Source organism: Delftia tsuruhatensis NBRC 16741 (assembly GCF_001571325.1).
GTDB lineage: Bacteria > Pseudomonadota > Gammaproteobacteria > Burkholderiales > Burkholderiaceae_C > Comamonas > Comamonas tsuruhatensis.
Window position 1 is genome coordinate 225247 of sequence record NZ_BCTO01000013.1, and the last position, 56942, is coordinate 282188.

General features: G+C 66.3%; 50 protein-coding genes (2 of these 50 only partly in view). 34 read left to right on the forward strand and 16 right to left on the reverse strand.

The window, feature by feature from the left end:
- From hisS to DTS01S_RS06405, 21 genes are all read left to right on the forward strand, one after another.
- Positions 1-846, forward strand: partial view of a histidine--tRNA ligase gene (gene hisS, locus DTS01S_RS06305; protein ID WP_212646543.1) — the 3' portion only. Its footprint begins 414 nt before the window's first position; the window shows 846 of its 1260 coding nt (coding positions 415-1260); its start codon lies beyond the left edge, outside the window; it ends in the stop codon at positions 844-846.
- Positions 847-916: 70 nt separating this feature from the next.
- Positions 917-1600 carry a YfgM family protein gene (locus tag DTS01S_RS06310; protein WP_016447557.1) on the forward strand — a complete coding sequence of 228 codons (684 nt, stop codon included), beginning with the start codon at positions 917-919 and terminating at the stop codon, positions 1598-1600.
- A 20-nt stretch (positions 1601-1620) separates the two neighbouring features.
- On the forward strand, positions 1621-2778 hold the full coding sequence (gene bamB, locus DTS01S_RS06315; protein ID WP_016447556.1) for an outer membrane protein assembly factor BamB: 1158 nt from the start codon (positions 1621-1623) through the stop codon (positions 2776-2778).
- A gap of 15 nt (positions 2779-2793) precedes the next feature.
- Positions 2794-4140: a ribosome biogenesis GTPase Der gene (gene der / locus DTS01S_RS06320; protein WP_016447555.1), complete on the forward strand. Its 1347-nt coding sequence runs from the start codon at positions 2794-2796 to the stop codon at positions 4138-4140.
- Positions 4141-4242: 102 nt separating this feature from the next.
- Positions 4243-4494 carry an RNA chaperone Hfq gene (gene hfq, locus DTS01S_RS06325; protein WP_012206813.1) on the forward strand — a complete coding sequence of 84 codons (252 nt, stop codon included), beginning with the start codon at positions 4243-4245 and terminating at the stop codon, positions 4492-4494.
- A 67-nt stretch (positions 4495-4561) separates the two neighbouring features.
- Positions 4562-5776, forward strand: coding sequence for a GTPase HflX (gene hflX, locus DTS01S_RS06330; protein WP_016447554.1), 1215 nt, complete (start codon positions 4562-4564; stop codon positions 5774-5776).
- 71 nt (positions 5777-5847) lie between these two features.
- Complete coding sequence (gene hflK, locus DTS01S_RS06335) at positions 5848-7242, forward strand: FtsH protease activity modulator HflK (RefSeq protein ID WP_061287454.1); 1395 nt, start codon at positions 5848-5850, stop codon at positions 7240-7242.
- 12 nt (positions 7243-7254) lie between these two features.
- On the forward strand, positions 7255-8145 hold the full coding sequence (gene hflC / locus DTS01S_RS06340) for a protease modulator HflC (protein WP_016447552.1): 891 nt from the start codon (positions 7255-7257) through the stop codon (positions 8143-8145).
- Positions 8146-8346: 201 nt separating this feature from the next.
- On the forward strand, positions 8347-9495 hold the full coding sequence (locus DTS01S_RS06345) for an ATP phosphoribosyltransferase regulatory subunit (RefSeq protein ID WP_016447551.1): 1149 nt from the start codon (positions 8347-8349) through the stop codon (positions 9493-9495).
- 39 nt (positions 9496-9534) lie between these two features.
- Complete coding sequence (locus DTS01S_RS06350; RefSeq protein WP_016451293.1) at positions 9535-10911, forward strand: adenylosuccinate synthase; 1377 nt, start codon at positions 9535-9537, stop codon at positions 10909-10911.
- Between the two features lie 43 nt (positions 10912-10954).
- On the forward strand, positions 10955-11479 hold the full coding sequence (locus DTS01S_RS06355) for a phosphoribosyltransferase (protein ID WP_012206807.1): 525 nt from the start codon (positions 10955-10957) through the stop codon (positions 11477-11479).
- A 439-nt stretch (positions 11480-11918) separates the two neighbouring features.
- Entirely contained in the window at positions 11919-12911 is a 993-nt protein-coding gene (locus DTS01S_RS06360) for a YncE family protein (RefSeq protein WP_441588111.1), read from the forward strand.
- Positions 12911-13729 (forward strand): polysaccharide deacetylase family protein, encoded by an 819-nt coding sequence (locus tag DTS01S_RS06365; protein WP_017404151.1) that lies wholly within the window; start codon positions 12911-12913, stop codon positions 13727-13729. The genes DTS01S_RS06360 and DTS01S_RS06365 overlap by 1 nt, the downstream gene beginning before the upstream one ends.
- 39 nt (positions 13730-13768) lie before the next feature.
- Complete coding sequence (locus tag DTS01S_RS06370) at positions 13769-14749, forward strand: sterol desaturase family protein (RefSeq protein ID WP_016447547.1); 981 nt, start codon at positions 13769-13771, stop codon at positions 14747-14749.
- Between the two features lie 15 nt (positions 14750-14764).
- Positions 14765-15664 carry an EI24 domain-containing protein gene (locus tag DTS01S_RS06375; protein ID WP_016447546.1) on the forward strand — a complete coding sequence of 300 codons (900 nt, stop codon included), beginning with the start codon at positions 14765-14767 and terminating at the stop codon, positions 15662-15664.
- Positions 15661-16479 carry a competence/damage-inducible protein A gene (locus DTS01S_RS06380; protein ID WP_016447545.1) on the forward strand — a complete coding sequence of 273 codons (819 nt, stop codon included), beginning with the start codon at positions 15661-15663 and terminating at the stop codon, positions 16477-16479. Before DTS01S_RS06375 ends, DTS01S_RS06380 begins: the two co-directional genes overlap by 4 nt.
- A 225-nt stretch (positions 16480-16704) precedes the next feature.
- Positions 16705-18120, forward strand: a complete 1416-nt coding sequence (gene glnA, locus DTS01S_RS06385) for a type I glutamate--ammonia ligase (protein ID WP_016447544.1) — start codon at positions 16705-16707, stop codon at positions 18118-18120.
- A gap of 180 nt (positions 18121-18300) precedes the next feature.
- Complete coding sequence (locus DTS01S_RS06390; protein WP_017404153.1) at positions 18301-18804, forward strand: hypothetical protein; 504 nt, start codon at positions 18301-18303, stop codon at positions 18802-18804.
- 30 nt (positions 18805-18834) lie between these two features.
- Entirely contained in the window at positions 18835-19911 is a 1077-nt protein-coding gene (gene glnL, locus DTS01S_RS06395) for a nitrogen regulation protein NR(II) (protein ID WP_016447543.1), read from the forward strand.
- A gap of 45 nt (positions 19912-19956) precedes the next feature.
- Positions 19957-21525: a nitrogen regulation protein NR(I) gene (gene ntrC, locus DTS01S_RS06400; RefSeq protein WP_017404154.1), complete on the forward strand. Its 1569-nt coding sequence runs from the start codon at positions 19957-19959 to the stop codon at positions 21523-21525.
- 143 nt (positions 21526-21668) lie between these two features.
- On the forward strand, positions 21669-22481 hold the full coding sequence (locus DTS01S_RS06405) for a hypothetical protein (protein ID WP_254787853.1): 813 nt from the start codon (positions 21669-21671) through the stop codon (positions 22479-22481).
- 15 nt (positions 22482-22496) lie between these two features.
- Here the strand turns inward: DTS01S_RS06405 and xth are convergent, their stop codons facing one another.
- Complete coding sequence (gene xth, locus DTS01S_RS06410; protein ID WP_047472000.1) at positions 22497-23273, reverse strand: exodeoxyribonuclease III; 777 nt, start codon at positions 23271-23273, stop codon at positions 22497-22499.
- Between the two features lie 301 nt (positions 23274-23574).
- On the opposite strand from xth, the gene DTS01S_RS30300 reads away from it, so the two are divergent.
- Together DTS01S_RS30300 and DTS01S_RS06420 are read left to right on the forward strand one after the other, a co-directional pair.
- Complete coding sequence (locus DTS01S_RS30300) at positions 23575-24660, forward strand: fimbrial protein (protein WP_139223773.1); 1086 nt, start codon at positions 23575-23577, stop codon at positions 24658-24660.
- Positions 24661-24760: 100 nt separating this feature from the next.
- Positions 24761-26032 carry an amidohydrolase family protein gene (locus DTS01S_RS06420; protein WP_016451303.1) on the forward strand — a complete coding sequence of 424 codons (1272 nt, stop codon included), beginning with the start codon at positions 24761-24763 and terminating at the stop codon, positions 26030-26032.
- A 24-nt stretch (positions 26033-26056) separates the two neighbouring features.
- On the opposite strand, the gene DTS01S_RS06425 is transcribed toward DTS01S_RS06420, so the two are convergent.
- The gene (locus DTS01S_RS06425; RefSeq protein ID WP_016451304.1) at positions 26057-26776 is read right to left on the reverse strand and encodes a Crp/Fnr family transcriptional regulator; all 720 of its coding nucleotides are present in this window, start codon (positions 26774-26776) and stop codon (positions 26057-26059) included.
- A 51-nt stretch (positions 26777-26827) separates the two neighbouring features.
- A complete protein-coding gene (locus DTS01S_RS06430) occupies positions 26828-27739 on the reverse strand; it encodes a LysR family transcriptional regulator (RefSeq protein ID WP_026062122.1) in 912 nt (303 codons plus the stop codon).
- 151 nt (positions 27740-27890) lie between these two features.
- Here DTS01S_RS06430 and DTS01S_RS06435 point away from each other — a divergent pair, with 151 nt between their 5' ends.
- Together DTS01S_RS06435 and DTS01S_RS06440 are read left to right on the forward strand one after the other, a co-directional pair.
- Positions 27891-28892 carry a Bug family tripartite tricarboxylate transporter substrate binding protein gene (locus tag DTS01S_RS06435; protein ID WP_017404343.1) on the forward strand — a complete coding sequence of 334 codons (1002 nt, stop codon included), beginning with the start codon at positions 27891-27893 and terminating at the stop codon, positions 28890-28892.
- A complete protein-coding gene (locus DTS01S_RS06440) occupies positions 28889-30181 on the forward strand; it encodes a hypothetical protein (protein WP_017404344.1) in 1293 nt (430 codons plus the stop codon). The genes DTS01S_RS06435 and DTS01S_RS06440 overlap by 4 nt, the downstream gene beginning before the upstream one ends.
- A 47-nt stretch (positions 30182-30228) precedes the next feature.
- Here the strand turns inward: DTS01S_RS06440 and DTS01S_RS06445 are convergent, their stop codons facing one another.
- Genes DTS01S_RS06445 through DTS01S_RS06460 form a run of 4 tightly spaced genes read right to left on the reverse strand, consistent with a single transcriptional unit; the run spans position 30229 to position 36327 of the window.
- Positions 30229-34827: an IPTL-CTERM sorting domain-containing protein gene (locus DTS01S_RS06445; RefSeq protein WP_061287456.1), complete on the reverse strand. Its 4599-nt coding sequence runs from the start codon at positions 34825-34827 to the stop codon at positions 30229-30231.
- An 8-nt stretch (positions 34828-34835) separates the two neighbouring features.
- Positions 34836-35357: a phage tail protein gene (locus DTS01S_RS06450; RefSeq protein WP_016451309.1), complete on the reverse strand. Its 522-nt coding sequence runs from the start codon at positions 35355-35357 to the stop codon at positions 34836-34838.
- A gap of 5 nt (positions 35358-35362) precedes the next feature.
- Complete coding sequence (locus tag DTS01S_RS06455; protein ID WP_016451310.1) at positions 35363-35854, reverse strand: phage tail protein; 492 nt, start codon at positions 35852-35854, stop codon at positions 35363-35365.
- Entirely contained in the window at positions 35854-36327 is a 474-nt protein-coding gene (locus DTS01S_RS06460) for a phage tail protein (protein WP_017404347.1), read from the reverse strand. Before DTS01S_RS06460 ends, DTS01S_RS06455 begins: the two co-directional genes overlap by 1 nt.
- A 137-nt stretch (positions 36328-36464) precedes the next feature.
- Between DTS01S_RS06460 and DTS01S_RS06465 the strand changes: the two genes are divergently transcribed.
- Complete coding sequence (locus tag DTS01S_RS06465) at positions 36465-36836, forward strand: DUF6916 family protein (RefSeq protein WP_026062123.1); 372 nt, start codon at positions 36465-36467, stop codon at positions 36834-36836.
- Here the strand turns inward: DTS01S_RS06465 and DTS01S_RS06470 are convergent.
- From DTS01S_RS06470 to DTS01S_RS06495, 6 genes are all read right to left on the reverse strand, one after another.
- A complete protein-coding gene (locus DTS01S_RS06470; protein ID WP_017404349.1) occupies positions 36823-37347 on the reverse strand; it encodes a GNAT family N-acetyltransferase in 525 nt (174 codons plus the stop codon). The genes DTS01S_RS06465 and DTS01S_RS06470 overlap by 14 nt on opposite strands.
- On the reverse strand, positions 37337-37696 hold the full coding sequence (locus tag DTS01S_RS06475; RefSeq protein WP_061287457.1) for a DUF6916 family protein: 360 nt from the start codon (positions 37694-37696) through the stop codon (positions 37337-37339). Before DTS01S_RS06475 ends, DTS01S_RS06470 begins: the two co-directional genes overlap by 11 nt.
- Positions 37697-37790: 94 nt before the next feature.
- On the reverse strand, positions 37791-38720 hold the full coding sequence (locus DTS01S_RS06480; protein WP_061287458.1) for a dihydrodipicolinate synthase family protein: 930 nt from the start codon (positions 38718-38720) through the stop codon (positions 37791-37793).
- An 11-nt stretch (positions 38721-38731) separates the two neighbouring features.
- Entirely contained in the window at positions 38732-39904 is a 1173-nt protein-coding gene (locus tag DTS01S_RS06485; protein WP_017404352.1) for an L-rhamnonate dehydratase, read from the reverse strand.
- A 28-nt stretch (positions 39905-39932) separates the two neighbouring features.
- Positions 39933-40961 carry a 4-hydroxythreonine-4-phosphate dehydrogenase PdxA gene (locus DTS01S_RS06490; RefSeq protein ID WP_017404353.1) on the reverse strand — a complete coding sequence of 343 codons (1029 nt, stop codon included), beginning with the start codon at positions 40959-40961 and terminating at the stop codon, positions 39933-39935.
- Positions 40962-40968: 7 nt separating this feature from the next.
- Complete coding sequence (locus DTS01S_RS06495) at positions 40969-41949, reverse strand: Bug family tripartite tricarboxylate transporter substrate binding protein (protein ID WP_061287459.1); 981 nt, start codon at positions 41947-41949, stop codon at positions 40969-40971.
- Between the two features lie 114 nt (positions 41950-42063).
- Between DTS01S_RS06495 and DTS01S_RS06500 the strand changes: the two genes are divergently transcribed.
- Positions 42064-43020 (forward strand): LysR family transcriptional regulator, encoded by a 957-nt coding sequence (locus DTS01S_RS06500; protein WP_017406738.1) that lies wholly within the window; start codon positions 42064-42066, stop codon positions 43018-43020.
- Here the strand turns inward: DTS01S_RS06500 and DTS01S_RS06505 are convergent.
- Entirely contained in the window at positions 43017-43946 is a 930-nt protein-coding gene (locus tag DTS01S_RS06505) for a LysR family transcriptional regulator (protein ID WP_017406737.1), read from the reverse strand. The two genes, DTS01S_RS06500 and DTS01S_RS06505, sit on opposite strands and share 4 nt — an antisense overlap.
- Positions 43947-44072: 126 nt before the next feature.
- On the opposite strand from DTS01S_RS06505, the gene DTS01S_RS06510 reads away from it, so the two are divergent.
- The 3 genes from DTS01S_RS06510 to DTS01S_RS06520 all read left to right on the forward strand — a co-directional run bounded on the left by DTS01S_RS06510 (position 44073) and on the right by DTS01S_RS06520 (position 50135).
- A complete protein-coding gene (locus DTS01S_RS06510; RefSeq protein WP_017406736.1) occupies positions 44073-44855 on the forward strand; it encodes a putative hydro-lyase in 783 nt (260 codons plus the stop codon).
- A 233-nt stretch (positions 44856-45088) separates the two neighbouring features.
- Complete coding sequence (locus DTS01S_RS06515; RefSeq protein ID WP_017406735.1) at positions 45089-48721, forward strand: hydantoinase B/oxoprolinase family protein; 3633 nt, start codon at positions 45089-45091, stop codon at positions 48719-48721.
- A gap of 124 nt (positions 48722-48845) precedes the next feature.
- On the forward strand, positions 48846-50135 hold the full coding sequence (locus DTS01S_RS06520; RefSeq protein WP_017406734.1) for an MFS transporter: 1290 nt from the start codon (positions 48846-48848) through the stop codon (positions 50133-50135).
- A gap of 28 nt (positions 50136-50163) precedes the next feature.
- Here the strand turns inward: DTS01S_RS06520 and DTS01S_RS06525 are convergent, their stop codons facing one another.
- Entirely contained in the window at positions 50164-50673 is a 510-nt protein-coding gene (locus DTS01S_RS06525) for a DUF1993 domain-containing protein (RefSeq protein ID WP_047473888.1), read from the reverse strand.
- Positions 50674-50789: 116 nt separating this feature from the next.
- On the opposite strand from DTS01S_RS06525, the gene hxpB reads away from it, so the two are divergent.
- The 4 genes from hxpB (at position 50790) to DTS01S_RS06545 (ending at position 56177) form a co-directional block, all read left to right on the forward strand.
- Positions 50790-51485, forward strand: a complete 696-nt coding sequence (gene hxpB / locus DTS01S_RS06530) for a hexitol phosphatase HxpB (RefSeq protein WP_227469503.1) — start codon at positions 50790-50792, stop codon at positions 51483-51485.
- A gap of 162 nt (positions 51486-51647) precedes the next feature.
- Entirely contained in the window at positions 51648-52268 is a 621-nt protein-coding gene (locus tag DTS01S_RS06535; RefSeq protein WP_061287460.1) for an RNA polymerase sigma factor, read from the forward strand.
- Positions 52265-53299 (forward strand): FecR family protein, encoded by a 1035-nt coding sequence (locus tag DTS01S_RS06540; protein WP_061287461.1) that lies wholly within the window; start codon positions 52265-52267, stop codon positions 53297-53299. The genes DTS01S_RS06535 and DTS01S_RS06540 overlap by 4 nt, the downstream gene beginning before the upstream one ends.
- A gap of 271 nt (positions 53300-53570) precedes the next feature.
- Complete coding sequence (locus tag DTS01S_RS06545; RefSeq protein ID WP_061287462.1) at positions 53571-56177, forward strand: TonB-dependent siderophore receptor; 2607 nt, start codon at positions 53571-53573, stop codon at positions 56175-56177.
- Positions 56178-56373: 196 nt separating this feature from the next.
- On the opposite strand, the gene DTS01S_RS06550 is transcribed toward DTS01S_RS06545, so the two are convergent.
- Positions 56374-56942 carry the 3' portion of a metallophosphoesterase gene (locus DTS01S_RS06550; RefSeq protein WP_016447512.1) on the reverse strand. Its footprint extends 514 nt past the window's final position, so only the last 569 of its 1083 coding nucleotides appear in the window; its start codon lies beyond the right edge, outside the window; the stop codon is at positions 56374-56376.

Genomic DNA, 56942 nt, shown 5'->3' on the forward strand with positions numbered 1-56942 from the left:
GCCGTCTCCCTGTGGAAGCAGCTGGGCCTGACGCAGTGGCGCCTGGAAATCAACAGCCTGGGCCAGCCCGAGGAGCGCCAGGCCCACCGCCAGGCCCTGATCGCCTACCTGGAGCAGCACCAGGACGTGATGGACGAAGAGGCCAGGCGCCGCATGTACAGCAACCCGCTGCGCGTGCTGGACACCAAGAATCCCGCCATGCAGGCCATGGTCAACGGGGCGCCGCGCCTGCTGGACTTCCTGGGCGAGGGCTCGCTGGCCCACTTCGACGGACTCAAGGCCATCCTGGACGCCAATGGCGTGCCCTGGACCGTGAATCCGCGCCTGGTGCGCGGCCTGGACTACTACAACCTCACGGTGTTCGAGTTCATCACCGACATGCTGGGCGCGCAGGGCACCATCTGCGCCGGCGGCCGCTACGACTACCTGATCGAGCAGGTGGGCGGCAAGAGCGCGCCGGCCGTGGGCTGGGCGCTGGGGGTGGAGCGCGTGCTGGAGCTCGTCAAGGAGCTGGGCGCCGACATCCCCGCGCCCACGCTGCATGCCTACGCCATCGTTCCCGACGTGTCGGCCATGCCCGTGGCCCTGCGCACCCTGCAGCAACTGCGCGAGGCCGGCGTGCGCGTGCAGATGCATGCGGCCAGCGCCGAAGGCCTGGGCAGCATGAAGTCGCAGTTCAAGAAGGCCGACGCCAGTGGCGCGCATTTCGCATTGATCTTCGGCTCCGACGAGCTGCAGCAGGGCCTGGTCACCGTCAAGTCGCTGCGCGACGGCACGGGCCAGCAGGTGCAGCAAGCCCTGGCCGATGCGGCCCAATGGGCTGCCACCCTACAATCGGCGGTTTGACCGTCATCCGCAGCTTTCCAGGCCACCGCTCCAGCGGCGTCCTCCATACACAAGGCGACACAGGCGATTCATGGCAAACCATTTCGATCTCGAAGAACAAGAGCAGATAGAGCAGCTCAAGCATTTCTGGAATACCTGGGGCACGTTGATCACGGGTGTGCTTGTGGTCATCTTTGTCGGCTTTGCCGGCTGGAATGGCTACCAGTACTGGGAAAAGCGCCAGGCCACCCAGGCTGCCGCTCTGGCGCATGCCGTCGATGTGGCGCTGTCAGGCAAGGATGCGGCGCGCGCCGGCCAGGCCTTTGCCGATCTCAAGGACAAGTACGCCGGCACCACGCAGGCAGCCCAGGCCGGCCTGCTGCTGGCCAAGGCCGCAGTGGACGAAGGCAGGCTCGATGATGCCAAGGCAGCCCTGACCTGGGTGGCCGACAAGGGCGACGAAGGCTACAAGGCCCTGGCCAAGCTGCGCCTGAGCGCCGTGCTGGAGCAGCAAAAGCAGTACGACGAAGCCCTGAAGGCGCTGGATGGCAGCATGCCCGAATCCTTCGCCGGCATCGTGGCCGACCGCCGCGGCGACATTCTTGCGGCCCAGGGCAAGACGGCCGAGGCCATCGACGCCTACCAGCGCGCCCATGCGCTCCTGGACAAGGGCGTGGACTACGGACGCCTGATCGAATTCAAGCTCAACGCCCTGGGCGCCACGCCCACCGTGCTGGCACAGGCCAAGACTTCGACCTCGGAGAAGCAACCTTGAAAACTTCGGCAGATCAACTGATGGCAATCTCGCGCCCGCGTGGCGTTGCGCGCTGGATGGCTCTGGGCCTGCTGGCCGGTGCCCTGGGCGGCTGCTCCACGGTCTCCTCGTGGTTCAGCAGCGACACCAAGCCCAAGCCCAAGGAACTGGGGGCCAACCCCGGCCTGCTGGCAGTGCACCAGGCCTGGACGGCCAAGCTGGGCGCCGAAGTGCCGCTGGCCACCGACATCCATGTGCAGGGTGACACGCTGCTGATCGCGGCCAAGGACGGCAGCGTCACGGCCCTCGATGCGCGCAATGGCAGCCAGCTGTCGCGCTTCACCGTTGGCGAGCCGCTGACTGCCGGCGTGGGTGGCGACGCCCAGCGCCAGGCCGTGCTCACGCGCAGCAACCAGGTCATCGTCTACTCGCAAGGCAAGCAGCTGTGGAAGCAGCCGCTGCCCGCAGCCGCCTACACGCCGCCGCTGGTGGCGGGCGGCCGCGTCTTCGTGCTGGCGGCCGACCGCTCGCTGGCCGCATTCGATGCCGCCAACGGCCGCAAGCTGTGGACCGCGCAGCGCCCGGGCGAGCCCCTGGTGCTGCGCCAGCCCGGCGTTCTGATCGCCGTGGGCAACACCCTGGTGGCCGGCCTGTCGGGCCGCATGGTGGGCATCGATCCCGACACAGGTGCCGTGCGCTGGGAGGCCCCGCTGGCCAGCCCGCGCGGCACCAATGACGTGGAGCGCCTGGTGGACCTCGTCGGCCGCGTCAGCCGTGTCGGCGACAGCGTCTGCGCGCGCGCCTTCCAGGCTGCCGTGGGCTGTGTGGATACGCAAAATGCATCGGTGCGCTGGACCCAGCCGTCCAAGGGTGCCGACGGCATCGACGGCGATGGCGAGACCGTGTTCGGCGCCGAAAGCAATGGCACCGTCCAGGCCTGGCGCCGCGGCGACGGCTCGCGCGTGTGGTCCATCGACCAGTTGCAGCACCGCCGCCTGACGGCGCCGTTGATGCTGGGCCGTTCGGTGGTGTTTGGTGATGACTATGGTGTGGTGCACCTGCTGTCCAAGACGGACGGACAGGCGCTGGCACGATTGAAGACGGACGACTCCGGTGTGGCCTCGCCCCCGGTATCGGCTGCCAATACGCTGGTGGTGGTAAGCCGCAGCGGAACTGTGTACGGCTTCCGGCCGGATTGATAGGTATTTTCGGGAATGAAGCCAGTTATTGCCCTGGTAGGGCGACCCAATGTGGGCAAATCGACGCTGTTCAATCGGCTGACCAAGTCGAGGGATGCAATCGTCGCGGATTTCGCGGGCCTCACGCGTGACCGCCACTATGGACAGGGCCGCCAGGGCAAGCACGAATACATCGTGATCGACACCGGCGGCTTCGAGCCTGATGCATCCAGCGGCATCTTCAAGGAGATGGCGCGCCAGACGCAGCAGGCCGTGGCCGAGGCCGACGTCGTGGTCTTCGTCGTCGATGCGCGCCTGGGCATGTCTGCCCAGGACCATGACATCGCCAAGTACCTGCGCCGTCTGGGCAAGCCCTGCGTGCTCGTGGCCAACAAGGCCGAGGGCATGAAGGAAGGCGTGCAGCTGACCGAGTTCTACGAACTGGGCCTGGGCGAAGTGCTGCCGGTTTCCGCCGCGCACGGACAGGGTGTGCGCGGCCTGGTCGACCTGGCCCTGGGCCAGCTCAACCTGCCCGAACCCGAGGAAGACGACCCCTTCGACGATGTGGCCCAGAAGCCCATCCGCCTCACCGTGGCCGGTCGCCCCAACGTCGGCAAGTCCACGCTGATCAACACCTGGCTGGGCGAGGAGCGACTGGTCGCCTTCGACATGCCGGGCACCACGCGCGATGCCATCTCCGTGCCCTTCGAGCGCGCCGGCCAGAAGTTCGAACTCATCGACACGGCAGGCCTGCGCCGCAAGGGGCGGGTGTTCGAGGCCATCGAGAAGTTCTCCGTCGTCAAGACGCTGCAGGCCATCGAGAGCGCCAACGTCGTGCTGCTGCTCATCGATGCCACGCAGGGCGTGACCGATCAGGATGCGCACATTGCCGGCTACGTGCTGGAAAGCGGCCGCGCCGTGGTGCTGGCCGTGAACAAATGGGATGCGGTGGACGACTACCAGCGCCAGATGCTGGAGCGCTCGATCGAGACGCGCCTGTCCTTCCTGAAGTTCGCTCCCATGCACTTCATCTCGGCCGAGAAGCGCCAGGGCCTGGGTCCGCTGTGGAACTCCATCATCCAGGCGCACAAGGCAGCCACCTGCAAGATGCCCACGCCGGTGCTCACGCGCCTGCTGATGGAAGCCGTGCAGTTCCAGACGCCCAAGAAGACTGGCATCTACCGACCCAAGATGCGTTACGCGCACCAGGGTGGCATGAACCCGCCGGTTATCGTCATACACGGCAATTCGCTCGAGCATGTGACGGAGGCCTACAAGCGCTTCCTCGAGGGGCGGTTCCGAAAGGAATTCAATTTGGTCGGCACGCCGTTGCGGATCGAGTTGAAAACCTCTCATAATCCTTTCGCCGACAAGGACAAATAACAAGCCACGGAATTTGGGGAAAACCCTTGTGCAGACAGGGGGCCCAAAACACTGTGGTAAGGTGTCGGTTTACAACAACACTCTTCGAACACGGAGAATATCGTGAGCAACAAAGGCCAACTCCTCCAAGACCCGTTCCTGAACGCGCTGCGCCGCGAACATGTGCCGGTGTCCATCTACCTCGTCAACGGCATCAAGCTGCAAGGCCAGATCGAATCCTTCGACCAGTACGTGGTTCTGCTTCGCAACACCGTCACCCAGATGGTTTACAAGCACGCCATCTCCACCATTGTTCCCGGCCGCGCCGTGAACTTCTCCACGGCCGAAGCTGCCGGCAGCGACGCCAGCGCTTGAGCTCGCTGCGCCCTGATGCCTCCCCGCACAGCCGGGGAGCTTCCTCACCCTTCGGGAGAGGTTTTTCTTGAGTTCTGAATCTTTTGACCGGTCCACGCCAACGCCAGTGCTGCTGGTGGGCGTGGATTTCGGCTTTCCCCATTTCGATGGCGAGTTGGAAGAGCTGGGCCTGCTGGCCGGCACGGCCGGCCTGCGTCCCGTTGCACGCCTGACCTGCAAGCGCAAGGTGCCCGATGCGGCGCTGTTCGTGGGCAGCGGCAAGGCCGACGAAATCCGCATGCTCGCCCAGATGCACGGGGCCCAGGAAGTGCTGTTCGACCAGGCCCTGAGCCCGGCCCAGCAGCGCAATCTGGAGCGCCATCTGCAGATGCCGGTCAACGACCGCACCCTGTTGATCCTGGAGATCTTCGCCCAGCGCGCCCGCAGCCATGAAGGCAAGCTGCAGGTGGAGCTGGCGCGCCTGCAATACGTGGCCACGCGCCTCGTGCGCCGCTGGACCCACCTGGAGCGCCAGATGGGCGGCATCGGCGGGCGCGGCGGCCCTGGCGAAAAGCAGATCGAGCTGGATCGCCGCATGATCGACGAATCGATCAAGCGTACCAAGGAACGGCTGCTGAAGGTCAAGAAGCAACGCGCCACGCAGCGCCGCCGGCGCGAGCGCCATGGCATCTTCAACATCTCGCTGGTCGGCTACACCAATGCCGGCAAATCCACGCTGTTCAACGCGCTGGTGAAGGCGCGGGCCTATGCGGCCGACCAGTTGTTCGCCACGCTGGACACGACCACGCGCCAGCTGTATTTGAACGAGGCCCGGCAATCGGTGTCCCTGTCGGACACCGTGGGCTTCATCCGCGACCTGCCGCACGGGCTGGTCGATGCATTCCAGGCCACGTTGCAGGAGGCGATCGATGCCGATCTTCTGCTGCATGTGGTTGACGCCTCCAATCCGAACTTCCCGGAACAAATCCAACAAGTCCAGAAAGTTCTGAAGGAAATCGGTGCCCAGGAGGTGCCTCTGGTACTGGTTTTCAACAAGCTCGATGCCGTCGATGAAGAGCGGCTTCCAGCGCAGTTGCAGGACCAGTACGAGCTTGACGGGCTACCTGTTTCACGGGTGTTTGTCAGCGCCCGCTCCGGTGAGGGGCTGCCGCAGCTGCGGCAGCTGCTGGCCGACCACGCACTGCGCGCAGAAGCGGAATACGCTGAAGCGCATGGTGGTGAAGAGCGGGGCGAGGGGGAGGTGGATGGCGCGATGCCCCCTGGGCAGGACGCCGAATACTAGGGGCTAGCGCCCTGATTGGGCAAAATGCCGATTGGGTCCCTGTCTTTACCGAAGAAACCGAGACTTCTCGCATGAATCTTTCACAACGCGCCCATCGCTGGGCGATGCTGCCGCAGCGCCTTCGCGGGATGTTCAACCTGAATGATCCGCGCTGGGGACGTGGCGACGACAAGAACGACGATGCCTCGCGCCCCGATGCCGACCGTCCCGCTGCGCCGCCGCCTGCGGAACCCGCACGCGACAACCGCGACAGCCGTGACAACCGTCCCTCCTCGGGTGGGGGTGGCCAGCCGCCGGATCTGGACGAGCTGTGGCGTGACCTCAACCGCAAGCTTTCGGGCCTGTTCGGCGGCAAGCCGGGCGGTGGCCGCGGGCAGCCGCCCGTGCGCAATGGCGGTGGCAGCCAGCCGCCGGACATGCGCAGTGCCGGCATGGGCGTGGGCCTGATTGCCGGCATTGCCTTCATCATCTGGATGGGCACGGGCATCTTCATCGTCCAGGAAGGCCAGCAGGCCGTCATCACCCAGTTCGGCAAGTACAAGAGCACGGTGGGTGCCGGCATCAACTGGCGCCTGCCGTACCCGATCCAGCGCCATGAACTGGTGTTCGTGACGCAGATCCGCTCGGCCGACGTGGGGCGCGACACCATCATCAAGAGCACGGGCCTGCGCGAGTCGGCCATGCTCACCGAGGACGAGAACATCGTCGAGATCAAGTTCGCCGTCCAGTACCGTCTGAGCGACGCGCGTGCCTGGCTGTTCGAGAGCAAGAACCCGTCCGAGGCCGTGGTCCAGGCCGCCGAGACCGCCGTGCGCGAAGTCGTCGGCAAGATGAAGATGGACACGGCGCTGGCCGAGGAGCGCGACCAGATCGCGCCGCGCGTGCGCGACCTGATGCAGACCATCCTGGACCGCTACAAGGTGGGCGTGGAAGTCGTGGGCATCAACCTGCAGCAAGGCGGCGTGCGTCCGCCCGAGCAGGTGCAGGCCGCCTTCGACGACGTGCTGCGTGCCGGCCAGGAGCGCGAGCGCGCCAAGAACGAGGCCCAGGCCTATGCCAACGACGTGGTGCCCCGCGCAGCCGGCTCGGCGGCACGTCTGCTGGAAGAGGCCAATGGCTACAAGGCCCGCATCGTGGCCCAGGCCCAGGGTGATGCGCAGCGCTTCAGCTCGGTGTTCACCGAGTACCAGAAGGCGCCCCAGGTCACGCGCGACCGCATGTATCTGGAAACCATGCAGCAGATCTACGGCAACGTGACCAAGGTGCTGGTGGAATCGCGCCAGGGCTCCAACCTGCTGTACCTGCCGCTGGACAAGATCATGCAAGGCGTGAGCGGCAATGTGCCGGCAGCCGATGGCTCGGCTGCCCCCGGCACCCAGGCGCCTGCGCCTGCCGCCATTCCCGGCCTTTCGAACGATGCGCGCAGCCGCGACAGCAGTCGCAGCCGTGACCGCGAAGCACGCTGAGGAGCAGCCCAAGTGAACCGAGTTGGATTTTTCATCACCAGCATTCTTCTGGCGCTGGCGCTGCTCAGCTCCATGCTGTTCGTCGTCGATCAACGCCAGTTCGGCGTGGTCTATGCCCTGGGTCAGATCAAGGAAGTGATCACCGAGCCGGGCCTGAACATCAAGATGCCGCCGCCGTTCCAGAACGTGCGCTACATCGACAAGCGCCTGCTCACGCTGGACAGCACCGACACCGAGCCCATGCTCACTGCCGAAAAGCAGCGCGTGGTCATCGACTGGTACGTGCGCTGGCGCATCTCCGATCCGTCGGAGTACATCCGCAACGTGGGCCTGGATGAATCGGCCGGTGCCATGCAGCTCAACCGCGTGGTGCGCAACGCCTTCCAGGAGGAAATCAACCGCCGCACCGTGCGCGAGCTTCTGTCCAGCAAGCGCGACGCGCTGATGAACGACGTCAAGCGCGAAGTGCTGGAGACCGTGCGCGGCGCCAAGCCCTGGGGCGTGGACGTGGTCGATGTGCGCATCACGCGCGTGGACTATGCCGAGACCATCACGGAATCGGTCTATCGCCGCATGGAGGCCGAACGCAAGCGCGTGGCCAACGAGCTGCGCTCCACCGGCGCCGCCGAAGGCGAGAAGATCCGCGCCGAGGCCGATCGCCAGCGCGAGATCACCATCGCCAACGCCTACCGCGATGCCCAGAAGCTCAAGGGCGAGGGCGATGCGGAAGCCGCCCGCACCTATGCCGACGCCTTTGGCAAGGACCCGCAGTTCGCGCAGTTCTACCGCAGCCTGGAGGCCTACAAGTCCAGCTTTGCCAAGAAGAGCGACGTGCTTGTGCTCGATCCTTCGCAGACCGACTTCTTCAAGGCCTACCGCAACGGCGGCAGCTCTGGAAAGTAAGAACGCCTGAGCGGCAACGCCGCCCGGCCCATGCACGGCGCCCCTGTTGGGGCGCCGTTTTTTCTTGCGCTGCCGCTGGCGCCCGCACACCGAATCGATTCGGAATACCGAACGCTCCTCGCGGGCCTTGGGACACCCCCAATTTGGGCTGGCCCGCAACAGCCGGTAGAATCACGTTTTTAACAGCCTCCCCCTTTTTCCATGTCTGCTTGGGTCCTGCCGGATCACATCGCCGATGTCTTGCCTTCCGAGGCCCGGCACATCGAAGAATTGCGTCGAGGCCTGCTCGATACCGCACGTGGCTATGGCTATGAACTGGTCATGCCGCCCATGCTGGAGTACCTCGAATCCCTGCTCACCGGCACAGGGGAGGCGCTGGACCTGCAGACCTGCAAGCTCATCGACCAGCTGACGGGCCGCACCATGGGCCTGCGTGCCGATACCACGCAGCAGGTGGCTCGCATCGACGCCCATCTGCTCAACCGCAAGGGCCTCACGCGCCTGTGCTACTGCGGCCCCGTCGTCCATGCCCGCCCTGATCGTCCCCGCGCCACGCGTGAGCCGCTGCAGTTCGGTGCCGAAATCTACGGCCACCAGGGCATGGAAGCCGACCTGGAGGCACTGCACCTGGCGCTGGACTGCCTGCGCAGCGCAGGCGTCACCGACATCAACGTCGATCTGGCCGATGTGCGCATCGTGCGCAGCCTGCTGGCTGGCGTGATGGTGGACATGCAGGTGCTGCGCGGCGTGCATGCCGCGCTGGCCGCCAAGGATGCGAGCGAACTCGAGCGCCTCACCCGGGACTTCCCCGTCGCCTCGCGCGAAGGCCTGATGGCCTTGCTGCAGCTGTACGGCGGCATCGAGGTGCTGGACCGCGCCGAGAAGCTGCTGGCGCGCACGGCAGGCGTGCAGCCTCTGCTGGACCAGCTGCGCTGGCTGGCCCAGCGCCTGGAAGGCGTGAACGTGAGCTTTGATCTGGCCGATCTGCGCGGCTATGCCTACTACAGCGGCACGCGCTTCGCCATCTATGTTCCGGGTGCCAGCGACGCGCTGGTGCGCGGCGGCCGTTATGACGAGGTGGGCGCGGTCTTCGGCCGCAACCGGCCCGCCGCCGGCTTCAGCCTGGACATCAAGCAGCTCGTGGCCGTTGTGCCCGAGCGCCCGCTCAAGGCTGCCATCCGTGCGCCCTGGGGCGACGATCCCCAGGTGGCAGCCGCCATCGCGGCATTGCGCCGGCAGGGCGAGACCGTGGTCTGCGTGCTGCCAGGCCATGAAAGCGAAGTGGACGAGTTCCACTGCGACCGTGAGCTCGTGCAGGTTGCCGGGCAGTGGGCCGTGCAAGCCATCTGACGCATTTGTCAATTTCTTCGGATTTCATCGGATTTGAATATGAAAGCTACCAAAGGTCGCAACGTGGTCGTGGTCGGCACCCAGTGGGGTGACGAAGGCAAGGGCAAGCTGGTGGACTGGCTGACCGAAAGCGCCCAGGGCGTGGTCCGCTTCCAGGGTGGCCACAATGCGGGCCACACGCTGGTCATCAATGGTGTGAAGACCGCGCTGCACCTGATTCCCAGCGGCATCATGCGCCCCGGCGTGAAGTGCTATATCGGCAACGGCGTGGTGCTGTCGGCCGCCAAGCTGTTCGAGGAAATCGAAGGCCTGGAGAAGGCCGGCGTGCAAGTGCGCGACCGCCTGCGCGTGTCCGAAGCCTGCCCGCTGATCCTGCCTTTCCACTCGGCGCTGGACGTGGCGCGCGAAGCGGCGCGCGAGCAGGGCGGCACCGAGAAGATCGGCACCACCGGCCGTGGCATCGGTCCCGCCTACGAAGACAAGATTGCCCGCCGCGCACTGCGCGTGCAGGATCTCAAGTACCCCGAGCGCTTCGCCACCAAGCTGCGCGAACTGCTGGCCCTGCACAACCACATCCTGGTCAACGTGCTGGGCTCGAAGAACTTCACCTTCGGTGACGCGCTCAAGCCGTACATCAAGGATGGCGAAGTCCAGTTCGACGCCGTGTACGAAGAAGCCATGCGCCATGCCGAGCAGCTTTTGCCCATGATGGCCGACGTCTCGCGCGAGCTGAACGCCGCGCACGCCGAAGGCGCCAACCTGCTGTTCGAAGGCGCGCAGGGCACGCTGCTGGACGTGGACCACGGCACCTATCCCTATGTCACCTCGTCCAACTGCGTCGCCGGCAATGCGGCTGCCGGTTCCGGCGTGGGCCCCGGCATGCTGCACTACATCCTGGGCATCACCAAGGCCTACTGCACCCGCGTGGGCGGCGGTCCTTTCCCCACCGAACTGGATTGGGAAAAGGAAGGCACGCCAGGCTGGCACATGAGCACCGTGGGCGCCGAAAAGGGTGTGACCACCGGCCGCTCGCGCCGCTGCGGCTGGTTCGACGCCGCGCTGCTCAAGCGCAGCGCCCAGGTCAACGGCCTGTCGGGCCTGTGCATCACCAAGCTCGACGTGCTCGACGGCCTGCAGGAACTGCTGCTGTGCGTGGGCTACGAGCTGGATGGCGAAAAGATCGACCTGCTGCCCATGGGCGCCGACGAGATCGCCCGCTGCAAGCCCATCTATGAATCCATCCCCGGCTGGACCGATTCCACCGTGGGCGTGACCGACTACGACAAGCTGCCGGCCAATGCCCGCCGCTATCTGGAGCGCATCGAGGAAGTGACGGGCGTGCCCATCGCCATGGTTTCGACCAGCCCCGACCGGGATCACACCATCCTGATGCAAAACCCCTACGCCGCCCAGTGAACTGCTGGCGTTTGAACCCCAAGATTGAACCAGGAGCCATTCCATGCTGACGGAAGACGGTCAACACCTGTATGTGAGCTACGACGAATACCACGGACTGATCGAAAAGCTCGCGATCAAAGTGCACCAGTCCGGCTGGGAATTCGACACCATTCTCTGCCTGGCCCGTGGCGGCCTGCGCCCCGGTGACATGCTCAGCCGCATCTTCGACAAGCCGCTGGCCATCATGTCCACCAGCTCCTACCGCGCCGAGGCCGGCACGGTGCAGGGCCATCTGGACATCGCGCGCTTCATCACCACGCCCAAGGGCGAGATTGCCGGCCGCGTGCTGCTGGTCGATGACCTGGCCGATTCGGGCCACACGCTGAATGCCGTGATCGCCATGCTCAAGACCAACTATCCGCCGATCACCGAGCTGCGCAGCGCCGTGATCTGGACCAAGGGCCTGTCCGCGTTCACGCCCGACTACTCGGTGGACTACCTGCCGACCAACCCCTGGATCCACCAGCCTTTCGAGCACTACGACACGCTGCGTCCCGAAAAGCTCATGGAGAAGTGGAAGATCTGATCGCCACTGCGCCTTTGGGTGCATGCCAGCGAAGGGAGCCTGTCGGCTCCCTTTTTCGTTGTGGCGGGTATTTCCATGCGCCGTTGTCATGCCTTGATGCAAGTCATGGGTTGGCGCGCTTGTCGCGATATCTCGGGCCAACGTCGCGTAAATGTCGGTTTTTTGCACAGCTTCAAAAGCCGATGCCCTAGAGCGTCCGAGGGCTGAATGGCGCGGCTACACTGCGCAGATTCTCAGAAGGTGGTGCTTTGTGAAACGTCTTTCCGTCGGGCGCTTGGGCGCGGCTGTGGCTTTGGTTGTGGGCGGCGGTGCGCTGGCCTGGCTGGCCGTGGCGTCCCTGCCCGGATCCAAATCGGCCCGTGCGGCCTCAGCCACGCCTGCAGCCGTCCAGGCGCAGGCTGCATCGGCTCAGGCCGCTGCCGTTCCCGCCGCGCCTTCCGTGCCTGCGGCCTCTGCTGCCCCGGTTGCGCCTGTTGCGCCTGTTGCGCCTGTTGCGCGTGTCACGCCGCCGCCGCAGACCCAGGGCCCCACGCCCATCTTCGTGCTCAACTCGCTCGATGCCAACATCAGCATCGTGGACCCGGTCACCTGGCAGGAGACGGCCCGCATTCCCACGGGCAAGGAGCCGCACCACCTCTACCTCACGCCTGACGAGAAATCGCTGGTCGTGGCCAATGCGCTGGGCGATACCCTGACCCTGGTCGATCCGCGCACGGGCGAGGTGCAGCGCGTGATCCGCGACATCATCGACCCCTATCACCTGCGCTTCAGCCCGGACATGAAGTGGTTCGTCACGGCGGCCAACCGCCTCAACCACATCGACATCTACCGCTGGGATGGCCAGAACCCGCAGTTGGTCAAGCGCGTGCCCACGGGCAAGACGCCCAGCCATCTCTGGATCGATGCCAGGAGCACGACCATCTATTCCACCATGCAGGACAGCGATGCCCTGGTGGCCATCGACATCGCCACGCAGACCATCAAGGCCCGCGTGCCCACCGGCCCCATGCCGGCCGATCTCTATGGCAGCCCGGACGGCACCAAGCTGTTCATCGGCCTGACCGGCAGCGATGGAGTGGAAGTGTTCGACATCACCGGCCCCGAGCCGCGCAGCGTGGCCCGCATCAAGACAGCCGCTGGCGCCCACGCCATGCGTGCCGCCGGCGATGGCCGCCACCTGTATGTGAGCAACCGCGTGGCCAACACCATCAGCAAGATCGACATGCAGACCAACCAGGTCGTGGCCAGCTACCCGGCCCCGGGAGGCCCGGACTGCATGGACGTTTCCGCCGACGGCCGCTACCTGCTGGTCAGCTCGCGCTGGGCGCGCAAGCTGTCGGTGATCGACACCGTCGAAAAGAAGGTGGTCCAGCAGGTCAAGGTCGGCAAGTCGCCCCACGGTGTCTGGACACTGGCCCACGCGCAGCGCTGATGGACCGCAGACTCTTTGCGCAATCGCTGGCTGGCGCCGCCGCCTTCAGCCTGCTGCGCCCCTCGATGGCCGCAGGGCAGGGCACGGGCTGCGCCAAGACCGTGTACCTGACGTTCGACACGGGCCACATGGGCATTGCCGACCTGGTGGCCGAGGTGCTCAAGCGCCATGGCGTGCCAGTGACCTTCTTTGCTGCCAACGAGCGCACGCAGCAAGGCGACGGCAGCCTGGGCGAGACCTGGGCGCCCTGGTGGCGCGCACGCGCCGCCGAAGGCCATGAGTTCGCCTCGCACACCTACGACCACATGTACTGGCGCGGTGATCTGCGTGCCTCGAAGAACGGTCCGGTCACGGGCTTTCGCGTGCGCCCCTCGGCCGGGCCACGCGCCAACGAGAACTTCACGGTCGATGCGGCAGGCTATTGCGACGAGATCCGCAGGGCTGCACAGCGGCTGCAGCAGATCACCGGGCGCAAGCCCCTGCCGCTGTTCCGTGCGCCCGGCGGCAAGACCTCGCCCGCGCTGCTGGACGCCGCGCGGCAGGGCGGCTACATGCATGTGGGCTGGTCCAGCGCAGGCTTTCTGGGCGACGAGCTGCCCAGCGACCGCTACCCGAATGCGCAGCTGCTGGCCCAGGCGCTCAAGAACATCCGCAGCGGCGACATCCTGCTGGCCCATCTGGGCATCTGGTCACGCAAGGACCCCTGGGCACCGGCCGTGCTGGAACCTTTGATCACAGGCCTGCTCAAGCAGGGGTTCTGCTTCCGCACGCTGCGGGAGCATCCCGACTATCGGGATTGGATAGCAAAATTCGCATGACGTCCGCGCGCGCAGCGCGGCGGGCGATGGGAGCGTGGTGTGGACTGGTGGATTCAGTGGTTCGGTAATGCGCAGCAGCGCCTGTTCGAGGGCGTTGTCCAGCCTGTGCTCTTTTGGCTGGGACAGGCCAGCCTGCTGGAGGATGCCTACGACGCCACAGGCTGGCTGCTGGTGGGCCTGCTGCAGATCTTCATCATGGTGGCCGTGATCGCGCCGCTGCAGTACTGGCGGCCCGTCGAGCCCGTTACCGACCGGCGCGCCATCCATGTGGACATCATCTATACCGTGGTGCACCGGCTGGGCCTGTTCAGGCTGGCGCTGTTCTTCACGCTGGACCCGCTGTGGGACGAGCTCATGGGCCGCCTGCATGTCTGGGGCCTGCCGAGCTTTCACCTGGACGGTGTCTGGCCCGGCGTGACCGATCTGGCCTGGGTCAGCCTGATCATCTACCTGCTGGCCTTCGACTTCCTCGACTACTGGATACACCGGGGCCAGCACAGCATCGGCTGGTGGTGGAAGCTGCATGCGCTGCACCACTCGCAACGCCAGATGACGGTCTGGAGCGACAACCGCAATCACCTGCTCGACGATGTGATCCGCGACACCATCATCGTGCTCGTGGCCCAGTTCATCGGCGTGGCTCCAGGCCAGTTCGTGGCCATCGTGGCCTTCACCCAGCTCAGCGAGAGCTTCCAGCATGCCAACCTGCGCGTCTGGTTCGGCACCATCGGCGAGCGGCTGTGGATCAGCCCGCGCTTTCACCGCCGCCACCACGCCATCGGCATTGGCCACGAGCCCATGGCGCCCGTGCGCAACAAGAAGGCGCATGGCAACAACTTCGGCGTGCTCCTGCCCTGGTGGGACATGCTGTTCGGCACCGCCAATTTCGAGCTGCGCTTCGATCCCACCGGCGTGCGCGACCAGGTCCAGCCCAATGCCCAGGGCCAGCTGCGCGACTACGGCCAGGGCTTTTGGGCCCAGCAATGGCGTGGGTTCCTAAGGTTGATGGGTCGCGCTTGAGGCTGGGCTCGGGGTATGCTTGCCGGCATGGGCTTGCTACTCGATTCCTTCTGGCGTGCGACGGCGTATTGCCTGCATAAGCGGGTGATTGCATGGTCGCTGTTTCCCCTGCTCTTCATGGCCATCACGGCCTGGCTGCTGGGTTACTTCTTCTGGGCCGATGCCGTGGTCTGGACGGAAGGAGTCCTGCAGGGCGTGGGCTGGCTGCACACCGTCTGGTCCTGGATGGGCGTGCAATCGCTGCCCGAGCTGGTGGCGCCGGTGCTGGTCGTGCTCTCGGTCACGCCGGTGCTGGTCGTGGTCTCGCTGCTGCTGGTGGCGCTGTTCATGACGCCGGCCCTGGTCGAGCTGGTGGCGCAACGGCGCTTTCCGGCACTCGAGCGCAGGCAGGGAGCCACCCTGATCGGCAGCCTGCTGTGGTCGGCCGGCTCCTCGCTGATCGCCCTGATCGCGTTGCTGGTATCGGTTCCATTGTGGTTCGTGCCTCCCCTGGTGGTGGTGATCCCCCCGCTGATCTGGGGCTGGCTGACCTACCGCGTCATGGCCTTTGACGCGCTGTCTGCCCACGCCAGCAAGCCAGAACGCCGCAGCCTGTTCCTGCGCCACCGCCTGGCGCTGATGCTCATGGGCGTGGTCTGTGGCTACCTGGGGGCGGCTCCGGCCATTGTCTGGGCCTCGGGCGTGGTCTTCGTTGCAGCCTTCTGGATACTGATTCCGGTGGCCATCTGGATCTATGCGCTGATCTTCGCCTTCTCCTCGCTGTGGTTTGCCCATTTCTGCCTGGCGGCGCTGCAGCGCATGCGCGAGGAGGAGCCGGCGCTGCCCGAAGCACCCATCATTCCCTACGCTCCCGACGCGCCGCAAGGCTCCGGCACAGCCCCTGTTCCCCCCACCCCGCAAGAAAAGACCACATGACCCTTCAAGTTGGCGCACTCATCATCGGAGACGAAATCCTGTCGGGCAAGCGTGCCGACAAGCACCTTCCCAAGCTGATAGAGCTGCTGGGCGCGCGTGGCCTGTCCCTGGCCCATGCCGAGTACGTGGGTGACGATAGGGCACGCATCACCGACGCCCTGCGCCGCGCCTTCGCATCGCAGGCCGTGGTCTTCAGCTTTGGCGGGATAGGCGCCACCCCCGACGACCACACGCGCCAATGCGCGGCCGAGGCCCTGGGCGTGCCGCTGGCCCTGCACCCGGAAGCCGTGGCCCTGATCCGCGAACGCATGCGCGATGTGGCCACCGAGGAAGGCAAGCCCTACGAGCCCCAGCGGGCCGACAACCTGCACCGGCTGCAGATGGGCAACTTCCCCGAAGGCGCGCGCATCATCCCCAACGTCTACAACAAGATCCCGGGCTTTTCCTGTTCGGGCGCCAGCGGCACGGTGCACTTCGTGCCCGGTTTCCCTGTCATGGCCTGGCCCATGGTCGAGTGGGTGCTGGAGCAGCGCTACGCCAAGCATTTCCACAGCACGGTGCAGCGGGAGCATTCGGTCATCGTCTACGGCGGCATGGAAGCCACGCTGACGCCGCTGATGGTGGCCATAGAGCGCGACCACCCGGGCGTCAAGGTGTTCAGCCTGCCCAGCGTGGATGATTCCAAGCACGGCCGGCACATAGAACTTGGTGTCAAGGGCGAAGCTGGTGCCGTCACCAAGGCCTGGCCCACGCTGCTGGAAGGTCTGCACTCATTTGGTGCAAGTCTTGGCCCTGAATTGGTGCGCAATATCTGATTTACGGCCCTTCATCCAAATCTGCACCGATTTGGTGAGTGGGCACTCGGGCCGGGCCAGGCTTCAATGTCATCCACAACGCCCACGCAAGGCGGCAGAATCACGGGGCTGGCGCGCCAAGCAGGTGCCAGTCTGCGGGCATGCACTCAATGGATGCAGCCTGGCACGCAAACTGCTTAAGAGTATTTATCTTTTTTGATCAGCCAGATTGGCAGGAGAGATCTGATGGCAAAGACCGTTGCAGACGTGTTGAACATGGTGAAGGAGAACGAGGTCAAATTCGTGGACCTTCGTTTTACGGACACCCGTGGCAAGGAGCAGCACGTCACGGTGCCGGTGTCGCACTTCGACGAAGACAAGTTCACCTCGGGCCATGCCTTCGACGGCTCGTCGGTGGCAGGCTGGAAGGGCATTGAAGCATCGGACATGCAACTGATGCCCGATCCCGCCACCGCGAACATCGACCCCTTCTTTGAAGAGACCACGCTGTTCCTGCAGTGCGATGTGATCGAACCCGGCGATGGCAAGGCCTACGACCGCGATCCCCGCTCGGTGGCCAAGCGTGCCGAAGCCTATCTGAAGGCCTCGGGCCTGGGCGATACCGCCTACTTCGGTCCCGAACCCGAATTTTTCATCTTCGACGGCGTGCGCTGGAACACCGAACCCGGCAGCACCTTCTACGAAATCGAAGAGTACGAAGCCCCCTGGAATTCCGGCGCCAAGTTCGAGTCCGGCAACCGTGGCCACCGTCCGCGCAACAAGGGCGGCTACTTCCCCGTGCCGCCCGTGGACAGCACCCAGGACCTGCGCGCCGAGATGGTGCTGCTGCTCGAGCAGCTGGGCATTCCCGTCGAAGTGTTCCACCACGAAGTGGCTGGCGCCGGCCAGAACGAGATCGGCACCAAGTTCTCGACCCTGGTGGAGCGCGCCGACTGGACACAGGTCATGAAGTACGTGATCTGGAACGTGGCCAACACCTACGGCAAGACCGCCACCTTCATGCCCAAGCCCTATCCGGGCGACAACGGCTCCGGCATGCACGTGCACCAGTCCGTCTGGAAGGATGGCAAGAACCTGTTCGCAGGTGACGGCTATGCCGGCCTGTCCGACTTCGCGCTGTACTACATCGGCGGCATCATCAAGCACGCCCGTGCCCTGAACGCCATCACCAACCCCGGCACCAACAGCTACAAGCGCCTGGTGCCCGGCTTCGAGGCTCCGGTCAAGCTGGCCTACTCGGCCAAGAACCGCTCGGCATCGATCCGCATCCCCTACGTGGCCAACCCCAAGGGCCGCCGCGTCGAGGCACGCTTCCCCGATCCGCTGATGAACCCCTACCTGGGCTTCTCGGCCCTGCTGATGGCGGGTCTGGACGGCGTGGAAAACAAGATCCATCCCGGCGAAGCCGCGACCAAGGATCTGTACCACCTGCCCCCGGAAGAGGACAAGCTGGTGCCCACGGTCTGCCACAGCCTGGACCAGGCCCTGGAAGCACTGGACGCAGACCGTTCGTTCCTGACCAAGGGCGGCGTGTTCTCGGACAGCATGCTCGATGCCTACATCGAGCTGAAGATGGGCGAAGTGACCCGTTACCGTCAGGCCGTGCACCCGGTCGAGTACGACATGTACTTCTCGCTGTAAGGCGGGTCGGCAAAAAGGCGGCGCAAGCCGCCTTTTTTGCTTTCGGCCAGGACCTGGGTATGCTGGGCGCGGAACCAAAAGGGGTTGTCCCGCTCAAGAAATGACGTCCAGCCCGGAAGATGGAGCGATACTTGCCCGGACAAGCCGGGCCCTTCCGATCTGGCTACCCGAGGGAATGGAATGAAGAAACTGTTTGTGTCGCTGCTGCTGCCGCTGCTGTCGGCAGGAGCCTGGTCCCAGGACGTGATCTACCGCTGCGGCAACGAGTACACCAACAACGTCAGCCAGGCCAAGGCCAAGGACTGCAAGCCGGTGGACGGCGGGCATGTGACGGTGATCCATGGCGGCAGCAAGCCGGCGGCCTCGGGCGGCGGCCAGGCGCCGCGCACCTCCGCCGCTCCTGCGGCAGGATCGCCCGCTCCGGCCAAGGTCAACAGCAGCGCCCAGAAGGCCCGCGACTCCGATGCGCGGACCATCCTCGAAAGCGAGCTGGCCCGCGCCCAGGAGAAGCTGACACAGCTGCGTCAGGAGTACAACGATGGCAATCCCCAGCGCACCGCATTGGAGTTGCGCAATCCCCAGGGCTATCTGGAACGTGTCGAGCAGCTCAAGAGCAGCATCTCGCGGCAGGAAGGCGATGTCGCCGGCATCCGCCGCGAACTGGATCGACTTCCCAAGAACTGACGGGCCCGAGCGGCCCATGCGAGCCCGGCCATGATCCAGGACGACCGGCCGGCGCCCCCGGCCTCCTATCAGGCGCTTGATCTGCTGTGCACGCTGATGACCGTGCTCGACGAGCAAGGCGCCGTGCTTTTCGCCAACGCGGCCCTTGAGAACGCACTGGGCCTGTCGCGCCGCATGCTCGAAGGCAGCGAGCTGGCTGCCTGCTTCACCGAGCCGGCCTTGCTGGACAAGGCCTTGCGCGGCGCCCAGGACAACGACTTCGCCGCCCTGCGCTTCGAGGCCAGCCTGCACCGCGTGGGGGGCGATGCGCTTCCTGTGCACGTCACGGTTTCCCTGGCCGAGCGGCCCGGCCATGTGCTGGTGGAGTTCTGGCCGCTGGAGCAGCAGGCACGCCAGGACCGCGAGGAGCGTTTGCGCGAGCAGGCCCAGGCGCACAAGGAGCTGATCCGCAACCTGGCCCACGAGATCAAGAACCCGCTGGGCGGCATCCGTGGCGCGGCCCAGCTGCTGCAGATGGATCTGGACGCGCCCGAGCTGCGCGAGTACACCGAAGTCATCATCCACGAGGCCGACCGTCTGCAGGCGCTGGTCGACCGGCTGCTGGCGCCGCACCGCCATCCGCACGAGGTCGGTGACGTCAACATCCACGAAGTCTGCGAGCGCGTGCGTTCGCTGGTGCTGGTCGAGCATCCTGCAGGGCTGACCATTACGCGCGACTACGACATCTCCATTCCCGAGTTCCGGGGCGACAGCGCACAGCTGATCCAGGCCGTGCTCAACATCGTCCAGAACGCGGCGCAGGCCTTGCACGAACGCATCGCTGCCGGCGATGCCGAGATCATTTTGAGAACCCGTGTGGCGCGCCAGGTAACTTTTGGTCGCCAACGCTACCGGTTGGCATTGGAATTGCATGTGATCGACAACGGGCCAGGCGTTCCCGATGCCATCAAGGAGCGGATCTTCTATCCGCTGGTATCGGGAAGGGATGGCGGTTCGGGACTGGGGCTGACGCTGGCGCAGACCTTCGTGCAGCGCCACCAGGGGCTGATCGAATGTGAAAGCCAGCCGGGCCGCACGGATTTCCGCATCCTCATTCCCCTGCCTTGAGGCCCACGGAAGTCAACACTGCAACAAGGGAAGGAAGCACCACCAATGAAACCGATCTGGATCGTGGATGATGACCCTTCCATCCGCTTCGTGCTGGAAAAGGCACTGGGCCGGGAAGGCTGGGCAACGCGCAGCTTCGTTCAGGCGCGCGACGTGCTCACGGCACTGTCCGATGTCGATGCCAGCGACCCGGCGCGCCAGCCACCACAGGTGCTGGTCAGCGATATCCGCATGCCCGGCGGCTCCGGCCTGGAACTGCTCGAGCAGATCCGCGCCCAGCAGCCCGGCCTGCCCGTCATCATCATGACCGCGTACTCCGACCTGGACAGTGCCGTCTCGGCCTTCCAGCGCGGAGCCTTCGAGTACCTGCCCAAACCCTTCGACCTGCCCAAGGCGGTGGAACTCATCCGCCGCGCCGTCGAGGAAAGCCTGCGCGAGGACGTGGCCGAGGCACAGGCCCCGCTGCAGGCCGAGATGCTGGGCCAGGCGCCTGCCATGCAGGACGTCTTTCGCGCCATCGGCCGGCTCAGCCAGAGCCAGGTCACGGTGCTGGTCACGGGCGAGTCGGGCTCGGGCAAGGAACTGGTGGCGCGCGCACTGCACAAGCACTCGCCCGTGGCGGGCGGCCCCTTCGTGGCCATCAACACCGCCGCCATCCCCAAGGACCTGCTGGAGTCCGAGCTGTTCGGCCACGAGCGCGGCGCCTTCACGGGCGCACAGACCCAGCGGCGCGGCCGCTTCGAGCAGGCCGAGGGCGGCACGCTCTTTCTCGATGAAATCGGCGACATGCCTTTCGACCTGCAGACGCGCCTGCTGCGTGTGCTGTCGGACGGGCATTTCTACCGCGTGGGCGGCCACCAGGCCGTCAAGGCACATGTGCGCGTCATCGCCGCCACCCACCAGGACCTGGAGCAGCGCGTGCGCAACGGCGCCTTCCGCGAGGATCTGTTCCACCGCCTCAACGTCATCCGCCTGCGCCTGCCCGCGCTGCGCGAGCGCAACGAAGACGTGCCCATGCTGGCACGCCACTTCCTGCAGCAAAGCGCGCGGCAGCTGGGCGTGGAGCCCAAGCGCATGGGGGTCGATGCCATGCAGCGGCTGCAGTCGTTCGCCTTTCCCGGCAACGTGCGCCAGCTGGAGAACATCTGCCACTGGCTGACCGTCATGGCGCCAGCCCAGGTCATCTCGGTCAAGGACCTGCCTCCCGAGGTGCTGGGCGAGGCCGCGCCACCCGTGGGCGGCGGCAATGCCGGCGTGCCCGCACCGGTGGTGCTGTCGCATGCGCCGGCCGTGGCGGAAGAGGGAGTGGGCCGCATCGCCATGCCAGCCCCGTCGCTGGCCCAGCCGCATGACGGGGGGCTGGCCACGTCCGACCTGGACTGGGTGCATCTGCTGGGGCAGCAGGCGCGCCAGCTGCTGGAGCACACCCAGGCCCACGGTCATGGCGAGGTCTGGGACCAGCTGTCCCGCCGCTTCGAGGCGCAGTTGATCCGCTCGGCCCTGGCCGTCACCCACGGCCGCCGGGTCGAGGCCGCCCAGCGCCTGGGCATTGGCCGCAACACCATCACCCGCAAGTTGCAGGAGCTGGGCATGGACGAGGACGCCTTCGAGTAAGGCAAGCCGGCGGGCGGCCGGGCCCTTGCCTTGGCAAGGGTCCGGCTCCTACAGGCCGGCGCCCGGGGTGCTGACGGGCCGGGCCGCCCGGGCTTGGGACAATGGAGTCCTCTTCGCTGGAACGGCCTACGTCCCGACCTATCGTGCCCACAGTCCTCTCCAACCTCTGGCAAAAGGCCAAACCCGCCCGCCCGGGCGTGATGTACCCATCGACACCGCGCAAGCTCGGCGAGCCGGTCGATGCGTACTGGCATGACCGCTATTTCCTGGAGCCGTACTTCGTGCCGGGGCGCGGCTACGACCAATACCGGCCCGCCTATGCACTGGGCTGGAAGGCTTCCCTGTCGCCGGAACACGCGCAGCAGGATTTCGAGTCCGCAGAAGCCCGGCTGGAAGAACGCTGGGAGCAGGAACGGGGTGGCAGCCTGCTGCACTGGAACCAGGTGCGTGAGGCCGTGGAGGCCTCCTGGCTGCAGGCGCGCCGGCGCACGCCCGCACAGCCTGCGGCTTCCACGCTGGAACTGCAGACCACGGCGCTGCTCAATGCCGTGCTGGCCCTGGGCCGCCAGGCCCATGTCCGGTTGGGCGAATGCATGGATCCCATGCCCCAGGGACTGATAGGCCAGGTACTGGCGCGCCACTTCAATGCCAGCCAGGTCCTGGTCGATGACCTGGAACGCGCCATCGACGCCAACGGCGGCGTGGTGCTGCCCGTGCGCGACAGCCGTGCCGCACTGCGTCGCAACGCCTTCTGGGACGGGCTGCTGGGCAGGGAAGAGGGCGCGGACTACGTGCTGGACCAGGCCGAGTCCTGCCAGCAGCAATGGCTGAGCGCCTATGAGGCCGCCGAGCAGGCACGCCTGCCCAGGGCGCTCAGCGAGATTCTCCACCGCCAGTCCCTGATGCTGCGCGGCCATATCGAGGCCATCCACTGGCTGCGCTGCTACATGCTGTAGCGCAAGTCTGAAAGCCTAGCCCAATGTCACGACGACCGGCGCATGGTCGCTGGGCTGAGGGTTCTTGCGCGGCGCGCGGTCCACGATGCAGGCGGTGACGCTGGGACGCAAGGCCTCGCTGACCAGGATATGGTCGATGCGCAGGCCCCGGTTCTTCTGGAAACCCAGCATCCGGTAGTCCCACCACGAATAGCTTTTCTCGGGCTGGTCGAACATGCGGAAGGCATCGGTCAGGCCCAGCTGCAGCAGCGCCTGGAAATGCGTGCGCTCTTCCACCGTGTGGTGGATCGTGTCCTTCAGGCCGATCGGATCGTAGGAGTCGCGGTCCTCGGGGGCCACGTTGAAGTCGCCCACCAGCACCAGGCGCGGATGGGCTGCCATCTCGCTTTTCACCCAGTCCTGCAGCGCCTGCAGCCAGCGCATCTTGTAGGCGAACTTGTCGGTGCCCGGCGCCTGCCCATTGACGAAGTAGCCGTTGATCAGGCGCACCGGGCCGCCTTCGGCATCGAGGGTGGCGGCAATGATGCGGGCCTGCTCGTCATCCAGGCCCGGGATATTGCGCACCACGTCGTGCACCGGCGTGCGCGTCAGCCAGGCCACGCCGTTGTAGGTCTTCTGTCCATGGCTGACCGCGTGGTAGCCGGCTTCCTGCAGCGCCTGCAGCGGAAACTTGTCGTCGGTGAGCTTGAGCTCCTGCAGCGCCAGCGCATCGACAGGATTGGCCTGCAGCCAGGCCAGCACCTGCGGCAGGCGCACGGACAGGGAGTTGACGTTCCAGGTGGCGATTTGCATAAATAAATCCAATTAAATCAAATGGTTGCGTGATTTTTCGATGGTTGCTCCTGTGGTGGTTGCCAGCCTGTTCACCCGAAAAATCATGCCCTTGCCGCAGCAGTCAGCCCCTATTTTGATGCGCGATTGCGCTTGGGTGTTTTTCAGGCGATTCGGCAGCGCGGCTGTCAGCCCTGGCTTCGGCCAGCGTATCGGCATGCGGGGCCATTGACGTGATGGGGCCTGCCTCGCCACGACCTTCATGGCACCGGGCAGACCTTGAATCAGATTGATCTGATTTCATCTCGGATGAAAGGTGCCTATGATTGAAAATTTACCAAGGAAATGCGGCCTTGGAATTTTTTATTATCCGGAGGTATTCAGAATGCATATATTCATAGGTGCTTTTTGCAGAATAAACAAGGCTGTCATGATACTTATTTTTGCAATGATGGCCACCTCCGCATGGTCCCAATGCGAAATTAAAGATACAAGTGATGGGGCAGGCTATTACAAGTATGTGTTCAGTAATTTCAATCCCCCAGAATTCAATCCCACTGTGGCCAAGAACACGGTGATTTACTCAAAAGCCGCTGTGGCGGTACTGAGTAATGGGGTTGGCAAGAGATTGATGAATTGTAAGCAACGGGTCATGGGCTATAGCGTAGGTAAATCTACACCAGTCAATAATATATACCCGACGACAGTCGAGGGTATTGGAATGAGGGTTTCGACTATACATGGTGCTGCGCCTGTAAGTACTTCGGAGCATTCCGATCACCCCGGATCTTTTGCATATCAATATTCCGATGTCAAAGTTGAGTTGATCAAGACCGCAGATGGCGATATCACTGCAGGTGGCGTGCTGGACAGCGATTTCCTGTACGAACGCGCGACTGATGCATCTGGCCAGCTTCTCGCTCAATACAGCTTTTCCTCGCCTGTCGTCCTCCGGCCCAGGGTGCCCACCTGTACCCCACAGGCGCCGGAGCCCGTGCGCATGGCCCAGACTGTCGCTCAAAAACTCACCTCAATCGGCTCAACCGGTGCTCCCCGCTCCTTCCTCATCTCGTTGTTGTGCAAGGGCGGCATCCCAGGTTCGTTGACCAACGCCTATGTCACGCTGACGGACGTGGAAAATCCTGCAAATATCGGGAATGTTTTGACCCTGTCCAAAACCTCGGTGGCAAAAGGTGTGGGTGTGCAGATCCGCAAGGATGACCAGATACTGGGCTTTGGCCCGGACTCCAATGCCGCCGGCAACAGGAATCAATGGTTTGCAGGGTCTGTTGCCTACGGGCAGGAGCGGTTGGATATCCCGCTGACGGCGCGCTATGTCAAGACCGGAGAGAAAGTGACCATAGGCAGTGCCAATGCGGCGGCGACCTTCACCATCAGCTACCAGTAGTTCCCCCTGATCCCTTGCGCTTTCGGTCTGACCGCTGGCAGGCCATTCAGCGTGGTCAGGCAAGTCTGCGGGTGTGCGGCCATGCCCGCAGAATACGCAGATGCTTGATCTACTCGTCATTCACGCCACGCTGCCCGACGGCCGCCAGGACATGTCCATCGCCGTGCAGGGCGGGCGCATCGTCGAGGTCGCGGCGGGCCTTTCAGCGCCTGCCCACCAGGTGGTCGATGCACAGCACCAGCTGGTGTCGCCTCCCTTCGTCGATCCGCATTTCCACATGGATGCCACGCTGAGCCACGGCCTGCCGCGCGTCAACCGCAGCGGCACGCTGCTGGAGGGCATAGCGCTGTGGGGCGAGCTCAAGCCGCTGCTCACGGCCGAGGCGCTGATCTCGCGCGCGCTGGAGTATTGCGACTGGGCGGCGGCCAAGGGGCTGCAGGCCATCCGCAGCCATGTGGATACCAGCGATGCCCGCCTGCTGGCCGTCGATGCGTTGCTGGAGGTCAAGCGCCAGGTGGCTCCCTATATCGACCTGCAGCTGGTGGCGTTTCCGCAGGACGGCGTGCTGCGCTCGCCCGGCGGCGTCGCCAACCTGCGGCGGGCGCTGGACAAGGGCGTGGACGTGGTGGGTGGCATTCCCCACTTCGAGCGCACCATGGCCGAGGGTGCCGACAGCGTCAGGCTGCTGTGCGAGCTGGCGGCCGAGCGCGGCCTGCTGGTGGACATGCACTGCGACGAGTCCGACGACCCGCTGTCGCGCCACATCGAAACCCTGGCCTTCGAGGCGCAGCGCCTGGGCCTGCAGGGCCGCGTCACGGGCTCGCACTGCACCTCCATGCACAGCATGGACAACTACTACGTGAGCAAGCTGCTGCCGCTGATCGCCGAAAGCGGCGTGGCCGTGATTGCCAATCCGCTGATCAACATCACGCTGCAGGGCCGCCAGGACAGCTATCCCAAGCGCCGCGGCATGACGCGCGTGCCCGAGCTGCTGGCCGCAGGCGTCAACGTGGCCTTCGGCCATGACTGCGTGATGGACCCGTGGTATGGCATGGGCTCGGGCGACATGCTGGAGGTCGCCCACATGGGCCTGCATGTGGCGCAGATGACCGGCCAGGACGGCATGCGCGACTGCTTCGACGCCGTGACCACGCGCGCGGCGCGTGTGATGCACCTGGACGGCTATGGCATCGAGGCCGGCTGCGATGCCAGCTTCGTGCTGCTGCAGGCGCGCGATGCGGCCGAGGCGATACGGCTGCGCGCCACGCGCCTGAAGGTGTTCCGCAAGGGCCGGTTGCTGGCCGAGGCGCCTGCTGCAACGGCTGCGCTGCATCTGCCGGGCCGCCCGGCAAGAATCGACTGGCGGCGCTGAACCGCAGCTGAACCGGCGCCGGCCTCAGGCGCCGGCCAGGCTGGCCTCGCGCACGATGGTCTGCAGGGCCACCAGGTCCCTGACCACCAGGCCCTGGGCTTCCACGCGAATGCAGGCGTCGCGCTCCATGCGCTTGAGCTCCTGGTTCACGCGCTGGCGCGAGGCGCCCAGCAACTGGGCCAGCTCCTCCTGCACCAGTTGCAGGCCTATGCGCAGCTCGCGCGGGTCGTCCAGCACCTGTGTGCCGTAGCTGCGCGACAGGTGCAGCAGCTGCTTGGCCAGGCGTGCGCGCAGGGGCAGGGTGTTGAGGTCCTCCACCAGTCCGTAGGTCTGGCGTATGCGGTGGGCCTGCAGGCGCAGCAGGGCGTCGTAGAACTCCACATGCGTGGCCAGGATGGCGTGGAAGCTCTCCTTGTCCACGCACAGCAGCGTGGTGTCGCCATGGGCATAGGCATCGCGCGTGCGCGGCTCGTCAAGAAAGGTGGACATGGCGCCGAACCAGGCGCCGGGCTCCACATAGGCCAGCGTGGTCTGCCGACCCGACAGGCTGGTCGAGCTCATGCGCACGGCGCCCTGCGCACAGGCATACCACCTGTGCGGCACATCGCCGCGTGCATAGATCAGTGCCCCGTCCTTGAGCCGCCGGACCGTGGTCTGGCGCAGGATGTCATGGCGCAGCGAGGGCGAAAGGCTGCAGAACCACTGGCCGGAATTGATGGCCTCGCGCTCGGCGGGGGTGAGCATGGGCTCGTGGGTACTCGTTTGCAAACCGCTTGTCTCCAATCGGCCGCAATTTTAGGGCGTGCGGGCCTGCGGATAGGCGTGCAATTGCTCGCGCAGCAACTGCACGAAGCAGTCAGCCCTTTCGGTGGGGGCGTATTGGGGCGGCAGGGCCAGCACCACCTCCACCGCACAGGCTGGCAGCAGTGGCAGCACACGCAGGTCGCGCGCGAACACCGAGGCCACGTAGGGGTTGACCACGCCCAGCCCCAGCCCTTGGGCGGCCAGGGTGCAGATGGTGGAGGAGTAGGTGGTCTCCATGGTGGAGCCGGCTTCTATTCCGTGTTCCTGCATGGTGCTGCGCAGTTGCAGGTAGATGTCGTCATCGGCGTTGAGCGTCAGCAGCAGCTGGCCCTGCAGGTCACGCACATGCAGCCGCGTGCGCGTGGCCAGCGCATGGTCCGGGTGCATGACGCAGACGGCGCGGCTGCGGTGCAGCACGGTGGCATCCAGCTCGGGCGTGCTCAGCGCCATGGTGCTGACCACCAGGTCGAAGTGGCCATGCAGCAGGCCCTCGCGCAAGGGCGTGGAGCCCAGGGTCTGCAGGCTGATGTGGGTGCCCGGGTAGCGCTGCGCGAAGCTGCGCACCACGGCCGGGATCACGCTCAGGCCCAGGGCCGGCGTGCAGCCTATGCGCAGCGTGCCGGCGCCGGACTGGCGCAGTGCGGCCAGGTCGCGCTCTATGCGCTCGCGCCCCAGGAAATGCTGCTGCACGGTGGCGAACAGTTCCACGGCCTCGGCCGTGGGGCGCAGCCGGCCCTTGTGCATGTCGAACAGCTTGAGCCCTGCGGCCGCCTGCATCTGGGCCAGCAGCCGGCTGACCGAAGGCTGCGTGGTGTGCAGCAGCCGCGCGGCGGCCGTGGTGGTGCCGGTCTGCATGACGGCGCGGAAGGCCTCGATCTCTCGGGAGCTCAGGGGTCTGGACATGGCGATTCGGTCCTGCTCGGGGTGTCTGGCAATGTATATCTTTTCTGTATAGAGGCCACGGAAAAATGCATTTTTCCAAAGATGCCCGGCTTTCTACACTGGCCTCATTGCATCGTTTGCCCAGGCGCGGCAGCGCCATCGAAAGGATTCCATGATCAAGACAAGCGCAGGCCGCAAAGCCGCCATGCTCGCTGTGGCCATCTCCGCTTCGTTGGCTGGCACGGCACCAGTCGCCGCCATCGCGCAGGATGGCTTTCCCCAGCCGGGGCGCCAGCTGCGCATCATCGTGCCGTTCACTGCAGGCGGCAGCTCCGACGTGCAGGCACGCATGCTGGCCGACCGCCTGAGCCGGCTCTGGGGCCAGCCGGTGGTGGTGGAAAACAAACCCGGCGCGGGCGGTCATCTGGGAGGCCGATATGTGGCCGATCAGCCGGCCGACGGCTACACGCTGATGGTGGGCTCCATCGGCCTGCATGCCGCCTATGGCGTGTACGGCAAGCTGGCCTATGACCCCGCAAAGGATCTGCGCGTGGTGACCGTGCTGGCCGAGATGCCGCATGTGGTGGTGGCCACGCCCAGCCTTGCCGCCAGCAACCTGGCCGAGCTGACGGCGCTGGCCAAAAAGGCGCCTGGCACGGTCAACTTCGGCTCGGCCGGCGTGGGCTCGTCGGTGCACATGATGGGTGAGCTGTACAAGCTGCAGGCGGGCGCGCCCATCGTGCACGTGCCTTATCGCGGCAGCTCGGCCGCGCTCAATGACCTGTTGGGCGGCCAGATCCAGCTCATGTTCGAGAACCCGCCCACGGTGCTGTCGCACATACGCGGCGGCAAGCTCAAGGCGTTGGCCGTCACGGGCAGCCAGCGACTGCCGGCCCTGCCGGATGTGCCCACGGCGGCCGAGTCCGGGCTCAAGGACTATGTGGCCACCTCCTGGACCACGGTGGCAGTCTCCTCCAAGGTGCCCGAGGCCATCGTCAAAAAGCTCAATGACGACATCCGAAAGGTCGTGGCCACGCCCGAGTTCCGCAAGGGCCTGCAAGAGCAGGGCATGAGCGCCGTCGCCAACAGCCTGCCTGAGGCGCAATCCTTCGTTGCCCGCGAAAAGCAGCGCTGGGACCGCGTGATCGCCGAAGGCCACATCTCCGCCCAATGAAACGCTCCATGACTTCGAACACCCCCGCATCCTTCGTCCCCTGCCGCCGCCTGGGCGATGGCCGCCAGCACCACTTCTTCGGCTACTACAACAAGTCCAGCTGGGACCGCAGCAATCGCCTGGTGCTGGCGCAGCAAACGCCGTGGATGGACCAGTACCTCACGCCCCAGGCGCGGGCGTCCATCGGCTACTTCGATACCGAAAACGGCGACCGCTTCCACGCCGTGGGCGAGACAGGCGCCTGGAACTGGCAGATGGGCAGCCAACTGCAGTGGCTTGACGGGCTGGCGGGCCGCCAGCTGATCCACAACGACAGGACGGCAGATTCCGGGGGGCGCTATCCGGGGTTCGGCTCCGTGGTCATCGATGTGGACAGCGGCGAGCGGCGCACCCTGCCCATGCCTGTGTATGTGGTGGCGCCCAGCAGTGCCTGGGCGCTGTGCGTGGACTACCGGCGCCTTTACATCACGCACGAAACCATTGGCTACAGCGAAGAGGGTGGTCCTTTCGCGTTGCCCTTGGCGCCCGAGGACGACGGCATCTGGCGCATGGAGGTCGCGACGGGCGAGGCAAGGCTGCTGGCCAGCTATGCGCGCCTCAAGGCATTTCATCACCGCACATCGATGGACAAGGCCATCCACTGGGTCAGCCATATCGAGGTCAACCCGTCTTCCTCGCGCATTCTTTTCCTGCACCGCTGGACCGAACGCGTCAAGGACGAAACCTGCTTTCTGCACCGCCTCATCACCATGGCGCCTGATGGGTCCGACATGCGCCTGCTCGAATGCTCGGACCATCCGCTGCCCCAGCTGGCCGACGACTTCGACCCGATGGCCGTGGGCACCTTCGACTACGAAAAGTCCGAATACCAGATCTCGCATCCGCTATGGCAGGACGACAGCCACATCATTGTGTGGGGCCCGCATGCCGGGGAGATCCACTATCACCTCTATGACGATGTGGAGGGCGGTGACGTGCAGGTGGTGGGCGCAGGCGTGCTGGTGGAGAACGGCCACATGAGCTTCTCGCCCGTGGACACGCGCTGGCTGCTCAGCGACACCTATCCCGACGACCGAACGCACGAGCGCTTCCTGTTCCTGTACGACATGCACACGGGCGAGCGCCACGACCTGGGCAGCTTCTACGCCTCTCCCGATCTCAGCAAGGAAAACCGCTGCGACCTGCACCCGCGCTGGAGCCGTGACGGGCGCCAGGTCTGCATCGACTCCGTGCACGAGCACCAGCGGCAGATGTATGTGCTGGATGTGTCGGGGATCGTGCAGGCTTGACTCGGGTAGTCGGGGGCGCGTGAGCGGCCCCGGCTACCGTGTAGGACTCAGCGCGGCTTGCGCATTCGCGTGCGGCGTCCGGCCAGGGCTGCGACGCCCAGCATCAGCGCTGCCAGCGTCCACTGGCCCCATTGCGAAAGCGTGGGAATGGCCGCGGGGCTGCCGCCGGCAGCGGCGGCCAGCACGGCCACGCCGCCCGGGTCACTGATGAAGGCGTTCACATCCAGGTCGTCATCGCCGTTCCTGCCGTCCTCAATCGTCAGCGTCACGCTGTTGTCGCTGGCGTTGAACTGCGCGCCGGTGAAGTGATACCAGTGCGGCGTTGCGTTGTCGGACGTGGGGCCGTACTTCCAGTACTGTGCATTGCGGGGCAGATTGTTCGGGAACGTGAGCTTGATGCTCACCGTGGATCCCGGCGCACCGTTGTGGACAGCGAAATCGAACAGGCCCAGCGGGAACTGAAGATTGGCAGGCGGTGCATCGGCAGGTGACCTGATGTGCCCCTGCAGCGGGATGAAGCCCGCAGTCTGCGCCGGGCCTGTTCCCATGGGTGTGAAGACCCATGGGCTTCCCGCAGCAATCTCTGCTGAGACCGTCGTTCCGCCCACGGTACCGGTGATGGTGCTCAGAGAGTGGGGGGGCAGGGTGATCGTGAAGGTCTGGTTCACGGGCGTTGCCGCGGCGTACTCGGCATCGCCGGCCTGGCTGGCCTGCAGCGTGCAATCTCCCGTGCGCATCAGCCGCAGCGAGGTGCCGGTGACCACACAGGTCTGAGGAGTGAGGCTGCTGAAGCTGATCGGCAGGTTGGAGTTGGTTGCGGCGGCGTTTGCCAGCGACAGGGCCTGGGGGCTCAGATAACGCAGGGACGAGAAATCGAAGGTGATGTTCTGGATTGCCTTGCCGACTGCAATCTGTACCGAGCCGGTGGCCTGTGCATGGTTGGCATCGGCCGCCTTGGTCGCCGTCACCGTGCAGCTGCCTACGGCCGTGCCGGTGACGGTGTTGCCGAACAGCGTGCAGTTGCCAGCGCCTGCCGTCAGCGCCAGCGTGAGCACACCGCTGCCGCTGCCGCCAGTGACGATGACCGTGCTGGAGTCGCCTTTGGGAATGCTGGCGGGTGATGCCACCACGGACAGGGCCACCTGGCTTGCCTGTGACACCGTCACCGAAGTGCTGGCCGTGGCCTCTTCATGGTCGGCATCCGCTGCCTTGGTGGCCGTGACCGTACAGGTTCCGACACCCAGGCCGGTGAGCGTGGAGCCCGCGATGCTGCAGGGGCCCGCGACGCTCAAGCCGATGGCGCCGGTGCCCGAGCCGCCCGTGGTGCTCAGTTGCGAAATGCCGCCAAAGCTGATGGCTGCAGGACTGGCCTGCACCGACAGTGCTGTCTGTCCAGCCTTGGCCACGATGACGGTGGTGCTGGCGCTGATGGCCTGGTGGTTGATGTCGCCAGCCTTGGTGGCCGTGATGGTGCAACTGCCGGCGCCAATGGCACTCAACTGGTTGCCCGTCACCGCGCAGAACTGGGCACCACCCGTCACGGCGTAGGTGACGGCGCCGCTGCCCGAACCCCCAGTGGTCGCCAGGGTTGCCGTGGCGCCGAAGGTCAGGGTCGAAGGCGTGGACTGCACGCTCAGGGTGACCTGGGCTGCAGGGGTCACGGTCACCACGGTGGTGGCCAGCGTGTCCTGGTAGTTGGCATCGCCCAGCTTGGTGGCGGTCACTGTGCAGGAGCCCGTGCCTTCCGCAGTGAGCGTGTTGCCGTTGACGGAGCAAAAGGCGGCTCCATCCGTGATGGAAAAGCCCACGGCGCCGGACCCTGCGCCGCCACTGGTTGACAGCGCGGCCGTGCTGAAGGCCGCCAGCGTGCTGGGTGTTGCCATCGCCGTCAGCGCAGGCTGCTGGGCCTTGATCACCGAGATGTCCACGGTGGTCGTGGCGGCCAGGTAGCTGGCGTCTCCCGCCTTGGTCGCCGTCACGGTGCAATCGCCCACAGCCGTGGCTGTGACCGTGTTGCCTGTCAGGGTGCAATAGGCCGCGCCTGCAGTTACGGCGTAGCTGATGGCGCCTTCGCCAGAGCCGCCGTTGGCGCTCAGCGTGGTGGTGCCGGCATAGGGCAGGGTCTGCAGTGCTGCACTTGCCGTCAGTGCAGCCTGCGGGCTCTTGTCATTGGTCAGCGAGAACGAGGTGCTGGCCGCCCCTGCCTGCGCGGTCACGGTATAGCTGCCGGCGAACAGGTTGGCCGTGGCACTCAGCGATGCGATGCCCTGGTCGTTGGTCGTGACCGAGGTTCTTGTGGCAAAGGTGGTGGATGGCCCCGATGCGGCAGGCGCATTGAAGTCCACCATGATGCCGGCAAGCGGCTGGTCGTCGATGTCGGTGACCTTGACCGACAACGGCGTGGCAAAAGGCTGCTGGATGCGGGTGGACTGTTGAGAGCCAGTGAGCACCGCCATGGCCGCAGGTGGGCCGAAAGGATCGATGCGAAATACCAGACCATTCGAAAGGCTCTCGTTTGCGCTGAGAGCGCTGTTCGAAGGGTTGGTCAGGCCGTTGGTGCCCGATGTGGTGGTGGCGCCGCCCACGGAAAGAAGGGTCCTGCCCTGCACATTGGTTGCGGCCAGGCTGCGCATGGCCTCGTTTTCCGAGGTGCCCAGGAACCCTGCATAGTTCCAGTTGTTCGGATCGCTGGTTGCGATGCTGACCAGGAAGCCGTCCTGCTTGCCTCCTGGCGTGGTGGACAGGCCGCTTTGTGCCTTGACGGGAAAGCCTGCGCCATTGCTGGTGCTGCCCGTGGCGAACCACTGCACGCCGTCGCCGGCCAGCCCTTCCACGCTGTCGTAGCCATTGCCACCCAGGTAGGTGGCGTCCAGCACCTGGTCTCCTGATGCATTCAGACGCAGCACAAAGCCGTCCATGCCGGTGCTGCGCGCGGTCTGCGGCCCTAGGCCCTTGCGCAGTCCGCCGTTGTCGGCAGGAAAGTTGTCTGACCCGGTCTCCCCGCCCACGAGCAGTGAGCCGTCATACATCAGGTTCAGTGCCAGTGCACGGTCCGCACCGGCCCCCGAGCCTGTCAGCAGCGTGAAGTAGTCGAAGGCGCTGCCGTCGGCCCGGATCTTGGCGACGAAGCCGTCTGATCCATCGATGGCGCGCGAATTGATTTGTGTCCTGAGGCCCGTGGCGCCCGGCATCCCCGAGACAGAGTCGGTAGCGCCAGCCACATAGGCCGCGCCGGTGCCGTCCACGGCAATGGCATATCCGATGTCGGCGCCGCCGTCGCCGCCGATGTATCCGGCGTACTCCAGCCCGCTGCCTGAAGCGTCGATGCGGGCCACGAAGGCATCCCGCATTTCTGACTGCGCAGGGCCAAAGCCGTGGTTGAGCTGCGGCCCGTTCACGGCAGGAAAGCCTTTGCCTTCCGTGAATCCGGTCACGTAGGCCCTGCCGCTGTTGTCCAGAGCCAGGGCATTGGCCTGATCGTCACCCGTTCCACCAATCAGGCCCGAATACAGAATGCCGGCACCGTCTGGTGTCAGGCGCGTGACGAAGGCATCCCTATCCGTCGTGCTCTTGCTGCGCCGAAAGCGTTGGTTGGCATCTGTGCCAAGCAGGGGGAAGCCGGTGGATTCCGTGCTGCCCGCCAGGTGGATGCGGTTTTGTATGTCCACGGCCAGGCCGTTGCAGGCGTCGTCTCCCGATCCGCCCACATAAGTGACGCTCAAGGGGACACCCTTGGGATCGAATCTGACGACGAAGGCATCCTCGCCACCTTTGCTGCTGCCCGCGTTGGGCAGGTCGGACGATTGCGTCACGCCACAGGCGTAGGTGTTGCCGTCGCTGTCTCGCGCCACGGCGTTGACCTGGTCGGCCGAGTTGCCTCCGACCAGGCCCGAGTAGCCGGTCCAGGCCGGATCGATGACCAGCGGCAGGCCTTTGTCATGGCTGCCCAGCTCAAAGCCCACGCGCCAGGTGGTGGCGTCCACCTGCTCCAGCCGATAGCGGGCGGGCACGTCCACGCGGCCATTGCCCCGGGGTTGGTAGACCAGCGGTGCATCGTCGGTGAAAAGGTCGTTGCCTATGCTCCACTGAAGCGCTCCCGAGGGCAGGATGCGTGCATCCGTGGCACCTTCCACGCGCAGCCAGACCAGCGAGGCATCGGCGCCAGGCGCCAGCTCAAACTGGTACTTGAGGCCACCGGGCTCACCCTGGAAGACGGCATCGATGCCGGGCCAGACACTGCGGTAGCCCAGCGCACCGAAGCTGCGCAGGCCCGTGCGCCATTGCGCGGCTTCGCCGACCAGCCAGTGGTACAGCGTGGGCGAAGGCTGCATGCCCTGCGGCGCCGACATGGTCCCGTTCTCGAAGCTGTAGCGCAGGCGCGAATCCGGGCGCAGGCTCAGGCTCCGGGCCACGCCGGATGCGGCCACCGACCGGCCTTGCACGCTGGTGGCCCGGCCGGGCAGGTCGATGCTCATGCCTTGCGCGTCGAAACTGATGCGCTTGCCTGAGGCCATGGCGCGAAAGCCGGCCCCGGGCATTTCTATGAAGCGGTTGTCCCTGCCAGAGAACTCGCGTTGCACCAGGGGATCGGCCTGAGCCCCCGTGGTCAAGGTCAACAGGGTCAAGGCCGCAATGGAACTGCGCATAGGTGTACTCAGCTCCGTGCGGGGAAGATGCCCTGCAAGGCGATGATGAAGTTCATGACCAGGTAGGGCGGAAGATTGTTGTGTGGCTGGCTGTCGCCCGCAGCTTGAGGGGGAGCCATGGTGACCGCAGAGGTGTTGGAGGCTGGCGCGATGTACGGGCGCGTCGGTGCGGTGCCCAGGACGGCGCCTGCCGGGCTGGCTACAGCGGGATCCGCAGGCGTGCCCGCTCGGGCCAGATGGCTGTGGACGGGAATTTCCGATGCCTGCAGCGTCACGGTTTCAACACCGCCGGATTCGCCCAGATCGCGCAGTGACAGTCCAGGTCCTTGGCCCGGGTGCATGGGCATGCGGCCCTGCAAGTCGGGAAGCGCGAAGTTGGACTTGCCATTTCCACCGTATGTCGTTCCCAGCAGGGAAAACAGCGCCGTGCTCTGAGATATCGGCATGAGCTGACCATCGCAAAAGGCCCAGCCCTGGGGTGCGAAGTTGAATCCGCCAATGCGGATTTCGGCGACGAAGGGATCGGACATGGTCTTCAGGTCGGAGAAGGAAAGAGGCCTTGCATGGCCATGCAAAAGCTCAGTGCCAGATAGGGCGGCATATTGAGGTGTGGCTGGCCGCCGCCCACATTGGCCAGCAGGGCTGGCATGGTCGTATCACCGCTTTGCGCATAGTGGCCGCGCGCCGCTGCAGGCAGGTTGCCGTTGCCCGATGTCGCCTGGCCCGTAGTGCCGGAAGCGGCCATGGCGTGGCTGTGCTGCGGTATCTCTGACAGGGTCAGGGTGTGGGTTTGCTCGCCTGCTCTCTCTCCCTGCGTATGGCCGGCTCCCATGTGCATGGGCATGCGGCCGCGCAGGTCGGGCAGTGCAAAGTTGGTCTGCCCGTCGCCACCGTAGGTGGTGCCCAGCAGCGAGAACAGTGCCTGGTTCTGGTTGATGGGCAGCAACTGCCCATTGCAAAGAGCCCAGCCTTTGGGGGCGAAGTTGAAGGAGAAGACGCGAACCTCTCCGAGAAAGGGGGTAGACATCAGGTGGGGGAGGGATAGATGCCGAACAGCGAGATGATGAAGTTCACGCAAAGGAAGGGCGGCATATTGGTATGCGGCTGCGACCCTCCTGCCGAACTCACCATCGATGCAGCCATGGGCGTGGCGGGGACGCCGTTCACAAAGGCCTTGTGATCCCTGTGCTTGGCAAACACTGCGTCGGCGGGCGAGGCCAGAAAGCCTGTGCCCGAGGACGCGGGAACGCCGTGCGTGTGGGCTGGAATCTGATTGACGGTCAGCGTGACGTCTTCGACTCCAGCGGCCTGAGCCAGCGGGAATCCGTTGCCTGCGTGCAGGGGGATGCGGCCACGCATGTCTGGCAGGGCGAAGGTGCTTTGGCCATCACCGCCGTATGTCGTGCCGATCAGAGTGAAAAGGGTTTCGTATTCCGAGATGGGCATTTGCTGCCCTTCGCAGAACATCCAGCCTGCCGGCGCGAAGTTGCCGGCAAACATGCGGATTTCCCCAACAAAGGGTTGAGCCATGACAGGGTGGGGTTAGTAAACGTTAATAATTGCAAAATAGTTTAGTATGGCAACCTGTTTCGCAGCAAAAATATTTTGCTTCTGTTGCTTGGGCAGGAAGGGCCACGATGAAGACAGGACGCCGTGCTTTCATGCAGGTTGCAGGGGCCTTTCCCGCTGCAGCGGCCGTTTCCGGGATTCCAGTGATCGCCTGTGCGGCTGGCATGGAGTTGCGCCGCAGCCACTTTCAGCCGCTGCTGGGCCATAGCTTCTCGATAGCAGGAGAAGTTTCCGAGTTACGTTTGGTTTCGTTGGCAGCGCTGCCGCACACACTGCATGGCGACCGCTCTTTCAGCGCACTGTTCGAGTTGTCCCGCCCTGGCGCGTTGCTGCAGGACACCTGGGAAATCTCTCATCCGGCTCTGGGAAGCCACGCCGTCTTCCTGAGCCCCAGCGACGCGCGAGGCGGTCTGCTGGAAGCCGTGTTCAACCGCGGCTGAGCGCCGCGGTCCTGCGCATGCGCAGGTAGATGCCTTCCTGGTCCTGCTCGACAAAGCCCAGGCGCGTATACAGGCGCCGGGCTGGATTGTTGGCTTCCACGAACAGCTGCATGTCGCGCCCTTCTTGATCTGCCCAGCCGGCCAGCCATTGCATGAGGGCCGTGCCCAGTCCCTGGCCTTGAACAGCGGCGTCGAGCGAGATGTCCATCACTCCCAACGGCCCGGGTGCGAGATTGAGGTAGAGCCGGCCTATAGGCAGACCTGCCCTCTCGATCACGAAAAACGCGCCGTGTGCGTAGTGCTTGCGGTAGTGCTGGTCCTGCAAAGCGAACTGCGAATCGCAGAATGCATGCTTTTCTGCTTCGCTCCAGGGCACGGGCGCCAGTTCGGCAGCGCGTACCTGGCGGTACAGGGCGCGGAGAAAAGCGTAGTCGGCTTCTTCGACCAGGCGCAGCCGCACATCCTCCAGATACAGCGGCGGCAACTCGGGCACGAACGGATCAGACGGCATGGGAAAAGCAGGCCTCGTAATCGACATGGCCTGCCGACTGCGCAATGGGCGTGATGAAGATGGCGTAGTCACCGAGCTGCGCATGGCGCACGCGGTAAGTGCGCTGCGGCAGCTGCGGCTGGCGCGGACCGCGAAACACCAGGGAGAACTGCAGCATGCCGGGCGTGTCGGCCGATGTCTGCATTGCGCTGAGCACTTGCATGTCGATGCCGATGGTGTGCTCGCCCTCCGCCATGAAGAAGCTCACGGTCTGCTGGGCCAGGGACTGGGCGTCGTTCCAGGACAGGACTCTGGCATACAGCGCGTCGTCCAGTTCGACGTTGGACGGGGACAAAGAGGTTGCGGACATGGGCGGCAGTCTGATCGGTGGGGCTGGCAGGCACAGAGCGGCAGCATAGCCCATGCACAGGCGGCGGTTTTCTTCTGCTGAGACCTCAACTGCCTCAACCCCCCCAGCGCAGCACCAGCGGATCGAGCCGCCGCGCAATGTCCAGCAGCTGGCGGCGCACCTCGGGGTGCATGGGCGGCCAGGGCGCGCGCGGCGCGTCGCAGGCGATCACGCCGCCGGCCTTCATCAGCGCCTTGGCGGCCAGGAAGCCGGCCTGGCGGTTTTCGTGGTTGATCAGGGGCAGCCAGCGCTGGTAGAGGGCGAATGCGGTGTCGGGGTCGCCGTTTCTGTGGGCTTCGATGATGGGGCGTATGCCGTCGGCAAAGCCGCCGCCCGTCATGGAGCCCGTGGCGCCGGCCTCCAGGTCGGCCAGCAGGGTGATGGCTTCCTCGCCGTCCCAGGGGCCTTCGATGGCCTCGCCGCCCAGGGCGATGAGTTCGCGCAGCTTGCCGGCGGCGCCTGCGGTTTCCATCTTGAAGTAGCAGACCTGCTCGATCTCGCGGGCCATGCGCGCGAGGAAGGCGGGGGACAGCGGCGTGCCTGCGGCGGGCGCGTCCTGCACCATGATGGGAATGGCGATGGCATCGGACACGGCCTGGAAGAAGCCCTGGATCTGGGGCTCGCCGAAGCGGAAGGTGGCGCCGTGGTAGGGCGGCATGACCATCACCATGGCCGCACCCATGTCCTGCGCGCGGCGGCTTCGCTCGGCGCACACGCGCGATGAGGTGTGCGTGGTGGTGACGATCACGGGCACACGGCCCGCCACATGTTCCAGCGCCGTGCGCGTGAGGGTCTCGCGCTCGTCATCGGCCAGCAGGAACTGCTCGGAGAAGTTGGCCAGGATGCACAGGCCGTCCACGCCCGAGTCGATCATGAAGTCCAGGCAACGCTTCTGGCTGGCCAGGTCCAGCGTGCCGTCCTCGTGGAAGGTGGTGGGTACCACGGGGAAGATGCCGCTGTAGCGCGGCCGAGAAATTCCGGGCATGGCGTGCTCCCTCATTCGACGATGCGGAACTGGTCCAGGTACTCGGTCTTGAGCGTGAGGCCCAGGCCCGGCACATCGTCCCTGAGCTGCAGGAAGCCGTTCTCGGCCACGGGCTCGCCGTCGAAGATGTACCAGAACAGCTCATTGCCCACTTCCACGTCGAAGATGGGGAAGTACTCGGCCATGGGCGAGGCCAGCGTGCTCATGGTCAGGTGGTAGTTGTGCATCTGGCCCGCATGCGGGATGACGGGCACGCTGAACGCCTCGCACAGCGCATTGATCTTGTGCGCGGCCGTGATGCCGCCCACGCGGTTGGTGTCGTACTGCACGACGCTGACGGCCTTTTTGTCGAGCAGCTGCTTGAAGCCGTAGAGGCTGAACTCGTGCTCGCCGCCCGAGATCGGAATGCTGGTGAGCCGGTTGAGTTCGGCGTAGCCGTCGATATCGTCGGCGATCACGGGCTCCTCCAGCCAGCGCGGCTCGAACTTCTCCAGCTTGGGCAGCATGCGCCTGGCGTACTCCAGGTTCCAGCCCATGTAGCACTCCAGCATCAGGTCGCAGTCGTAGCCTATGACCTCGCGCACGGCCTCGACCGAGCGCAGGTTCTCGCGCACGCCTTCCTGCAGATGGGCCGGGCCGTAGCCGAAGCGCATCTTGAAGGCCTTGAAGCCCTGGTCCAGGAATTTTTGCGCCTCTTCCTGCATGGCCTTGAGGTCGGTGCGGTAGAGCTTGCTGTAGTAGCAGGGAATCCTTTCCTTGGTGCGCCCGCCCAGCAGCTTGAACACAGGCTTGTTCACGCTCTTGCCCAGGATGTCCCAGATGGCCAGGTCCACGGCCGAGATGGCGGCCATGGTCACGCCCTTGCGGCCCCAGGCGTGCGTGGCGCGGTACATGCGCTGCCACAGGTATTCGTAGTCCCACGGGTCGTGGCCGATGACCAGGGGCGCCAGGTACTCGTCGATGATGGCCTTGGCGATGCGCGGCGCCAGCGCCACGTTGCCCAGGCCGACGATGCCGTCGTCGGTCTCGATCTCCACCACCGTCCAGGAATGGAAGCGGAAGGTGGACATGGTCTCCTGCGGCGCATAGAGCAGGTCCATGGCGTTGGAGCAGAAGTTGCCCTGGGGCGGCACGGTCTTGCCTTGCCATTCGTAGACGCGGGCGCGGACGGATTTGATTTTCATGATGGTGAGGGCGGGGGAGTGAAGTCAGTCAGGACAGGCGCGCGGCGCCCATGCGGCAGGCGATCAGGAAGGCCTGCCAGGTGGCCTCCACGCTGGCCCGGCCCTGGCCCGCGATGTCATAGGCCGTGCCGTGGGCCGGCGTGGTGATGGGGATCGGCAGGCCGCCCTGCACGGTCACGCCGCGCGAGAAGCCCAGCAGCTTGATGGCGATCTGGCCCTGGTCGTGGTACATGGTCACGATGGCCTGGTACTCGCCGGCCTGGGCCTTCAGGAAGATGGTGTCGGCCGGGAAGGGGCCGTGGAACGGGTCGGGCGTGGGCCAGTCGCGGGCCTGCAGCGCGCGCACGGCCGGCGCGATGATGTCGATCTCCTCGCGCCCGCAGGTGCCGCCGTCGCCGTTGTGCGGGTTGAAGCCCGCAATCGCCACCTTGGGGGCCGCCATGCCGCTGGCCAACAGCGCGCGGTAGATCAGCTCGGCCGCCTGGGCGATGCGCTCCTGGCTCAGATAGCCGGCCACGTCCCTGAGCGGCACATGGGACGAAATGCGCGAGGTCCACAGATCGCCCAGCGTGTTGAATTCGCAGAAATAGCCGCTCACACCCAGGTACTCGGCAAAGTGGTGCAGCTCGTCCTCATGGCGCAGGCCGCCCAGCTTCATGGCCTGCTTGTTGAGCGGCGCAAAGCAGATGGCGTCGATCTGGCCGGCCTGGGCCGCGTCCATGCACCGGTCCAGCACCTGCAGCACCGAGCGCCCGCCTGCGGCTTCGGCACGACCCTGGTGCACGGCATCGGGGGCCACCGTGTCCAGGGCCAGGAAGGCGGGCAGGGCGGTATCGGTGCGGCCCCGTGCAAGGGCCATGCTGGCGATGGGCGCGGTGGCCACCTGCAGGCCCGCGATGCGCTGGCCCTGCTGCCACAGCCAGGGGTCGCCGGCCAGCACGATGTTGGCCTTTTGCATGGCCTCGGGCCGCGCCAGCAGGCGTGCGATCAGTTCGGCGCCTATGCCGGCGGGATCGCCCAGGGTCAGGGCGACGACGGGAAGTTCGGATGCGGGCATGTGCGGCTCAGTCGATCTTGATGTGGTTCTTGCGGATGATTTCGCCAAAGCGCTGGTACTCGGCGTTGTGCAAGGCAATGAACTCCGCCTGGCCCATGGGCTGCAGCTCGGCGCCCACGGCCTCCAGGCGCGTGCGCGTCTCGGGCATGGCCAGCACCTTGTTGACCTCGTCGTGCACCCGGGCCTGCACGGCGCGGGGTGTGGCCGCTGGCATGTAGATGCCGTACCAGGCGCCTATCTCCACGCCGGGCAGGCCGGCCTCGGCCAGCGTGGGCACCTGGGGCAGCTGGGCGTTGCGCCGGGGCGATGTCACGCCCAGGGCGCGCAGCTTGCCGGCCTTGATCTGGCCGATCACCGAAGGCATGGTGTCGAAGCTCATCTGCACCTGGCCGCTGACCAGGTCTACCAGGGCGGCGGCGCTGCCCTTGTAGGGCACGTGGGTCAGTTCAATGCCGGCCGCGTCCTTGAACATCTCGGCCGCGATGTGCTGGGTGCTGCCCGTGCCGCTGCTGGCGAAGTTGATCCTGCCGGGCTCCTTGCGGGCCAGGGCGACCAGTTCCTGCACCGAGTTGGCGGGCAGGCTGTTTCCCACCACCAGCACGTTGGGCACTGCGCCCACATAGGCCACCGGCACCAGGTCGCGGTTGCTGTCGTAGCCCAGCTTGAGCAGGTGCGGGGCGATCGCATGGGCCGTGACCACGCCCATCACCATGGTGTGCCCGTCCGTGGACTTGGCCGTCATGTCCACGGCCAGGGTGTTGGAGACGCCGGGGCGGTTTTCCACGATCACCGGCTGGCGCAGCAGCGGCGCGAGCCGGTCGGCCACGGCGCGTGCCATGGCATCCGTGCCACCGCCCGGGGCCGAGCCCACCAGCATGCGCACGGGCCGCGCGGGCCAGTCGGGCGGGGTTGGCGGGGTTGGCGGGGTTTGAGCGGTGGCGAGCGAGGGCAGCAGGGCGGCTGCGGCCAGCAGGATGCGGCGTTGCATGTCTTGTCTCCGGTGCTTTTGTTGTGGGTCCATGCTAGGCAGGCAATTGATTGCCGTAAACTGAAAATTGCTGATGAATAGATAACTCCAGGCAATCAATTCAAAGGGACTTCCATGGGCTCCATCGACCGCAGGGACAGCACGCCGCAACTGCTCAACCGCCTGCGCATGCGGCAGGTGGCGCTGATGCTGGCCATAGAGGAGCAGGGGACGCTGCGCGGCGCTGCAGCCCGGCTGGGCCTGAGCCAGCCGGCGGCCACCAAGATGCTGCATGAGCTGGAAGGCGCGCTGGGCCTGCCGCTGTTCGAGCGCGTGGGCCGCGGCCTGCAACTGAACGCCGCCGGCGAGCGCGTGACGGGCTACTTCCGCCACCTGCGCGGCGGCATGGAGGCGCTGAACCGCGAACTGCAGGAACTGCGCGAAGGCAGCGCGGGGCGGCTGGCCGTGGGCAGCATCATGGCGGCCTCGCCGGGCCGCCTCACGCAGGCGCTGCTGGCGCTCAAGCGCCAGTGGCCGCTGTTGTCCATCGAGGTGGCCGTGGACACCAGCGACCGGCTGCTGGCGCAGTTGCAGGACGGGGTGCTGGAGGTGGTGGTGGGCCGTCCGGCCGGGCCGTCCGACGCGGATCACCGGTTTTGCTCGCTCGATGATGAGGCCCTGTCCATCATCGCGGGCTGCGGCCATCCGCTGGCGCGTGCCCGCAGCGTGGGCTTTGCGCAGTTGCAGGCCCATGGCTGGGTGCTGCAGCCGCCGGGCAGTCCCATGCGCGCGCTGATCGACCAGGAGTTCCAGGCCCACGGCCTGCCGCTGCCGCGCGGCCTGATCGAGACGGGCTCCATCCTCACCACCATGAACCTGGTGCGCAACTCCGATCTGGTGGCCGTGATACCGCAGGCCGTGGCCCGCGACCATGCCGCGCACGGCATGGTCCGCATCCTGCCCTATCGCATGCGCCGCAACCTGCAGGCCTACGGCAGCCTGGTGCGCCGCGACCGGCCGCTGAGCCAGGCGGCCGCCAGCTTTCTGGCGCTGCTGCATGGGCAGGAGCCGCCGCCGGCATCCGCGCCCTAGCCGATGTACCGCGCCAGATGCGGGCTGACCCGCTTGCAGTAGCTCTTGCAGACGCGGCGCAGCACCTGGGCGGTGTCGGTGACGCCGGGCGACGGGCTCTTGGGGTACCAGGTGGTGATGCGAAAGGAGGGTGGCGTGGGCAGATCCAGCTCCACCAGCTCCCCGCTTGCCAGCTGCGGCGCCACCAGCATGCCGTGCATGATGGCGACGCCCAGGCCCTCGCGCACCAGCGAGACCAGGGCCGCCAGCGAGGGCGATCCCGAGATGCGCAGGTCGCTGGAGACCATGCCGCTTTGCACGGCCAGTTGCTGTGCCATGGCCACGGCCTGCTCGTAGGGGCCGGTGCCGCGCATCTGTGTCAGCAATTGCTTGCCCAGCGCCTTGTGCAGTCCATCCTTCCTGGGCACCAGGCCCCGCCTGGCAATCCAGTGCACGGGCACCTCCAGCAGGTTCTCGACCACGGCGAACTGGGGGTCCACGCCGCTGCCGGTGCGCACGATCAGGTCCAGGTCGCGCCGCATCATCTGCTCCGACAGGTGGGTGCTCAGATCGACGGTCAGGTCCAGCTCGATATGCGGCAGGCTGGCGCCCATCGCCTTGACGAATTCGGGCAGGAAGGTGTGTACCGCCGTCTCCAGCACGCCGACCCGCAGGCGGCAGCCGATGGCGTCGTCGGACCTGGCGGCACGCTCCAGGGTGCGTGCGGCTTCGATGACGGCCTCCGCATGCCGCAGCAGCCGGGCGCCGGCGTCGGTGATCTGCAGCGTCTTGCGGTCCCAGTGGAACAGGGTCACGCCCAGGTCCGACTCCAGCCCGCGTATGCGCATGGAGACGGCACCGGGGCTGGCGTGGACCAGTTCGGCCACGCGGCGCACGCTGCCGATGCGTGCCAGCAGCACAAAGGTTTCCAGAAAGCGGATGTTCATGGGGGTCTGCGCGGGCTGCGGTGGCTGTTCAGTTTTTCTGGGAGAGGCTGCGCACAATTCCTGAGTGGACCGGTGGCCTGCTGCTTTTTACATTGGGAGGCATCTCCACTCAATAGAGGCTCACCCATGACGCACTGGACCCATCCGACCGAGTTCCGACAGGAGGTGCGCGCCGGCCGCTTTCGCGGGCAGACGGCAGGGCAGTGCCCCGGCTACACCCAGGGCAACCTGGCGATATTGCCGCGCGAGTGCAGCGAGGAGTTCCTGCGCTTTGCTCGCCTCAACCCCAAGTCCTGCCCGCTGATCGGCGTGACCGAGCCCGGCAGCAGCCGCGTGCCCGAACTGGGCGATATCGATCTGAAGACCGACCTGCCCTCGTACTGGGTGTTTCGCGATGGTCACAGGGCCGAGCAGGTGAATGACCTCACGGACTTGTGGCGCGACGACCTGGTGGGCTTCGTCATCGGCTGCTCCTACTCCTTCGAGGATGCGCTGCGCGAGGCGGGCGTGCCCGTGCGCCATATCGACGAGGGCCGGGGCGCGCCCATGTTCATCACCGACATTGCCAACGGTCAGGCGGGCCGGTTCGGTGGCCGGATGGTGGTCAGCATGCGGCCCATGACGGCGGCCCACGCCATCCGCGCCATCCAGGTCACTTCGCGCTTTCCCAGCGTGCATGGGGCGCCCGTGCACCTGGGCGATCCCGCGCAGATAGGCATTGCCGACATCGACAGGCCGGACTTCGGCGAGCCCATGGCGCTCAGGCCGGGAGAGATTCCCGTGTTCTGGGCCTGCGGCGTGACGCCCCAGCAGGCCATACGCTCGGCGGCCCTGCCATTCGCCATCACGCACGAGCCGGGCCACATGCTGGTGACGGAGTTGCGCAACAGCCATCTGGCCGCGTTCTGACGGCCTGCCTGCCTGGCTTGGGGCCCGCTTCGGCGGGCCTTTTTCTTTGCGTCGCTGGCCGGCAAGGGGCCGCTCCTGTTCAGTTTTCGTGAACAGAGGGGGCGAAAACTTCTCGATGGACGCGGTCCAGGGTCACTTTTAGATTGGACGCCAGTGGTGGGCACCGGCGGAGGGCCGTGCTCCAGGCCACGGTTTTCCTGACTTCAACTTCGAGACAAACGGGTTCCGACACCATGCAAGAACGCTCCATTCCCCATGACAGGCGCTGGCAATTCTGGATAGACCGTGGCGGTACGTTCACCGATGTGGTGGGCAAGCGGCCCGATGGCAGCCTGGTCACGCACAAGCTGCTGTCGGAGAACCCCGAGCAGTACCGGGACGCGGCCGTGGCCGGCATCCGCCACCTGCTGGGGCTGGCGCCGGGCGAGCCGGTCCCCGCCGATCAGGTGGAGTGCGTGAAGATGGGCACCACGGTGGCCACCAATGCGCTGCTGGAGCGCAAGGGCGAGCCCACGCTGCTGGTGACCACGCGGGGCTTTCGCGATGCGCTGCGCATCGCCTACCAGAACCGTCCGCGACTGTTCGACCGCCATATCCAGTTGCCCGAACTGCTCTACAGCGAGGTGGTCGAGGCCGTGGAACGTGTGGATGCCCATGGGAAGGTGCTGCGCGAGCTGGACGGGCTGCACCTGCACACGGCGTTGGCCGCAGCCCATGCGCGCGGCTTGCGCAGCGTGGCCATCGTCTTCATGCATGGCTACCGCCATACGCGGCATGAGCAGATGGCGGCGCGCATTGCGCGGCAGTTGGGTTTCACGCAGGTCAGCACTTCGCACGAGACCAGTCCGCTGATGAAGTTCGTGAGCCGGGGCGATACCACGGTGGTCGATGCCTACCTGTCTCCCATCCTGCGCCGCTATGTGCAGCAGGTGGCTGCAGAGATGCCGGGAGTGCGGCTGTTCTTCATGCAGTCTTGCGGAGGGCTGTCCGACGCGGGCAGTTTTCAGGGCAAGGACGCCATCCTGAGCGGGCCGGCCGGAGGCATCGTGGGCATGGCGCGCACGGCGGGCCTGGCCGGGCACGACAGGGTCATCGGTTTCGACATGGGTGGCACATCCACCGACGTCAGCCACTATGCAGGCGCCTTCGAGCGCGAGTTCGAGACCCAGGTGGCCGGCGTGCGCATGCGCGCGCCGATGATGAGCATCCACACCGTGGCCGCCGGCGGCGGCTCGGTGCTGGCCTATGACGGCTCGCGCTTTCGCGTGGGACCCGAGAGCGCGGGTGCCCATCCCGGCCCGGCGAGCTATCGCCGCGGCGGCCCCCTGGCCGTGACCGATGCGAACGTGATGGTCGGCAAGGTCCAGCCGCGCTACTTTCCCAGCGTGTTCGGGCCTGCCGCCAACGAGCGACTGGACGGCGAGGCCGTGCGTGTCCGCTTCGAGGAACTGGCGCAGCAGACGGGGCGCACTCCCGAGGACGTGGCCGAGGGCTTCATCCGCATCGCCGTGCAGCAGATGGCCAACGCCATCAAGAAGATCAGCGTGGCGCGCGGCTATGACGTGACGCGCTACACGCTGCAGTGCTTTGGCGGCGCGGGCGGCCAGCATGCCTGCCTGGTGGCCGATGCCCTGGGCATGACCCGTGTGTTCGTGCATCCGCTGGCCGGCGTGCTCAGCGCCTACGGCATGGGCCTGGCGGACCAGACCGTCATCCGTGAGCAGGCGATGGAGGTGGCGCTGTCTGCTGCGGCCTTGCCGCTGATCGCGGAGTCGCTGGATTCGCTGGGCGACGCGGCCAAGGCCGAGCTTGAGCGCCAGCAGGTCGGCGCCAGCCCCGTGCAGGTACGCTACAACGTGCATGTGCGCTATGAGGGCACGGATTCCGCCCTGGCCGTGCCCTTCGGCGGGCTGGATGACATCCAGGCGGCCTTCGAGTCGGCCTATCGCCAGCGGTTCGCCTTCCTGATGGCGGGCAAGGGCCTGGTGGTGGAAGCCGTTTCCGTCGAAGCCGTGATTGCGGGCGATGCGCCCAGCGAGCCGGTGCAGCCGGAGCATCCGCCGCGCGAGCATCCGCGCCGCGAAACCGTGCGCATGTACACCGGCGGCGCCTGGCATGGCGCGGCCCTGGTGGTGCGCGAGGACCTGCGGCCCGGCGACGTCATTGCCGGCCCGGCCATCATCGCCGAGCGCAACGCCACCACCGTGATCGAGCCTGGCTGGTCGGCCAGGCTCACCGGGCTGGATCACCTGGTGCTGGACCGGGTGGTGCCGCGCAAGGTCGAGTACGCGGCCGGCACGACGGTGGACCCTGTGCTGCTGGAGGTCTTCAACAACCTGTTCATGAACATTGCCGAGCAGATGGGCCTGCAGCTGCAGAACACCGCCTATTCGGTGAACATCAAGGAGCGGCTGGATTTCAGCTGCGCGCTGTTCGATGCCCGGGGCCATCTCATCGCCAACGCGCCGCACATGCCTGTGCACCTGGGCTCCATGGGCGAAAGCATCCAGACGGTGATCCGCAGGAACGCCGGGCGCATGGCCCAGGGCGATGTCTATGTGCTCAACGACCCCTACCAGGGTGGCACCCATCTGCCGGACATCACCGTCATCACGCCGGTCCATATCGCCGGCGAGGCATCTCCGACCTTCTACGTCGGCAGCCGGGGCCACCATGCCGATGTGGGCGGCATCACGCCGGGCTCCATGCCGCCGTTTTCCACGCGCATCGAGGAAGAGGGCGTGCAGATCGACAACTTCAAGCTGGTCGATCGCGGCGTGCTGCGCGCCCAGGAGATGGTCGAGCTGCTGCAAAGCGGCGAGTACCCGAGCCGCAACCCGCAGCAGAACCTGGCCGACCTGAAGGCCCAGATCGCGGCCAATGAAAAAGGCGTGCAGGAGCTGCACAAGATGGTGGCGCAGTTCGGCCTGCCCGTGGTGCAGGCCTACATGGGCCATGTGCAGGACAACGCCGAGGAGTCGGTGCGCCGCGTCATCACGCGGCTCAGGGACGGGCAGTTCACGCTGGAACTGGACAACGGCGCGCAGATCCGCGTGGCCGTCACCGTCGATACGGCCGAGCGCAGTGCCGTCATCGATTTCTCGGGCACCAGCGTCCAGCAGACCAACAACTTCAATGCGCCGCGCGCCGTGTGCATGGCGGCCGTGCTCTATGTGTTCCGCACGCTGGTGGACGACGACATCCCGCTCAACGCGGGCTGCCTCAAGCCTTTGAAAGTCATCATCCCCCAGGGCTGCATGCTCAACCCCAACCCGCCCGCTTCGGTGGTCGCGGGCAATGTGGAGACCTCCACCTGCATCACCAACGCGCTGTTCGGCGCGCTGGGCGTGATGGCGGGCAGCCAGCCCACCATGAACAACTTCACCTTCGGCAATGCGCACCACCAGTACTACGAAACCATTGCCGGCGGCAGCGGCGCAGGCGCGGTGCTGGACGCCGAGGGCCGGGTGGAGCGCGGCTTCAACGGCACCAGCGTCGTCCAGACGCACATGACCAATTCGCGCCTGACCGATCCGGAGGTGCTGGAGTTCCGCTTCCCCGTGATGCTGGACAGCTATGAGATTCGCGACGGCTCGGGCGGCGGCGGGCGCTGGCACGGCGGCAACGGCGGCGTGCGGCGCGTGCGCTTCCTGGAGCCCATGACGGCCAGCATCCTGTCCAACGGGCGCCTGAATCCGGCCTTCGGCATGGCAGGTGGCCAGCCGGGGCAGCCGGGCATCAACCGTGTGCTGCGTGCCGATGGCCAGGTCGAGGAACTGGACCACATCGGCGCCGTGCACATGCAGCCGGGCGACATCTTCGAAGTCTGCACGCCGGGGGGCGGCGGCTACGGAACGGCGGCCTGACACGCCGCCAGCAGGGGGCATGGCGCGGGCGGGGGAGGGCCGCCCGGCCAGGCCCGGATCACAACCGATGGAGTGCCATTGAATGCAAGACGCTTCGCGCAGCCGAAGTGCAAGGAGACAACAAATGACAAGCCTTGACAACGCAAGGACCCTGGCCGCAGAGCAGCCCCGGGGCCACTGGCTGGGCCAGCTCGAGCCCAAGGAAAAGCGGGCGCTGACGGCCTCGTTCGGCGGCTATGCCGTGGACGCCTTCGACTACTACACGCTGCCCCTGGTCACCCCGATCCTGCTGTCGCTGTGGGGCATGAGCAAGACCGAGGTCGGCCTGATCGGCACCTCGACGCTGGTGGCCTCGGCCATCGGCGGCTGGATGGCCGGCATCCTGGCGGACCGCTACGGGCGCGTGCGTGTGCTGCAGTGGACCATCCTCGTGTTCGCGCTTTTCACCTTCGCCTGCGGCCTGGCGCAGACGCCGGGCCAGTTGCTGCTGGCCCGCACGCTGCAGGGGCTGGGCTTTGGCGGCGAATGGGCCGTGGGCTCGGTGCTGATCGCCGAGACCATACGGCCGGCTTTCCGTGGCAAGGCGGTGGGGCTGGTGCAAAGCAGCTGGGCTATAGGCTGGGGGGCGGCCGTGCTGGTGTCCATGGCGCTGTTCTCGTTTCTGCCGCCCGAGATCTCATGGCGGGCCATGTTCCTGCTGGGCCTGCTGCCGGCCCTGTTGATCCTGTTCATCCGCCGTTCCGTCAAGGACCCCGAGGTCTACCTGAAGACCCGCGCCGCCGTGGGCCGGGGCGAGCGCAGCGGGCACTTCCTGGACATCTTCAAGGGCGGCATGCTCAAGACCACGGTGCTGGCCAGCCTGATGTTCACCGGCATGCAGGGCGGCTACTACGCCATTGCCGTGTGGCTGCCCACCTTCCTGAAGAACGAGCGCCACCTGACGGTGCTGGGCTCGGGCGGCTACCAGTTCATGTTCATCTTCGGCGCCTTTGCAGGCTACCTGTGCGGTGCCTACGCCTCCGACCGGCTGGGCCGGCGCCTGGCCTTCACGCTGTTCGCCATCGGCGCCGGCAGCCTGGCCTATGCCTATACGCTGCTGCCCATCACCGATGCCTGGATGCTGGTGCTGGGCTTTCCGCTGGGCTTTTTCATGTCGGGCATCTTCAGCGGCGCCGGAGCCTTCCTGGCCGAGCTGTTCCCCAACGAACTGCGAGGCTCTGGCCAGGGCTTTTGCTACAACTTCGGCCGCGGCATCGGGGCCACCTTCCCTGCGCTGGTGGGCGTGCTCAGCGACCGGCTGGGACTGTCGCTGGGCATGGCCATCGGCATCTGCGCCACGGCGGGCTACGTGATGGTGGTGTTGTTTGCCATGTGCCTGCCGGAGACGCGAGGCCGGGATCTGGCCGCGCAGTGAAGCGCTGGCCAGACCGGCCCCGGCACGCTCAGTAGCTGCCCATGTAGTCGCGCTTGCCGACCTCGACGCCGTTGTGGCGCAGCAGGGCATAGGCGGTGGTCACATGGAAGAAGAACTGCGGCAGGCCGTAGTGCAGCAGGTAGGCGCTGGCGGTCAGCTTCTTTTCCTTGGGCGTGCCGGGGCGCAGCACGATCTCGCGGGACTCGCTTTGCGCGAACTGCTCGGGTGCGAACGAGCCCACATGGTCCAGCGCCTTGGCGATCAGCGCCTGCAGTTCGGCAAAGCTGGTCTGCGTGTCGGGCCACGAAGGCACCTCGGCGCCGGCCAGGCGCGAGGCGATGCCCTTGGCGAAGTCCGCAGCAATCTGCACCTGGCGCACCAGCGGGAACATGTCGGGGAACAGGCGGGCCTGCAGCAGGGCGTCGGGATCGATGTTCTTCTGCGCGGCGTGTTCCTCGGCCTTTTTGAGCACGTCGGACAGGGCCTTCAGCATCTGCTGCAGGACGGGAATGGAGGCGGTGTACAGGGGGCTGGTCATTGCGGGCTCGCTAAGGATTGTGAAGGGCTGGCAATCGCATGCACCTGCATCCGTCGCCAGCCGGCACAGGCTAACAGCAACTGCTTTCACTTGCCGCCTGCGCTAGCATGCGCGCCATGCAAATCCCTGAAGCCGCTCCCTCGTTCGCGGGCCTTGGCCAGGCCGGATTCGGCGCCGCCATCTTCGACATGGACGGCCTGCTCATAGACTCCGAGCCCTTCTGGAAGCGTGCCGAACGCGAGTCCTTTGCCGAGGTCGGCATCGACATCACGGCCGAGATGTCCCGCGTGACGGCGCCCATGACCACGGCGCAGGTCGCCGCGCACTGGTATGCCCACCGGCCCTGGCAGGGGCCCAGCCAGCGCGAGCTGGAGAGCCGCGTGGTCGCGCGCGTGGCGGCCCTGGTCAGCGCGCATGGACAGGCCCTGCCCGGCGTGCGCGAAACACTGAGCGCCTGCCGCGCCCTGGGCTGGCGCGTGGCGCTGGCCTCGAACTCTCCTTTGTCTTTGTGCCACCACACCCTGGATGCGCTGGGCCTGCGGCCGGCGTTCGACGCCATCGTCTCGGCCGAGCAGGTGGTGCGCGGCAAGCCCGCTCCCGACATCTACCACTTCGCGGCGCAACGCCTGGGCGTGCCGGCCGGGCGCTGCCTGGTGTTCGAGGACTCGGTCTCGGGAACACATGCGGCGCGGCAGGCCGGCATGACCGTCATCGCCGTGCCGTCCGAGGACCAGTGCTTCGACGGGGCGCAGCCTGCGCCGAACTGGGTGGTGCCCACGCTGGTGGCGCTGCATGGGGCAGCGGGCCGGTAAGGCATCCGCAGCACCCGCATCGCATGGCGCGTGCCGGCCGCAAGGGTGTTGATGAGAACCATTCTCAGTACAATCGCCGCCCGTGCCGTTCTTCTTCGTCCTGTCCGTTTCCCATGCTGGCTTGCCTGCCCGCGTCCAGACCGCTGTGCCGGGAGCCTGCCCGTGAGCGCGCGCGTGCCTGGCGCGGACGATGATGCCGCTCCCTCGCTGCTGGCCCGCGTGTATGCGCGCTGGCACCAGCCTCTGCGCCGCCTGCTGGGCCGGCAGATGCGCAACCGCGAGGATGCCGAGGATGCGGTGCAGGAGGTCTTCGTGCGCTATGCGGCCTCGGGCAAGGCCCTGCCGCCCGAGGAGCAGGAGCCCTATCTGCGCGTGATCGCCCGCCATGTATCGCACGATGCCTGGCGCCGCTCGGCGGGCGCGCCGGGGCGCGAATCGGTCTCGCTGGATGAACACATGGAGCTGGCGCAGCAACTGTCGGCCGGCGAAGGCTCGGACCCCCTGCAGGCGGCGCACCACCGCGAGCGCCTGGGCCGGCTGGAGCAGGCCATGGCCGAGCTGCCCGAGCGCCGCCGCGAGGCCTTCGTTCTGCACAGCATCGACGGGCTCACGCAGACCGAGGTGGCGCAGCGCATGGGCATCTCGCGCCGCATGGTGCACAACCATGTGACGCTGGCCATGGCCTATTGCGAGCTGCGCGTGCAGTACGGCAGCGCCGAAGACATGCGCCTGATGCAGGGCCTGCTGGCGCAGGCCGCGACGGACGGGGAGGGCCGGGAATGACGCTGACCCCGCAACGCCTGCAACTGCACGCCCGCGCTGCCGACTACTTCGCCCGCCGCCGCGAAGCCGACTGGACCGGCGCCGATGAGCGCGAACTCGACGCCTGGCTGGTCGCCGACCCGCAGCATCGCAGCATCTTCGAGAGCCTGGGGCGCACGGTGCTGGACCTGCAGCAGTTGCGCAGGCCGGCGCTGGCCTGCGACGCGGCGGCTGCGCCGCAAGCCAGGGCGAGCGGGCCGCGTGCGCAGACACAGGCCCACTTGCCAGCGCCGGCACGTCAGCGCACACGCCGCGGCCTGATGCCTGCGTTGCTGTCGGTGGCTCTGGTCACGACGCTGGCCGTGGGCGGCGGCTGGTATGCCTGGGACAACCACGCAAGCCATGTGATCGAGATGGCCACCGGCCCCGGCGAGGTGCGCGAGGCCGAACTGCCCGATGGCACGCGGGTCACGCTGAATTTTTCCTCCAGGCTGCAGGTGCGCTACTACCCGCGCCGCCGCGAGACGGTGCTGGACCAGGGCGAGGCCTTCTTCCAGGTCGCCGCCGACCGCTCGCGGCCCTTCACCGTGGACAGCGGCGCCAGCCAGGTCCGCGTGGTGGGCACGGCCTTCAATGTGCGCGCCGGGCCGCCAGCGCTGGTGGTCAAGGTGCTGGAGGGCAAGGTGGAGCTGCGCCCCGATCGCCATGCGGCGGACGACCGGCGCCTGCTGCTGGGCGCGGGCGCAGGCATGTCCGTCGATGCCCGCGACGGCACACGGCAGCCGCTGGCCGCGGGCGCGGACACCGTGGGTGACTGGCGCAGCGGCCAGCTGGTGTTCCAGCAGGCGCCGCTGACCCAGGTGGCAGCCGATCTGGCCCGCTACCTGGGCCGGCCCGTGCGCGTGGACGGCGATGCGCGGCTGGCCGCGCTGTCCGTGTCCGGCGTGGCGCTGACCGGCAAGCCCGAGGTGTTTCTGCGCTCGCTGCCGCACTTGTTGCCGGTGCGTGTGCAGGCCGAAGCGCAGGGCGGCTGGCGAATCTCGGCGCATTGAGTGCCTTGTCTATTTGTAAATTAATGTAAACAACCCGCTTTCTCGGTTCGTCCACGTTCCCACTTTGGCGCGGCAGCGGGTTTTACCTTCATGGAGGCCGGGTTTTCTCGCGCCTCCATGGTTGCCAGCCAGGCCGCTGCCCAGTGCACAGCTCAGCCAACAACCGCGACGGCCGCGCACGCGCGTGGCGGGTGGACGCTCAACTGTCTGCCTGCCACCCACCGCGCACACCGCGACAGCGGGCAATGGACACAGTGCAGCAGGAGCAGGGATGCAAGCAGGAAAAGAACACGGCAGCGCCGCCATGGGCGCGGGCATTTGGGGAGGAGAGTTTCAGCGCAGGGGCAGGCCATGGCGGCGGGCAAGGATGCCGTCGCTGGTGGCCGCAGCCCTGGTTGCGCTGGCGCAGCCGGCGGTGCAGGCGCAGCAGCCATCGTCCGTGCAGGCGGGGCAGGCAGGGGAGCTGGCCTTCAGCATCGCGCCCCAGCCGCTGGCCGGCGCGCTGCGCCAGTTCACGCAGCAGGCCCAGCACCAGGTGCTGTTCGATCCGCAGATCGTTGCAGGCCGCACTTCGCCGGCCTTGCAGGGCCGCTTCACGCCGCGCCAGGCGCTGGACCGGCTGCTGGCCGGCACGGGCGTGACCGTGATCGACGCCGTACCGGGCGCCTACACGCTGAAGGCGCCGCTCAGGGAGCCGTCGCCGGCAGCCGATGCTGCGCTGGGCACGGTGCTGGTCACGGCCCAGGCACACGCTGGCGATACCACGGAGGGTTCGGGCTCCTATGCGGCCTCGCGCGTGTCGCTGGGCAAGGGGCAGAGCGTGCGCGAGACGCCGCAGTCCATCTCCGTGGTCACACGCCAGCGCATCGAGGACCAGGGCCTGGTCTCCGTGGGCGACGTGATGCAGCAGACCACGGGCGTGACGGTGGACTACGCGGGCTCGGGCGGCCTGGGCGGCACGGCCAACAGCTTCTACGCGCGGGGCTTCCAGATCAGCAATGTCCAGATCGACGGAGCGGCGGTGGACGCCTTCAGCCAGGGCACCTTCGACCCCAACATGGCCATGTACGACAGCGTGCAGGTGATCCGCGGCGCGGACGGCCTGTACAGCGGCAATGGCGAGCCCGGCGGCTCCATCAACCTGGTGAGAAAGCGCCCCACGGCACAGCCGCAGGTGCTGGCCTCGGCCTCGGTGGGCAGCTGGAACCAGCGCCGTGCAGAACTTGATGTGGCGGGCCCCCTGGCTGCCGATGGCCGGGTGCGCGGCCGCGCCGTGCTGGCGCACAGCGACCGCGAGTTCTTCTATGACTACGCCGATGCGCGCAACACCTTGCTCTACGGCATCGTGGAAGCCGATCTCACGCCTGCGACCAAGCTGACCCTGGGCGGCAGCTACGACAAGTCGGCCAGCCTGCCCTGGCGCAGCGGCCTGCCGCGCGCGGCCAATGGCGACGATCTGCACCTGCCGCGCAGCACGGCGCTGATGGCCGGCTGGGGCCACTACGACAGAACCAACAAGGAACTGTTTGCGCAGCTGGAGCAACGGCTGCAAGGCGACTGGCGCGTCCGAGCCCATGCCAACTACGTCAAGGTCGACAGCGACAGCCGTCTGGCGGACATGTCCGGGGCGGTGGACCCCTCGACCGGCCTGGGCGCGGCGCTCAGCGGGTTCTCCAACGATTTCTATTCCACCAAGAAGGCGCTGGATGCCAACGTCAGCGGAACGTTCTCCCTGCTGGGGCGCAGGCACCGGCTGCTGCTGGGCGCGGACTGGGCCAAGATCCGTGACACGCAGGACACCTTTCTGTCCGAGGTGGACATGCCGGGGGGCATCAACGTGTTCGGCTTCGACCCGGGCGCCATTCCCCTGCCCAGCTTCGTCTGGAAGACGCGCAGCTTCGCGGGCTATGGCGCCACGCAGAAGGGCCTGTACGGCCGGCTCAACCTGAGCCTGACGGACCGCCTGACCGCCATCGTCGGCGCGCGCCGCGCCAGCTATGCAACGCAGACACCCTGGCTGCGCTTCGACCAGGCCGGCAATCTCACCAGCCGCATCGTGTCGTCCAATAGCGAGAGCGGTATCTTCACGCCCTATGGCGGCCTGGTCTACGACATTGACGACCGCTGGACGGCCTACGGCAGCGTCGCCGAGATCCACAAGTCCCAGGCCGACAAGCTGGGTGGGCCCTTGCCCGGCACGCCGCTGGATCCCATCAAGGGCCGCAATTTCGAGCTGGGCGCCAAGGGCGAGTTCAACGAGGGCCGGCTGATGGCCTCCATGGCCCTGTACCGCATAGAGCGCAATGGCGAGGCCGTGGCCGATCCCTCCTACCCCAACACCGACATCGGCGACGCGGGCCTGAACTGCTGCTGGCTGAGCAAGGGCAAGGTGGTCAGCCAGGGCGTGGAAGGCGAGATCTCGGGCGAGCTGGCGCGCGGCTGGCAGCTGTTTGCCGGCTACACCTTCAACCGCAACCACAACAAGACGCCGGGCATCGAAGGCATCTACCACTCCGTCACGCCCAAGCATCTGTTCAAGCTGTGGAGCACCTACCGCCTGCCGGGCGAGCTGTCGCAATGGACGATTGGCGGCGGCGCCAATATCCAGAGCGCGCATTTCGTCAGCGGCACGGCCAAGGCCTTCAATCCTGACTCGGGCAAGTTCGATGGCGCGGCCGTGCCCTTCAAGTTCAGCCAGGGCGGCTATGCCGTGTGGAATGCCAGCGTGCAGTACCGCATCAACCGCAACTGGCAGGCCGTGCTCAACCTGAACAACCTGTTCGACAAGGTCTACTACCGCACAGTGGGCACCAGCGGCGGCAACAACTGGTATGGCGAGCCACGCAATGTGATGCTGACGCTGCGCGGAACGTTCTGAGGCACCCCTGAGCGGCTGCGCCGCTTCCCCCTCTCTTCGGAGGGGGGCGGACACCCTCTGGGCGTGGCGCCCAACGCCAGCAACCTGCTGGACAGGCGCTGCTACGTGCCTTCGTTCAACACGGTGTCGGGCAACAACTGCTATGGCGCACCGCGCTCGCTGCTGCTGACGCTAAGCGCCGCGTATCTGGCGCGTGCTATGCGGCAGCGGCCGCCGCAACGCCGAACTCCTCGCTGTCCGCCTGGGCTCCGTCGTCGAACACCAGGCGGCGCTCAGGCCAGCGCATGGCGGCAAGCTTGAAACGCTGCTGCGGGTCCTCGCCCGCCAGGCGGGCATTCCAGCGGCCGCCGACCGAGTAGTCCACGCAAAACACATTGCCGCGCCGGCCGTGCCAGGACAGTGGGCCCGTCTGGCCGAACAGGTTCTCGGCCTGGGCGCCGTGGAAGGACGGGCCGCCGCGATTCAGGCGCCGCCAGTAGTGGCCCACGACCACGGCCTGGGCATCCTCGTATTCGTTCCACCAGGCCACGCGCTCGACGAAGCGCCACTTGCCGCCCGCGTAGAAGGGATTGCGGCATTCGCGCTCCACGCCCGAGGTCAGCACCTTCAGCGGATTGACCATGGCCTTGGCCAGTTCGCTCTCGCTGTGCGCGGGCAGGAAGGGCGGCAGCCAGTTGCGGTCTTCCAGGTCATGCGGCCATTGCCGGCGCTCGGCGCGCATGCGCTCGGCCACCTTGTTGACCTGGGCCTGCTGGGCGGCCACGG

What these genes read in the sequence shown, in the direction of transcription:
- DTS01S_RS06310 (WP_016447557.1), top strand. Translation starts at nt 917, where the DNA reads ATGGCAAACCATTTCGATCTCGAAGAACAAGAGCAGATAGAGCAGCTC.
- bamB (WP_016447556.1), top strand. Translation starts at nt 1,621, where the DNA reads ATGGCAATCTCGCGCCCGCGTGGCGTTGCGCGCTGGATGGCTCTGGGC.
- der (WP_016447555.1), top strand. Translation starts at nt 2,794, where the DNA reads ATGAAGCCAGTTATTGCCCTGGTAGGGCGACCCAATGTGGGCAAATCG.
- hflK (WP_061287454.1), top strand. Translation starts at nt 5,848, where the DNA reads ATGAATCTTTCACAACGCGCCCATCGCTGGGCGATGCTGCCGCAGCGC.
- DTS01S_RS06345 (WP_016447551.1), top strand. Translation starts at nt 8,347, where the DNA reads ATGTCTGCTTGGGTCCTGCCGGATCACATCGCCGATGTCTTGCCTTCC.
- DTS01S_RS06350 (WP_016451293.1), top strand. Translation starts at nt 9,535, where the DNA reads ATGAAAGCTACCAAAGGTCGCAACGTGGTCGTGGTCGGCACCCAGTGG.
- DTS01S_RS06355 (WP_012206807.1), top strand. Translation starts at nt 10,955, where the DNA reads ATGCTGACGGAAGACGGTCAACACCTGTATGTGAGCTACGACGAATAC.
- DTS01S_RS06365 (WP_017404151.1), top strand. Translation starts at nt 12,911, where the DNA reads ATGGACCGCAGACTCTTTGCGCAATCGCTGGCTGGCGCCGCCGCCTTC.
- DTS01S_RS06375 (WP_016447546.1), top strand. Translation starts at nt 14,765, where the DNA reads ATGCTTGCCGGCATGGGCTTGCTACTCGATTCCTTCTGGCGTGCGACG.
- DTS01S_RS06380 (WP_016447545.1), top strand. Translation starts at nt 15,661, where the DNA reads ATGACCCTTCAAGTTGGCGCACTCATCATCGGAGACGAAATCCTGTCG.
- glnA (WP_016447544.1), top strand. Translation starts at nt 16,705, where the DNA reads ATGGCAAAGACCGTTGCAGACGTGTTGAACATGGTGAAGGAGAACGAG.
- DTS01S_RS06390 (WP_017404153.1), top strand. Translation starts at nt 18,301, where the DNA reads ATGAAGAAACTGTTTGTGTCGCTGCTGCTGCCGCTGCTGTCGGCAGGA.
- glnL (WP_016447543.1), top strand. Translation starts at nt 18,835, where the DNA reads ATGATCCAGGACGACCGGCCGGCGCCCCCGGCCTCCTATCAGGCGCTT.
- ntrC (WP_017404154.1), top strand. Translation starts at nt 19,957, where the DNA reads ATGAAACCGATCTGGATCGTGGATGATGACCCTTCCATCCGCTTCGTG.
- xth (WP_047472000.1), bottom strand. Translation starts at nt 23,273, where the DNA reads ATGCAAATCGCCACCTGGAACGTCAACTCCCTGTCCGTGCGCCTGCCG.
- DTS01S_RS30300 (WP_139223773.1), top strand. Translation starts at nt 23,575, where the DNA reads ATGATTGAAAATTTACCAAGGAAATGCGGCCTTGGAATTTTTTATTAT.
- DTS01S_RS06420 (WP_016451303.1), top strand. Translation starts at nt 24,761, where the DNA reads ATGCTTGATCTACTCGTCATTCACGCCACGCTGCCCGACGGCCGCCAG.
- DTS01S_RS06425 (WP_016451304.1), bottom strand. Translation starts at nt 26,776, where the DNA reads ATGCTCACCCCCGCCGAGCGCGAGGCCATCAATTCCGGCCAGTGGTTC.
- DTS01S_RS06430 (WP_026062122.1), bottom strand. Translation starts at nt 27,739, where the DNA reads ATGTCCAGACCCCTGAGCTCCCGAGAGATCGAGGCCTTCCGCGCCGTC.
- DTS01S_RS06435 (WP_017404343.1), top strand. Translation starts at nt 27,891, where the DNA reads ATGATCAAGACAAGCGCAGGCCGCAAAGCCGCCATGCTCGCTGTGGCC.
- DTS01S_RS06440 (WP_017404344.1), top strand. Translation starts at nt 28,889, where the DNA reads ATGAAACGCTCCATGACTTCGAACACCCCCGCATCCTTCGTCCCCTGC.
- DTS01S_RS06445 (WP_061287456.1), bottom strand. Translation starts at nt 34,827, where the DNA reads ATGCGCAGTTCCATTGCGGCCTTGACCCTGTTGACCTTGACCACGGGG.
- DTS01S_RS06450 (WP_016451309.1), bottom strand. Translation starts at nt 35,357, where the DNA reads ATGTCCGATCCCTTCGTCGCCGAAATCCGCATTGGCGGATTCAACTTC.
- DTS01S_RS06455 (WP_016451310.1), bottom strand. Translation starts at nt 35,854, where the DNA reads ATGTCTACCCCCTTTCTCGGAGAGGTTCGCGTCTTCTCCTTCAACTTC.
- DTS01S_RS06460 (WP_017404347.1), bottom strand. Translation starts at nt 36,327, where the DNA reads ATGTTTGCCGGCAACTTCGCGCCGGCAGGCTGGATGTTCTGCGAAGGG.
- DTS01S_RS06465 (WP_026062123.1), top strand. Translation starts at nt 36,465, where the DNA reads ATGAAGACAGGACGCCGTGCTTTCATGCAGGTTGCAGGGGCCTTTCCC.
- DTS01S_RS06470 (WP_017404349.1), bottom strand. Translation starts at nt 37,347, where the DNA reads ATGCCGTCTGATCCGTTCGTGCCCGAGTTGCCGCCGCTGTATCTGGAG.
- DTS01S_RS06475 (WP_061287457.1), bottom strand. Translation starts at nt 37,696, where the DNA reads ATGTCCGCAACCTCTTTGTCCCCGTCCAACGTCGAACTGGACGACGCG.
- DTS01S_RS06480 (WP_061287458.1), bottom strand. Translation starts at nt 38,720, where the DNA reads ATGCCCGGAATTTCTCGGCCGCGCTACAGCGGCATCTTCCCCGTGGTA.
- DTS01S_RS06485 (WP_017404352.1), bottom strand. Translation starts at nt 39,904, where the DNA reads ATGAAAATCAAATCCGTCCGCGCCCGCGTCTACGAATGGCAAGGCAAG.
- DTS01S_RS06490 (WP_017404353.1), bottom strand. Translation starts at nt 40,961, where the DNA reads ATGCCCGCATCCGAACTTCCCGTCGTCGCCCTGACCCTGGGCGATCCC.
- DTS01S_RS06495 (WP_061287459.1), bottom strand. Translation starts at nt 41,949, where the DNA reads ATGCAACGCCGCATCCTGCTGGCCGCAGCCGCCCTGCTGCCCTCGCTC.
- DTS01S_RS06500 (WP_017406738.1), top strand. Translation starts at nt 42,064, where the DNA reads ATGGGCTCCATCGACCGCAGGGACAGCACGCCGCAACTGCTCAACCGC.
- DTS01S_RS06505 (WP_017406737.1), bottom strand. Translation starts at nt 43,946, where the DNA reads ATGAACATCCGCTTTCTGGAAACCTTTGTGCTGCTGGCACGCATCGGC.
- DTS01S_RS06510 (WP_017406736.1), top strand. Translation starts at nt 44,073, where the DNA reads ATGACGCACTGGACCCATCCGACCGAGTTCCGACAGGAGGTGCGCGCC.
- DTS01S_RS06515 (WP_017406735.1), top strand. Translation starts at nt 45,089, where the DNA reads ATGCAAGAACGCTCCATTCCCCATGACAGGCGCTGGCAATTCTGGATA.
- DTS01S_RS06520 (WP_017406734.1), top strand. Translation starts at nt 48,846, where the DNA reads ATGACAAGCCTTGACAACGCAAGGACCCTGGCCGCAGAGCAGCCCCGG.
- DTS01S_RS06525 (WP_047473888.1), bottom strand. Translation starts at nt 50,673, where the DNA reads ATGACCAGCCCCCTGTACACCGCCTCCATTCCCGTCCTGCAGCAGATG.
- hxpB (WP_227469503.1), top strand. Translation starts at nt 50,790, where the DNA reads ATGCAAATCCCTGAAGCCGCTCCCTCGTTCGCGGGCCTTGGCCAGGCC.
- DTS01S_RS06540 (WP_061287461.1), top strand. Translation starts at nt 52,265, where the DNA reads ATGACGCTGACCCCGCAACGCCTGCAACTGCACGCCCGCGCTGCCGAC.
- DTS01S_RS06545 (WP_061287462.1), top strand. Translation starts at nt 53,571, where the DNA reads ATGCAAGCAGGAAAAGAACACGGCAGCGCCGCCATGGGCGCGGGCATT.